The following is a 56,107-nucleotide window of genomic DNA, read 5'->3' on the forward strand; positions in this document are numbered from 1 at the left end:
CCTCCTCTATTTCCTGGCTGAGTGACACGCCACCTTCAAGGAATCGATCATCTAGGGTCTCCCGGGTGGCGCACCCCCTGGACTGGCTGGAGAGCAACGCCGAGCGCCGCAGGTCGGAGGGCCTGCGGCGCTCGTTGCGTCCGCGGACGTCGAACACGGACGGGATCGACCTGGCGGGCAACGACTACCTCGGCCTCGCCCGCGACAAGCGGGTGGTCGACGGTGCGGTCCAGGCGCTGCGCACGTGGGGCGTGGGCTCGACCGGATCCCGGCTGGTCACGGGCTCGACGGCGCTGCATGCCACGCTGGAGGAGGAGCTCGCCGCGTTCTGCGGCGCCGAGGCCGCGCTCGTCTTCTCCTCCGGCTACACCGCCAACCTCGGCGTGGTCACCGCGCTGTCCGGCCGCGGCGCGCTCGTGGTGTCCGACGCGCACAGCCACGCCTCCCTCGTCGACGCGTGCCGGCTCTCCCGTTCCCGCGTCGTCGTCACGCCGCGGGCCGACGTGGCCGCGGTCGACGCCGCGCTCGCGGCCCGCACGGAGGCGCGGGCGCTCGTCGTGACCGACGGGGTGGACAGCATCGACGGCGGCGTCGCCCCGCTGCGGGAGCTGCACGCGGTCTGCCGGGCCCGCTCGGCGGTGCTGGTGGTCGACGAGGCGCACGCCCTCGGCGTCTGCGGGCCCGGCGGGCGCGGCGTGCTGAGCGCGGCGGGCCTCGCCGGCGCCGGCGACGTCGTGGCGACCGTGACCCTGTCCAAGTCGCTGGGCGGGCAGGGCGGGGCCGTGCTCGGCCCGCGTGCCGTGATCGAGCACCTGGTCGACACCGCCCGCACCTTCATCTTCGACACCGGGCTCGCACCGGCGTGCGTGGGCGGGGCGCTCGCCGCGCTGCGCGTGCTGTGCGAGGAGCCGGACCGGCCCGCCGCGGTGCTGCGGGTCGCGCAGGAGCTGGCCGCGATCGCCCGCGCCGGGCTCGCGGCGCAGGTCCACAGCGCCCAGGAGCAGATGCCACTCGAGGGTCCGTCGTCGGTCACGGGGTCCGCGGTCGTGCCCGTCGTGCTCGGGTCGCCGGTGGTGGCCTTCGAGGCGGCCGGGAGCTGCCTCGCGCGCGGGGTCCGGGTCGGCTGTTTCCGACCGCCCTCGGTGCCGGAGGGGACGAGCCGGCTGCGGCTCACCGCTCGGGCCGATCTCACCACCGCCGAGCTGGACCGCGTGCGGGTCGTGCTCCACGAGGTGCTCGCGGAGATCACGGAGGTCCGCCCGTGACCGGCCGGGTGCTCGTGGTGAGCGGCACCGGGACGGACGTCGGGAAGACGGTCGTCACGGCCGCGGTCGCCGCGCTCGCGGTGGCGGCGGGGGAGCGGGTGGCGGTGCTCAAGCCCGCCCAGACCGGGCTCGGCCCGGGCGAGCCCGGCGACCTGGCGGCCGTCGCCGCACTGGTCCCCGGCGTGACCACCGCCGAGCTCGCGCGCTACCCCGAGCCACTCGCCCCGGAGACCGCGGCCCGCCGCGCCGCCCTCCTGCCCGTGACGCCGGAGGCGGCCGTCGACGCCGCCCGCGACCTCGCCGCCGACCACGACCTGGTCCTCGTCGAGGGAGCCGGCGGGCTGCTGGTGCGGTTCACGGCCGAGGGCACCCTCGCCGACGTGGCCGCGAAGCTCGGGGCGCCCGTGCTCGTCGTGGCCGCGGCCGGGCTGGGCACGCTGAACCACACCGCCCTGACGACCGAGGCGCTGGACCGGCGCGGGATCGCGTGCACGGGGGTCGTCGTCGGGGCGTGGCCGGCGGCGCCGGACCTGGCGGCGCGCTGCAACCTCGCCGACCTGCCCGCCGTCACCGGCGTCCCGCTGCTCGGGGCGCTGCCGGAGCGCAGCGGTGCCCTTCGTCCGGCTGAATTCGCCCGGGTCGCGCGTCACACCCTGGCCCCCGAGCTGGGTGGTGTTTGGCATAGTTCGCGCCCGTGACCGCAGCGACGTCGATCATCCTCAGCCGTGCCCGTGAGCAGGTCCTGGAGCGGGGGGAGGGCCTGTCCGAGGAGCAGGTCCTCGAGGTCCTGCAGCTGCCCGACTCCGAGCTCGACGCGCTGCTGGAGCTGGCCCACGAGGTGCGGATGCGCTGGTGCGGGCCGGAGGTCGAGGTCGAGGGCATCATCTCGCTGAAGACCGGCGGCTGCCCCGAGGACTGCCACTTCTGCTCGCAGTCGGGCCTGTTCGAGTCGCCGGTGCGGTCGGCTTGGCTCGACGTGCCGATGCTGGTCGAGGCGGCCAAGCAGACGGCGAAGACCGGCGCCACCGAGTTCTGCATCGTCGCGGCGGTGCGCGGGCCGGACGCGCGGCTCATGGCGCAGGTGGCAGCGGGGGTCGCGGCGATCAAGGACGCGGTGGACATCAACGTCGCGTGCTCGCTCGGCATGCTCACGCCGGAGCAGGTCACCGCGCTGGCCGGGATGGGCGTGCACCGTTACAACCACAACCTCGAGACGGCGCGCTCGCACTTCCCGAACGTCGTCACCACGCACACGTGGGAGGAGCGCTGGGAGACCCTGCGGCTGGTGCGCGAGGCCGGCATGGAGGTCTGCTGCGGTGGCATCGTCGGAATGGGGGAGACCCTGGAGCAGCGCGCGGAGTTCGCCGCGCAGCTCGCCTCGCTGACCCCCGACGAGGTGCCGCTCAACTTCCTCAACCCGCGCCCGGGCACGCCCTTCGGCGACCTCGAGCCGATGTCGGGGCCCGACGCGCTGCGCACGGTCGCCGCGTTCCGGCTCGCGCTGCCGCGCACGGTGCTGCGGTTCGCGGGCGGCCGCGAGCTGACCCTCGGGGACCTCGGGGCCCGGCAGGGCCTGCTCGGCGGGATCAACGCCGTGATCGTCGGCAACTACCTCACGACGCTCGGGCGGCCGGCCGAGGCGGACATCGACCTGCTCGGCGAGCTGGAGATGCCGATCAAGGCCCTCAACGAGACGCTGTGACGGCCGTGGAGCCCGGGCCCGGCACGACGACCTTCTGCGACCGCTGCGGCGCTCCCGCGGGCGAGGGGGACCACGCCCGCTGCGCCCGCGAGCGGGAGCTGGAGCCGCCCCGGTTCTGTCCGGAGTGCGCGCGGCGCATGGTCGTCCAGGTCGACCCCTTCGGCTGGACCGCGCGGTGCAGCCGGCACGGGACCTGCAGCTCCGCGGCCGTCGAGCGCTGAGCGGCAGCTCGGCGGCCGCCGGGCGATGATCCACAGCTCGGCGGGCGGCGAGCGGTGGGGCTGCCGGAGCACCGCTCACAAACCGTCGGGCAGGTCCAGGACCGGGAACCACGAGTAGCCGAAGGTCGTGATCTCGGCGATCCGGTCGCCCTCCACCCGCAGGACGTCGAGCTTGAACGGCCGGAACACCGTGTCCCCGGGCCGCCGCAGGTAACTCGCGGCGGCCGGCATGAGGTTGACGCCGGTGGGCAGCAGCCGCCAGTCGCCCTCGCGGTCCGGGCCGAACGCCCGCTCCAGCAGCGTCGCCAGCTGCGGGTGCCCCTCGAAGCAGAAGGGCGCGGGCGGCATGGTGACCCGGATGTCCTCGGCCGCCGCGGCGAGCGCGCCGGCGGCGTCGTTCCGCTCGTGCGCGGCGATGAAGCGGTCGAGCAGCTCCTTCTCCGCGGGGCTCGGCTCGTGCGCGGACCAGTCGTCGCGGTGGGACGGCAGGTGGGTCCGCAGCGTCTCCCGGGCCCGCTGCAGCGCGCTGTTGGCCGCCGCGACGCTCGTGCCGATCATCTCGGCGGTCTCCTTCGCCGGCAGCCCCAGCACCTCGCGGGCCAGCAGCGCCGCCCGCTGCCGGGGCGGCAGGACCTGCAGGGCCACGAGGAACGCGAGCTCGATCGTCTCCCGCGCGACGACGAGGGCGTCGGGCTCGTCCTCGCCGCTCGCGGGCTCGAGCAGGCTGTCGGGGTAGGGGGTCAGCCACGCCACCTCGGCCGCCGACGCCGGGCGGCGGGCCCGGGCGCGCGCGGCGTCGAGGCAGACCGTGGTCGCGATCCGGTACAGCCATGCCCGCAGGTGGGTGCCGTCGAAGCCCGCCCGCCCGCGCCAGGCCCGCAGATAGGTCTCCTGGACGGCGTCCTCGGCGTCGGACACCGACGCGAGCATGCGGTAGCAGTGCACGTGCAGCTCGCGCCGCTGCCGGGCGAAGCCCGCCTCGAGGTCGACCGTCCCGTCGCTGTCCATCAGCGCTTCGGCGTCCGGATCTCCTGGAGCGCCCAGGTGTTGCCGTCGGGGTCGGCGAAGTAGACGAAGGTGCCGTAGTCCTGGTGCTCGGGGTGCACCCCGGGCGTCTGCACGCCGTCGACGAAGTGCTGCGGCCCGCTGTTCTCGATCCCGGCGGCCTCCAGCTCGGCGTGCGCCTTCTCGATGTCGGAGACGACGAGGTGGCAGCCCTGCAGCGAGCCCGCCGCGGCCCCGCCGCCCAGGCCGGTGCCGAACACGATCGAGCAGGCGGAGCCGGGCGGGGTGACCTGGACGGCGCGGAAGTGCTCGTTCGGGTGGAAGTCGGAGTCGACGGTGAAGCCGAGCTTGCCGGCGTAGAACTCGTACGCGCGGTCCACGTCGGAGACGGGGACGACGACGACCTCGAGCCTGCAGTCCATGGGGTGTCCTTCCTCTGCGGTGTGCTGTCGCTGCATGGAACGACCGCCGCGCCGGGAACTCATCGGTGAACCGGTGAGATGCTGTCGACCATGGACTGGGGCAACCTGCTCAAGCAAGCGGTCGACGTCGGCTTCACGCTCCTCGCGCAGGCGGACGACGCACCCGCCCGGCCCGCACCCGAGGGTCACAGCGGCGTCCGTACCGCGCCGACCGCGGACCGGGCCCGGCGCATCGCCTACGCCCCGGAACTCGACGGCGCCGCGGACCCGGGCGAGATCGTGTGGACGTGGGTGCCGTTCGAGGAGGACGCGAGCCAGGGCAAGGACCGCCCGCTGCTCGTCGTCGGGCGGCAGGGCGGGGAGCTGCTCGGGCTGATGCTCTCCAGCCAGCACAAGCGCGAGGGCGACCCGGACTGGGTCGCGATCGGTTCCGGGGAGTGGGACCGCGAGGGCCGCGAGTCCTTCATCCGGCTGGACCGGGTGCTCGAGGTCGGGGAGCACGACATCCGCCGCGAGGGCGCCGTGCTCGACCGGGCGCGTTTCGACCGGGTCGCGGACGAGCTGCGGGGCCGCTTCGGCTGGCAGTGAGCCTCGACCCCGGCTCACCCGGCTCACCCGGCTCGCCCGGATCGGTCGGGGCGGTTCAGTTGGGCCCGGGGGGTTCCGCGTAGGTGCTCATCGGCGTGGGCACCGCGCGGAGCTGCTGCAGCAGCCCGCGCTCGCGGGCGATGAGCAGCCGCACCATCCGCAGCCGCTCGACCGGGCAGGTCTGCTCCAGCAGCGCCTGGCGGTCCTCGAGCGGCAGCAGGCAGTCCGCGACGAGGACGTGGGCGAGCTCCGCCGTCGGAACCTCGCGCGCGGGCTCGGACCAGTCGTCGTTCTTCCACGCGGTGGCGCAGTAGTCGCGGTGCGCGGCCCGGGCGGCGCGGGCGAGCATCCGGGTCAGGTCGTCGGACTCGGAGGTCTCCTTGTCGTCCGGCACGAACTCGACGGAGCCGCAGAGGTACGGCCTGGCCTCCGCGTCGATCTCCAGCAGCCGGAAGCGCCGCGCGCCGGAGGTGACGATGTCGTAGCGCCCGTCGGGGAGGCGGCGGACGTCGAGCAGCCGGGCCGTGCAGCCGATCGGGTGCAGCGCGGCGAGCCCGTGGGCGTCGGGATCGTGCCCCTCGCGCACGGCGACGACGCCGAACTCCTTGTCCGGCACCGCCCCCGTCACGAGGTCGACGGTGAGCTGGCGGTAGCGCGGCTCGAAGATGTGCAGCGGCAGCGACGCCCCGGGCATGAGCACCGTGCCCAGGGGGAAGAGGGGGATCGTCGCGACCACGTCGTCACGGTACGGGCCGGACCGCCCCGTCGCCCACCGAATCGCGGCTGCCCGGCGGGCGGAGCACGGCCGACGCGTCGGTGACCCGCAGCGCCCGCTCAGTGAACCGGAACACCGCGGCGGGACGACCGCCGGCCGGCCCGGGCGGCGCGGTCTCGCCGGTCGCCTCCAGCACGTGCCGCCGGGTGAGCACCCGCTGCAGGTTGGTCGCCGACACGGGGTGCCCCAGCGCCGCGACGTAGAGCTCGCGCAGCGCGGACACGGTGAACTCCCGCGGGGCGAGCGCGAAGCCCAGGTTGGTGTAGGAGAGCTTGGCGCGCAGCCGGTCCCGCGCGTCGTGGACGATCTCGGCGTGGTCGAACGCCGTCTCCGGCAGGTCGTCCACCGGGAACCACGCGGTGTCGTCGGGCACGGCCGGGTCGACGTCGGACGGGACGAGCCCGAGGAACGCCGTGGCGACCAGCCGGATCCCGGGCACCCGCTCCGGCGTGCTGAACACGCCGAGCTGCTCGACGTGGGTGACCTCGCGGACGTCGACCTTCTCGGCGAGCTGGCGGCGCACCGATTCCTCGACGTCCTCGGTGTCGCCGAGCATCCCGCCGGGCAGGGCCCAGCGGCCCCGCGCGGGGTCCTTGCCGCGCTGCCAGAGCAGCACCTGGAGGGCGTCCTCGCGGACCTGCAGGACGGCCGCGAGCACCTCGTGGCCCGTGGGACGGGCGGGCATGCGCCGATCGTAGGGGGCGCTCCGGAGATCCGGGCGAACCGTCGGTTCCGGGACGCGCAGGTTACGCGCAGGTGAGTTCCGGGTCACGCGGACGGTGTCCCGAGGGCGGCGGCGATGCTACGATCCCCCTGTTTTCGACCAACAGGCGAAAACATCCGAGGAGGGCGAGCGATGACCGTGACGGCTGACGTGCAGGCGGGGACCGGCGTCCCGTACCCCGGCTGGGCCGACGAGGTGCGGGAGCTGGCGCGGCGGCGCAACGCCGTGCTGCTGGCGCACAACTACCAGCTGCCGGCGATCCAGGACGTGGCCGACCACGTGGGCGACTCCCTCGCGCTGTCCCGGATCGCGGCCGACGTCGACGCGGAGACCATCGTGTTCTGCGGCGTCCACTTCATGGCCGAGACGGCGAAGATCCTCTCGCCGGGGAAGACCGTGCTGATCCCCGACGCGCGGGCCGGCTGCTCGCTCGCCGACTCGATCACCGTCGACGAGCTGCGGGCCTGGAAGGCCGAGCACCCCGGTGCCGTCGTGGTCAGCTACGTGAACACCACCGCCGCGGTGAAGGCGGAGACGGACATCTGCTGCACCTCGTCGAACGCGGTCGAGGTCGTCGCCTCGATCCCCGAGGACCGCGAGGTGCTGTTCCTGCCCGACCAGTTCCTCGGCGCGCACGTCCGGCGCACGCTGGACCGGCAGAACATGCAGGTGTGGGCGGGGGAGTGCCACGTCCACGCCGGCATCAACGGCGCCGAGCTGACCGCGCAGGCCGAGGCGCACCCCGACGCCGAGCTCTACGTGCACCCGGAGTGCGGCTGCGCCACCTCGGCGCTCTACCTCGCCGGCTCGGGGACCGTGGCCGCGGACCGGGTGAAGATCCTCTCGACGGGCGGGATGGTCGACGCCGCCCGGGCGTCGCACGCGAAGTCGGTGCTGGTCGCGACCGAGGTCGGCATGCTGCACCAGCTCCGCCGGGCCGCGCCGGAGATCGACTTCCGCGCGGTGAACGACCGCGCGAGCTGCACCTACATGAAGATGATCACGCCGGAGGCGCTGCTGCGCAGCGTCCGTGAGGGCACCGACGAGGTGCACGTCGACCCGGAGCTGGCCGCCCGCGGACGTGCCGCGGTCGAGCGGATGATCGCGATCGGCCAGCCGGGAGGTGGCGAATGACGGGCTGGGACGTGACCGCCGACCTGGTCGTCGTCGGCAGCGGCGTCGCGGGGCTGACCGCCGCGCTCAACGCTGCCGAGGCCGGCCTGCGCGTGGTCGTGGTGACCAAGGACGCGGCCGACGCGGGCAGCACCCGTTGGGCCCAGGGCGGCGTCGCCGTCGTCCTCGGCGACGTCCCGGGCGACACGGTCGACGCGCACGCCGCGGACACCCTCGCCGCGGGCGGCGGGCTCAACGACGCCGGGGCCGTCGCCGCGATCGTCGCCGGCGGACCCGCCGCGGTGCAGCGGCTGCGCGGGCGGGGAGCGCTGTTCGACGCACGGGGCGCCCGGCTCGACCGGACCCGCGAGGGCGGGCACTCGGCCTTCCGCGTGGTGCACGCGGGCGGCGACGCGACCGGCGCGGAGATCGAGCGCGCCCTGGTCGAGGCCGCTCGCTCGCTCACGATCCTCACCGGGCACGTGGCCGTCGACGCGCTGAAGGACCCCAGCGGGCGGGTCGCCGGGCTCGCCGTGCTCGACGACGCCGGCCGCCCGGGGGTCCTGCGCGCCCCGGCCGTCCTGCTGGCCACCGGCGGGTACGGGCAGCTCTACGCGAGCACCACCAACCCCGGGACCTCGACCGGCGACGGCGTGGCGCTGGCCCTGCGCGCGGGCGCGGCGGCGGCGGACCTGGAGTTCGTCCAGTTCCACCCGACCGTCCTCTACACCGGCCCCGCGGTCGGGCGCCGCCCGCTGGTCACCGAGGCGGTCCGCGGTGAGGGCGCCGTCCTGCGGGACCGGGCCGGGACCCGGTTCATGGTCGGCCGGCACCCGCTCGCCGACCTCGCCCCGCGCGACGTCGTGGCCGCCGCGATCACCCGCCGGATGGCCGAGACCGGCGCGGACTGCATGTACCTCGACGCCACCGAGCTGGAGGGCTTCGCCGCCCGGTTCCCGACGGTGTACGCGTCGTGCCGCGAGGCCGGCATCGACCCGACCCGCGAGCCGATCCCGGTCACCCCGGCCGCGCACTACGCGTGCGGGGGCGTGGTCGCCGACATCGACGGCCGCACCGCGGTCCCCGGCCTCTACGCCGCGGGCGAGGTCGCCCGGACCGGCCTGCACGGGGCGAACCGGTTGGCGTCGAACTCCCTGCTCGAGGGGCTCGTCGTGGGGGAGCGCGCCGTCCGCGCGGTGGTCGCGGACCTCGGCCTGCCGCGGACGGCGTCGCCCGAGCTGATCGCCCCGGCGCCCGCCGTGGGCGTGGCCGACCGGGGTGTCGTGCAGCGCGCGATGAGCGCCTTCGCCGCGATCGGGCGGGACGCGACGGGCCTGGCCACGGCGTCGGACGTCGTCGAGCAGGCCACCCTGCTGGCCACCCCGCTCGACCGCACCGGCGTGGAGGACGCCGCGCTGACCCTGCTCGCCCAGGCGGTGCTCGCGGCCGCCGGCACCCGGCGGGAGAGCCGCGGCTGCCACGTCCGCACGGACTTCCCCGACCGCGACGACGTGTGGCAGAAGGAGTCGCTGCTCGTGACCCTCGACGACGCCGGCCGCCCGGTCGTCGGCACGGACGCCCTGGCGGGTGCGGCATGAGCGCCGGAATCGCCGCGGGCGTGGGCGGCGCCACCGAGATCGGGATGCCGGACCCGGAGGACCTGGCCCGCGTGGTGCGCACCGCGCTCGACGAGGACCTGCGCTACGGGCCCGACGCCACCACGGCCGCGACCGTGCCGGCCGACGCCGTCGCGGTCGGCTCGTTCACCCCGCGCAAGGCCGGCGTGCTGTCCGGCGTCCCGGTGGCGAAGGCCGTGCTGGACCTGGTCGTGCCGGAGTGGGAGCTGCTCGCGGGGCTGCCGGACGGGTCCCGGCTGACGCCGGGGGAGCCCGCGCTCGTCGTCCGGGCGCCGGTCCGGGCGCTGCTCACGGCCGAGCGCACGGCCCTGAACCTGCTCTGCCACCTGTCCGGGGTGGCGACGGCGACCGCGGAGTGGGTCGACGCCGTCGCGGGCACCCGGGCGCGGATCCGGGACACCCGCAAGACGCTGCCCGGGCAGCGGCTGCTGGAGAAGTACGCGGTGCGCTGCGGCGGCGGGGTGAACCACCGGCTCGGGCTCGGCGACGCGATCCTGATCAAGGACAACCACGTGGCCGCGGCGGGCTCGGTGTCCGCGGCGCTGCGGGCCGCGCGGGAGCGGGCGCCGGAGCTGCCGTGCGAGGTCGAGGTCGACTCGCTCGTCCAGTTCGACGAGGTGCTCGCGCTCGGGGCCGAGCTGGTCCTGCTGGACAACTTCAGCCCGGAGCAGACCGCGGAGGCCGTGCGCCGCCGGGGTTCCGCACCGACGTTGCTGGAGTCCAGCGGCGGTCTGGTGCTCGCCAACGCGCGGGAGTACGCCGAGGCCGGGGTGGACTTCATCTCCGTCGGCGCCCTGACCCACTCGGTGACGGCGCTGGACCTCGGCCTGGACCTCTGAGTGTGGTGCAGGAGCCGCGCCCCTGCGGCTCCTGCACCACGCACCGGTCAGTAGGGCGCGAGCTCGAGGACCGGGCGGCCGGACTCGGCGGCGTCGCGGGCGAAGGCGGCGAGGTCGGAGAGGATCTCCCCGAGGGCGTCGGGCTCGTCGTGCGCGATGGCCTCCGACCAGGCGGCCATCACCGGCGGCGCGGTACGCGGGGTCATCTCCGCCAGGGCCTCGATCGCGGCGGCGGGCACCCGCGTCACGATCATGCCCGCGTCGACCTCGACGGCGAGGAGGCCGGCGGGGGCGCGCGGGTCGACGGGCCCGGAGTCGGTCAGAGCGGCGTAGAGCGCGGCCAGCTCGCTGCGGCGCAACGGGACCGACAGGTGCGGCCAGTCGTCGAAGGAGTGCTCGCCGGACGCCACCGACGCCACTGCGTCGGCCTCGTGCTCCCCGGCCAGGAACCAGTCGCTCACGGCGCGCGAATCTAGGCCAAGAGCTCCGCCGCCATCGGGGCGGGGAAGCGCACCGTGAAGCGGACCTCGCCGAGCAGGGCCTCCAGGGCGTGCGCGGCGCCCTCGACCTGCGCGCGGGCCTCGGCCCCGACGTCGGTCAGCAGCTTCAGCGCGATCGTGCCGTCCTTGCGCTGCACCCAGCCGCCCACGATCGCGCCGGCGACCCAGATCGTGGGGCCGCCGTTGCCGTTGCGGTCGAACAGGTGCGGGACCAGCGCGGGGTCCAGGTAGTGGTCGCGCTCCTTCCAGCCCATGGTCGTCGGGTCGAGGCCGGGGAGGAGGACGACGGACGGCTGGGGCTCGACCTCGGTGCCGTCGGGAACGTCGTCGGGCAGCACGAAGCCCGCGTCCGTCTCGACCGCGCCGACGTCGGCGAGCGCGGCCTTCGTGGTCGCGACCGTCCACCCGGCCCACCACTTGAGGTCGTCGCGGGTGGCGGGGCCGAAGGCCCGCAGGTAGGCGCGGGCGAGCCCGGCCGCGGCCTCGCGCCGGGGCAGCGGCTCGCCGAGCCCGCCCGGCACCCAGGCGTCGGCGGCGGCCCAGCGGTACTGGCCGTTGATCCAGGTGCCGGTGGGCCGGGCGCGCAGCACCTCGCCGTCGAAGCCCATGACCAGCAGGACGCGGGAGTGCAACGCCTGCACGGTCGCCTGGATCGGGACCGGCGTGGTGAGCTCCGGCAGCCGCAGGCCGACCTCGCGGGCGGGCATCGGGCCCTCGGCCACGAGCAGGTCCCGGATCCGGGCGCGGGCGTCGGCGACGGTGGCCTCGGGGTCGGTGTACCCGCCGGCCGTCAGCTGCTGGTGCAGGTTGCGGCGCTGCACCGCGGCGACGTCCACGGTCGCGGCGTGGTGCGCGAGCCGGGCGTGCTGCGGGCCGAAGACCCACAGCGTGCGGCGCATGGCGTGGTGCCGCAGCAGGCTGCGGTCCTGGTAGAGCGCGCGCTCCACGGCGGCGAGGTCCGGGTGCGCCATCCGTGCCGTGGCCGAGAGGTACACCGTGACGGGGTCGCTGGAGTGCAGTCCGACCAGGTCGTCGACGATCCGCGGGACGTCGTCGGTCCGGGTCGCGGGGGCCAGCCTGTGCCGCGCGACGAGCCGCGCACGCCGCTGCTCGGCGGAGATGGAGGGAAGCGCCACCCGCATCATGCTTCCATGACGCGCTCTGACCGCCGGTGAGATCGCAATGTGGTTCCATGACGCGGTCCTCGAGCCCGCCGGAGCGCGTTATGGCTCCATGACGCCGCACCGTACCCTGGACGCATGGTCCGCCCACTCCTGCGCCGCCTCGACCTGCGCTCCGAGCCGCTGCCGCGACCCGCCGTGCTGCGGGGGATGCTGCCGCGCGCGGAGATCGACGTCGACGCGGCGCTCGAGGCGGTCCGGCCGATCGTCGAGTCGGTGCGCGACCGGGGCGTCGAGGCCGTGCTGGAGGTCACCGAGCGGTTCGACAAGGTGCGGCCCGCGAGCGTGCGGGTGCCCGCGGCGGAGCTGGAGAAGGCGCTCGCCGACCTCGACCCGGCCGTGCGCGAGGCGCTGGAGACCTCGATCGAGCGCGCCCGCAGGGTGCACGAGGAGCAGCGCCGCGCGGACGTCGTCACCCGGGTCGTGCCGGGCGGCACCGTCACCGAGCGGTTCGTCCCGGTCCGCCGGGTCGGGCTGTACGCGCCGGGCGGGCTGGCGGTGTACCCGTCGTCGGTGATCATGAACGTGGTCCCGGCACAGGCCGCGGGCGTGGAGTCGCTGGTCGTGGCCTCGCCGCCGCAGGCGGAGAACGGCGGCCTCCCGCACCCCACGATCCTGGCCGCGGCCGCGCTGCTGGGCGTCGACGAGGTGTGGGCCGTCGGCGGTGCGCAGTGCGTCGCGCTGCTGGCCTACGGCGGCACCGACACGGACGGCGGCGACCTCGAGCCGGTCGACATGGTCACCGGCCCGGGCAACATCTACCTGACCGCCGCCAAGCGCATGCTCCGCGGCCTGGTCGGGATCGACGCCGAGGCCGGCACCACGGAGATCGCGATCCTGGCCGACGGCGGGGCGGACCCCGTGCACGTCGCCGCCGACCTGATCTCGCAGGCCGAGCACGACCCGAACGCCGCGTCGGTGCTGGTCACGGACTCGGACTCGCTCGCCGACGCGGTGGACGCCGAGCTCGAGAAGCAGGTCGCCGCCACCAAGCACACCGAGCGGATCCGCACGGCGCTCGCCGGCCCGCAGTCCGGCACGATCCTGGTGCGCGACCTCGCCGACGGCGTCGCGGTCGTCGACGCCTACGCCGCCGAGCACCTGGAGATCCAGACCGCCGACGCCCGCGAGGTCGGCGCACGGGTGCACAACGCCGGCGCGATCTTCATCGGCCCGTACGCGCCCGTCTCGCTCGGGGACTACTGCGCGGGTTCCAACCACGTGCTGCCCACCGGCGGCTGCGCGCGGCACTCCGGTGGGCTCTCCACCAGCACGTTCCTGCGGGGCGTGCACGTCGTGGAGTACACCGAGGAGGCGCTGCGTGAGGTGGCGGACAAGGTCGTCACGCTCGCGACCGCCGAGGATCTGCCCGCGCACGGCCAGGCCGTGACCGCCCGGTTCGGTTCGGCGGGGTCCGCGCGATGAGCCTGCCCGGGAACGCGGTCCGGCTCGAGGACCTGCCGCTGCGGGAGTCGTTGCGCGGCAAGTCGCCCTACGGCGCTCCGCAGCTCGACGTGGCGGTCCGGCTGAACACCAACGAGAACCCGTACCCGCCGCCGCCCGAGCTGGTCGCCGACGTCACAGCCGCCTGTGAGGAGGCCGCGCGGAACCTGCACCGCTACCCGGACCGGGACGCGGTCGTCCTGCGCGAGGACCTCGCGGCGTACCTCACCCGGCAGACCGGGGTGGAGCTCGGGCTCGCGAACGTGTGGACCGCCAACGGGTCCAACGAGATCCTCCAGCAGGTGCTGCAGGCCTTCGGCGGGCCCGGCCGGACCGCGCTCGGGTTCGTGCCCAGCTACTCGATGCACCCGATCATCTCGTCGGGCACCCAGACCGAGTGGCTGGAGATCCCGCGCACCGCGGACTTCTCCGTCGACGTCGACGCCGCGCAGCTGCTGCTCAAGGAGCGCGCGCCGGACGTCACGTTCCTGACCAGCCCGAACAACCCCACCGGGCAGTCCCTCGATCCCGACGACCTCGCGCTGCTGATCGACGCGGCGCCCGGGATCGTGGTGGTCGACGAGGCGTACGCCGAGTTCTCCGCGCACCCCAGCGCCACCACCCTGCTGGGCACCCACGGACACAAGCTGATCGTCTCGCGGACGATGAGCAAGGCCTTCGCCTTCGCCGGCGGCCGGCTGGGCTACCTGGCCGCCGCACCCGCCGTCGTCGACGCGCTGCAGCTCGTCCGGCTGCCCTACCACCTCTCGGTGCTCACCCAGGCCGCTGCACGGGCGGCGCTGCGGCACGCCGACGCCACCCTCGGCTCGGTCGCGCTGCTGGCCGCCGAGCGGGACCGGATCGTGCCGGAGCTGCAGGCCCTGGGCTACGACTGCGTCCCCAGCGACGCCAACTTCGTGCTGTTCGGCCGGTTCGCCGACGCCCCGCGGGCGTGGCGCACCTTCCTCGACCACGGCGTGCTCATCCGGGACGTGGGCATCCCGGAGCGGCTGCGGGTCACGATCGGCACGCCCGAGGAGAACGACGCGTTCGTCGCGGCCGCCGCGAACGTCGCCACGAAGGAGCTGTTGTGAGCGAGCCTGCGAGCGAGTCGTCGGTGCGGCGCCGGATCGGCCGCGTGGAGCGCGTCACCAAGGAGTCGAAGGTCCTGGTCGAGATCGACCTCGACGGCACCGGGCAGACGAACGTCTCGACCGGGGTCCCGTTCTTCGACCACATGCTCGACGCGCTGGGCAAGCACGGCGCGTTCGACCTCACCGTGCAGGCCGAGGGCGACGTGCACCTCGACGCCCACCACACCGTCGAGGACACCGCGATCGTGCTCGGCCAGGCGCTGCGCCAGGCGTTGGGGGACAAGAAGGGCATCCGCCGCTTCGGCGACGCCTGGATCCCGATGGACGAGGCGCTCGCGCACGCCGTCGTCGACGTCTCCGGGCGGCCGTACACGGTGCACTCCGGCGAGCCCGAGGTCATGCAGGGCTTCGTCGTGGGCGGGCACTACCCGACGGTGCTGAACCGGCACGTCTTCGAGTCGCTGGCCTTCCACGGGCACCTCGCGCTGCACGTCCGCGTGCTCGACGGGCGGGACCCGCACCACATCACCGAGGCCGAGTTCAAGGCGATCGCCCGGGCGCTGCGCGCCGCGACCGAGCCGGACGAGCGGATCACCGGCATCGCCTCGACCAAGGGCACCCTCTAGGAACTCGCGGCCCGACCGACCAGGATGGGGGCGATGGACGCCCGGCACCTCCGTTACTTCCTGGCCGTGGTCGACCACGGTGGGTTCCACCGGGCAGCCGAGGCCCTGGCCGTCGGCCAACCGACGCTGACCCAGGCCGTCTCGGCGCTCGAGCGGGAGTTGCACACCACGCTGTTCCACCACGTCGGGGCGGACGTCGTGCTCACCGAGGCCGGGCGCGCCCTCGTCGGACCCGCCCGGGAGGTCGGGCACGGGCTGGAGCTGGCCCGGGCGTCGGTCGAGGCCGTCGAGGGGATGCGGTCCGGGCGGGTGGAGATCGTCGCGACGCCGTCGCAGGCGGTGTCGCCGCTGGCCGGGACCATCGCCCGGTTCTGCGCCGCCCATCCCGAGGTGCGGGTGGTGGTACGGGCCGCGTTCACCGCGGACGAGGTGGTCGACGCCGTCTGCTCCGGTGCCACCGAGCTCGGCCTGCTCGCCGGTGCGCGGCCGCTCCACGCCACTGGGCTGGACCTGCACCCCGTCGCGCGGCAGCGGTTCGTGCTGGTCACACCCCCGGAGTCGACGCTGGCCGGACCGGTGGGCCCCGACCAGCTCGCGGGGTGCCGGCTGATCGCCGGGCCGCCCGGCACCGCCATGCGGACGGTCGCCGACGGCCTCGCGCGGCACGGCGCCTCCGTCGCGGCCGAGTGCGGGCACCGCGAGGCGATGCTGCCGCTGGTGCTGGGCGGGGTCGGGATGGCCGTGCTGCCCGACTCCTGGCGCGAGCTGGCCGAACGGGCCGGCGCCCGGGTCGTCGAGCTGGAGCCGCCGGCACACCTGGAGATCGCCTACGTCAGCCGCACCGGTGCCGTCACCGCGGCGGCCCGCGCGTTCCTCGAGCAGGCCACCCTCGAGACGCACCGCCCCGCGCCCGTCGACGCGTGCTGAGCCGGTCCCGACGATCCGTACACTCGAGGGCGTGTCGCGGATCGTCGTGCTGGACTACGGATCGGGGAACCTGCGGTCGGCCGAGCGCGCGCTGCGGCGGGTGGGAGCGGACGTCACCGTCACCTCCGACTTCGACGCGGCCTGCGAGGCCGACGGGCTGGTCGTCCCCGGCGTCGGTGCGTTCGCGCACTGCATGGAGGGGCTCACCGCGGTGCGGGGCCCGCAGCTGATCGGCCGCCGCCTGGCCGGCGGGCGTCCGGTCCTCGGGATCTGCGTCGGCATGCAGGTGATGTTCGACCGCGGCGTGGAGTTCGGCGTGGAGGCCGACGGGTGCGGGCAGTGGCCGGGCACCGTCGAGCGGCTGAAGGCGGACGTGCTGCCGCACATGGGCTGGAACACGGTCACCGCGCCGGCGGGCTCGACCCTGTTCAACGGCCTCGACGCCGACACCCGCTTCTACTTCGTGCACTCCTTCGCCGCCCGCCGCTGGGAGCTGGAGGAGTCGCACGCGATCCGGCCGCCGCTGGTCACCTGGGCGCACCACGGCGAGGACTTCGTGGCCGCCGTCGAGAACGGGCCGCTCGCCGCCACCCAGTTCCACCCGGAGAAGTCCGGCGACGCGGGCGCGCAGGTGCTGCAGAACTGGCTGCGGGACGTCGTCGGCTGAGTCGGCTGCCGCCGGGCGCGCCGGGCCCGATGGGTAGGCTCGTGCGGTGAGTTTCACCCTTCTTCCCGCTGTGGACGTCGCCGACGGGCAGGCCGTGCGCCTGGTCCAGGGCGAGGCAGGCACCGAGACCTCCTACGGCGCGCCGCGCGAGGCGGCGCTGAAGTGGCAGGAGGACGGCGCCGAGTGGATCCATCTCGTCGACCTCGACGCGGCGTTCGGCAAGGGGTCGAACGCGGAGCTGCTCGCCGCCGTCGTCGGTGAGCTGGACGTCAAGGTGGAGCTGTCCGGCGGGATCCGCGACGACGAGTCGCTCGCGCGCGCCCTGTCCACCGGCTGCGCCCGGGTCAACCTCGGCACCGCCGCGCTGGAGAACCCGGAGTGGTGCGCCAAGGTCTGCGCCGAGCACGGGGAGAAGATCGCCGTCGGGCTCGACGTGAAGATCAAGGACGGGCAGCACCGGCTCGCGGCCCGCGGCTGGACGCAGGACGGCGGCGACCTCTGGGAGACCCTGGCCCGCATGGACCGCGACGGCGTGTCGCGCTACATCGTCACGGACGTCTCCAAGGACGGCACGCTGCAGGGGCCGAACGTCGAGCTGCTCACGCAGGTCGCGGCGAAGACCCCGGCCCCGGTGATCGCGTCCGGCGGGATCTCCGAGATCAAGGACCTGGTCGCGCTGGCCGAGACCGGCGTGATCGAGGGCTCGATCGTCGGCAAGGCCCTGTACGCCGGGCGGTTCACGCTGCCCGAGGCGCTCGCGGCGGTTCGCTAGTGGGCGTCGCGGTCCGCGTCATCCCCTGTCTGGACGTCGACGCCGGGCGGGTGGTCAAGGGCGTCAACTTCAAGGAGCTGCGCGACGCCGGCGACCCGGTCGAGATGGCCGCGGTCTACGACGCCGAGGGCGCCGACGAGCTCACGTTCCTCGACGTCACGGCGTCGTCGGGGGAGCGGGAGACGATGGTCGACGTCGTCCGGCGCACCGCCGAGCAGGTCTTCATCCCGCTGACCGTCGGCGGCGGCATCCGCACGCCCGACGACGTCGACCGCATGCTGCGCGCCGGCGCCGACAAGGTCTCCGTGAACACCGCCGCGATCGCGCGGCCGGAGCTGCTGGGCGAGATGGCGCGGCGGTTCGGCTCGCAGTGCATCGTGCTGTCGGTCGACGCGCGCCGGGTCCCTCGCGACGGCACTGACGGGCCGCCCACGCCGTCGACCTTCGAGGTCACCACGCACGGTGGCCGCACGGGCACCGGGATCGACGCCGTCGAGTGGGCCGCCCGCGGCCAGGAGCTCGGCGTCGGCGAGATCCTGCTCAACTCGATGGACGCCGACGGCACCCGAGCGGGCTTCGACCTCGAGCTGATCGAGAAGGTGCGCCGCGTGGTCGACGTGCCGGTGATCGCCTCGGGCGGGGCGGGCGCACTGGAGCACTTCCCGCCGGCGATCCACGCGGGCGCCGACGCGGTGCTCGCCGCCAGCGTGTTCCACTTCGGGCAGCTGCGGATCGGCGAGGTCAAGGACGTGCTGCGCGCCGACCACGTGGAGATCCGGTGAGCGAGCTCGCGAGCGAACCATCAGCGGAGAACCGCGTCGAGACCTCGGAGCTGGACCCGGCGATCGCCGCCCGGCTCAAGCGCAACGCCGACGGCCTGGTGTGCGCGGTCGTGCAGCAGCGGGGCACCCACGAGGTGCTGATGGTCGCGTGGATGGACGACGAGGCGCTGCACCGCACGCTCACCACCCGCCGCGGCACGTACTGGTCCCGCAGCAGGCAGGACTACTGGGTGAAGGGCGAGACGTCGGGGCACGTCCAGCAGGTCCACGAGGTCCGGCTGGACTGCGACGGGGACACTCTGCTCGTCGTCGTCGACCAGGAGGGCCCGGCCTGCCACACCGGCGACCACACCTGCTTCGACGCCGACCGGCTGCTCTGACCGCTCGGAGTCTGCCGGGTCACGGCCCCGACATCACCCAGCGGATGCCCCGCGTGACACCCTCACCGGCGAGCCGGACGACCGTCGCCTCGGCGACGGGCAGGTAGGGCAGCCGCAGCGGGACCCGCGCCCAGCGGGGGAGAAGTCCGACGGCCGCGGCCGCGAGCAGCGCGTACGGCGCGCGGGCGGGCAGCGCCAGGGGCGGGCTGAGCAGCAGGAACCGGGCGGTGGAGCGGGCCTCCGGGGTGCCGCGCAGCTCGGGACGGAACGCCTGCAGGCGGGCCGCGAGTGCCGCCTCGGTCTCCGGCGGGTCGACGACGCCGAGCTCGCGCGCCACGCGGGCGGTGTCGGCGACGTAGCCGTCCCGGCCCGCCTGGTCGAGCGGCTGCGACCCGTAGCGCTGGTGGGCGCGCAGGAAGCTGTCGATCTCGGCGATGTGCACCCACTCCAGCAGGTGCGGGTCGGCGGCGGAGTAGGGCCGGCCGTCGGGTGCGACACCGCGGACCCGGCCGTGCACCGCCTTGATCCGCTCGATCGTGGCGCGGGCCTCCGCGTCGGGCCCGAAGGTCGTGGCGGCGAGGAAGTAGCTGGTGCGCGCGAGCCGCCCCCACGGGTCGCCGCGGTAGCCCGAGTGCCCCGCGACCCCGGCCATCGCCAAGGGGTGCAACGACTGCAGCAACAGCGCCCGCAGGCCGCCGACGAACATCGACGCGTCGCCGTGCACCCGGCGGATCGGGCGGTCCTCGGCGAACCACCGCGGGCCGGGAGCCGAGTGGATCCGTGCGCGCCGGTTCGCCCCCTCCGTGCCCGCGACCTTCTGGAAGACGTCCGCCCCGAGCCGCGCCCGCAGGCCCGCGACCCGGCCCGCGACGGCGCCGGACACGTCCCTGAACCCCGGAACCTGCAGATCGACCACGAGATCCATCATGCGGCCCCGCCGCGGCCGCGGCCACCCGATCGCGCCGGGGCGCCGTCAGCCCGAGGTCGGCTCCCCGAGCGCCGACCCGTCCACCGCTGACCTCTCGGGGAGCGGACCCGTGAGGTAACGCTGCACCGTCGGCCCGATCGCGGCGACCACCGTGGCGTGGTCGGCCGACGCCAACGGCTCGAGCTGCACGACGTACCGGATCATCCCGAGCCCGATGATCTGCGTGGCGACCAGCGCCGCCCGCTCCTCGACCCGGTCCGCCGCCACCCGGCCGACGATCGGGCCGATGACGACCCGGACGATGAACTCGCGCATCATCCGCGCCGCCGCGGGGTGCCCGGCCACGCTGCGGACCAGCGTCACGAGGGTGCCGCCGGCCGCCGAGTCCCACACCTGCAGGAACGTCGCCACGATCCGCTCGCCGACCCGTTCGGGGTCCCCGGGCACGACCGTCTCGACGAGCGCGGCCGGGTCCACCGGAACGTCGAGCGACGCCGTGAACAGCTGGGCCTTACCGCCGAACCAGTGGTTGACCATGGCCGCGTCGACGCCGGCCCGCTCGGCGATGCGCCGGACGGTGGCGCCGTCGTAGCCCCGTTCGGCGAACTCGACGCGCGCGGCCGTCAGCAGGGCGGCACGGGTGTCCTCGCCCGACGTGCGGCGGCCGCGGCGGCGCGGTTCGCGGGTGGTCACGGGCCCATCTTCACCCGCTCCACGCCGCGCGGGAGAATAGGCCCCGTGACCGCAGCCACCACGCGCCCCACCGCACCTCCCGCCGCGCTGGGAGCGGTCACCCCGACACGCGAGGAGTTCCGCGCGCTGGCCGTGAACCACCGGGTGATCCCGGTGACCCGCCGGCTGCTGGCCGACGACGAGTCGCCGGTCGGGGTGTACCGCAAGCTCGCCGCGCCGGACGGCCGGGCCCGCCCCGGCACCTTCCTGTTCGAGTCCGCGGAGAACGGGCGGTCGTGGTCGCGCTGGTCCTTCGTCGGCGCCCGCTCCGCCGCCTCGCTGAGCACGGTCGACGGGCGGATCCGCTGGACCGGCGAGGTCCCCGACCACCTGCCGACCGAGGGCGACGTGCTGGCCGCGGTCCGCGGCGTCGTCGAGGAGCTGCACAGCGAGCCGCTGCCGGGCATGCCGCCGCTCACCGGCGGGCTCGTCGGGTACCTGGGCTACGACGTCGTCCGCCGGATCGAGCGGATCGGCAGCGAGGAGAACCCGCCGGTCGACGACCTGCGGCTGCCCGAGCTGGTCCTGCTGCTGGCCACCGACCTCGCGGCCGTGGACCATCACGAGGGCACCATCACGCTGATCGCCAATGCGATCAACTGGGACGACTCGGACGAGCGCGTCGACGAGGCGTACGACGACGCGGTGGCCCGGCTCGACCGGATGACGGGCGAGCTCGCCGCGTCCGCGCCGTCGACCGTCGCGGTGTTCGAGGCGGTGGCCCCGGAGTTCGAGCGCAAGCGCACCCAGGCCGAGCACTTCGCCGCCGTCGAGGTGGCGAAGGAGCAGATCCGGGCGGGGGAGTGCTTCCAGATCGTCGTCTCGCAGCGCTTCGAGATGGACTGCGCGGCCGACCCGCTCGACGTCTACCGGGTGCTGCGCACCACCAACCCCAGCCCGTACATGTACTTGCTGAACCTCGAGGACGTGTCGGGCGGCAGCCCGTTCACGATCGTCGGGTCCAGCCCGGAGGCGCTGGTCACGGTGACCGACCGGCAGGCGACCACGCACCCGATCGCCGGGACGCGCTGGCGCGGCGCCACCGAGGAGGAGGACGAGCTGCTGGAGAAGGACCTCCGGCACGACGAGAAGGAGCGCTCCGAGCACGTGATGCTCGTCGACCTGGGCCGCAACGACCTCGGCCGGGTCTGCGAGCCGGGCACGGTGAAGGTGCGCAACTTCTTCTCCGTGGAGCGCTACAGCCACGTCATGCACCTGGTCTCGACGGTCACCGGCACGCTGCGGGAGGACCGCAACGCGGTCGACGCGGTGCTGTCCTGCTTCCCCGCCGGGACGCTGTCCGGCGCGCCGAAGGTCCGGGCCATGCAGGTGATCGACGAGCTGGAGCCCACCCGGCGCGGACTGTACGGCGGGATCGTCGGCTACCTCGACTTCGCCGGCAACGCCGACACCGCCATCGCGATCCGGACGGCGCTGATCCGCGAGGGCCGGGCGTACGTGCAGGCGGGTGGAGGGATCGTCGCCGACTCGGACCCGCAGGCCGAGGACACCGAGAGCCTCAACAAGGCCCGGGCCGTCCTCTCCGCGGTGGCGACGGCGGCCACCCTCGGACGTCCGGCAGGGCATGCCTGACGCGGCCCCTCCCGCCCGCAGCGGCCGGTTGTTCCTCCTGACGGCCGCGCTGCTGCTGCTCGGCGCGCTCGGCCTGTGGGGGACGACCCGGCTCGACTGGGCGTCCACGCAGGTCGAGGTGGCCGGGCACGGCGCGACGGGGGCCGTGCCGATCGCCGCGACCGGTGCGCAGATCGCGCCGTCGCTGATCGGGCTGGCGGTGCTCGCGGTCGCGGCGGTGGCCGCGGCGATCGCCGTGTCGGGCGTCGTGCGGCGGATCCTGGGCGTCATCCTGGTGCTGGCCGGCGCGTACGGCGTCTACGCCGCCGCCTCCGGCTGGCTGCGCCCGCCGACCGCGGCGGAGCTGCCCGCGCTGGTGGGCAGCGCGGCGGCGGGGGCCACGACGGCGCCCGGTGCCGCCGTGGCGACCACGGCCGCGCCGGTGCTCGGGGTGGTGGGCGGACTGCTGGTCGTCGCCGGGGGAGTGGTGCTGGTGGTGGCGGACAAGCGGCTGCCGCGGATGGGGGCGCGGTACGACGCCCCGGGCGCGCCGCGCCCGGCGGACCCCGAGCGGGCGGCCTGGGACGAGCTCGACTCGGGTGTCGACCCGACCACCGAGGGGGCGTTCGCGCGGGAGCGTGGGCCGGACGGCGGCCCCCGGCCCGGCCGGCCGGACGGTACGGAATAGCATGGCCGGAACGCCTGGTAGGCCCGAACCCGGAAGGGGAGTGCGCCCCGTGGGCGAGCACGGTGAGGTGAGTGCGGGAGTCCGGCCCAGCGTCCTGGACTCCATCGTGGAGGGTGTCCGGGAGGACCTCGCGGCCCGGGAGGCCGCGGTGGACTTCGCGGAGATCAAACGGCGGGCCGCCGCCGCGGCGCCGCCGAAGGACGTCATGGCCGCGCTGAACGAGCCCGGTGTCGGCGTCATCGCCGAGGTCAAGCGGCGCAGCCCGTCGAAGGGTGCGCTCGCGACGATCCCGGACCCGGCCGTCCTGGCCAAGTCCTACGCCGAGAACGGCGCGCGGGTGATCAGCGTGCTCACCGAGCAGCGCCGGTTCGGCGGCAGCCTCGACGACCTGGCCGCGGTGCGCGCCGCGGTCGACGTGTGCGTGCTGCGCAAGGACTTCGTCGTCACGCCGTACCAGGTGCACGAGGCCCGGGCCTACGGCGCGGACCTGGTGCTGCTGATCGTGGCGGCGCTGGAGCAGCCGGTCCTCGAGTCGCTGCTCGACCGCGTGGAGTCCCTCGGGATGACCGCGCTGGTCGAGGTGCACACCGAGGAGGAGGCGGACCGCGCGCTCGAGGCCGGGGCGAAGGTCATCGGCGTGAACGCGCGGGACCTCAAGACCCTCGAGGTCGACCTGAGCATCTTCGGCCGGCTGGCTCCCGGGCTCCCCAACGACGTGCTGCGCGTGGCCGAGTCCGGCGTGCGCGGTCCCGGCGACCTGCTCACCTACGCCGGCTGGGGTGCCGACGCCGTGCTCGTCGGCGAGGGCCTCGTGACCAGCGGCGATCCGGGTGCGGCCGTGCGGGCGCTGGTGGCTGCGGGCTTCCATCCGTCGTGCTCCAGAATGGTGCGGTGAGTTCCTCCACGAGCGTCCCGCCGAGCAGCCAGGTCACGGCCAGTCAGGGCATCGAGACGCCGTCGGGCCACGAGCCCGACGCACGCGGCCACTTCGGCCGCTACGGCGGCCGATGGGTGCCGGAAGCACTGGTCGCCGCGCTCGAGGAGCTGGAGACAGCCTACGAGAAGGCCCGGCACGACCCCGAGTTCCTCGCCGAGCTGGACCGGCTGCACCGTGACTACACCGGGCGGCCGTCCCCGCTGACGGACGTGCCGAAGCTGTCGCAGCACGCCGGTGGCGCGCGGATCCTGCTCAAGCGCGAGGACCTGAACCACACCGGGTCCCACAAGATCAACAATGTGCTGGGCCAGGCGCTGCTCACCAAGCGGATGGGCAAGAAGCGGGTCATCGCGGAGACCGGGGCCGGCCAGCACGGCGTCGCGACGGCCACCGCCTGTGCCCTGCTCGACCTCGAGTGCGTGGTCTACATGGGCGAGGTCGACACCCGCCGGCAGGCGCTCAACGTCGCCCGCATGCGCCTGCTCGGCGCCACCGTGATCCCGGTGAAGACGGGCTCGCGCACGCTGAAGGACGCGATCAACGAGGCGCTGCGGGACTGGGTCACCAACGTCGACAGCACCCACTACCTGCTCGGCACGGTCGCGGGCCCGCACCCGTTCCCGCAGATGGTGCGGGACTTCCACCGCGTGATCGGGCTCGAGGCGCGGGCCCAGGTGCGCGAGCGCACCGGGCGGCTGCCCACCGCCGTCGCCGCCTGCGTGGGCGGCGGGTCCAACGCGATCGGCATCTTCCACGCCTTCATCGACGACCCGGGCGTCCGGCTCGTCGGGTTCGAGCCCGGTGGCGACGGCGTCGCGACCGGCCGGCACGGGGCCACCCTGTCCGAGGGGTCGCCGGGCGCGCTGCACGGCGCCTTCTCGTACCTGCTGCAGGACGAGGACGGGCAGACCGCCGAGTCGTACTCGATCTCCGCGGGGCTGGACTACCCGGGCGTCGGGCCGGAGCACGCGCTGCTCAAGGACCTCGGCCGCGCCGAGTACCAGCCGGTGACCGACGCCGAGGCGATGGACGCGTTCTCGCTGCTCTGCCGCACCGAGGGCATCATCCCGGCCATCGAGTCGGCGCACGCCGTGGCCGGCGCGCTGCGGCTGGGCAAGGAGCTGGGGCCGGACGCGGTGATCCTGGTGAACCTCTCCGGGCGCGGCGACAAGGACGTCGACACCGCCGCCAAGTGGTTCGGGATGATCGGGCAGGACGAGAGCGCCGAGGCGGCCGACGGCACCGCCATCGCCGAGGGGGAGCTTGCGACCCCGACCGTCGGTGCCGAGGGGGAGCGTGCGACCCCGACCGTCGGTGCCGAGGGGGAGCTTGCGACCCCGACCGTCGGTGCCGAGGGCGCCACGCAGCAGCGGGCCGGGTCGTTCGCCCACCCGGGCAGCCAGACCGAGGGGATCCAGGCGTGAGCGAGCGTGCGAGCGACCCGTCGGCGCGGAGCGTCGCCGACGTCTTTGCGAGCTGCCGTGCCGAGGGGCGCGGTGCCCTGGTCGGCTACCTGCCTGCCGGCTACCCGACCGTCGACGAGGCCGTCGAGCTGCTGACCGCGATGGCCGAGGGCGGCTGCGACCTGCTCGAGGTCGGCGTGCCGTACTCGGACCCGGTCATGGACGGGCCCACCATCCAGGCCGCCGCCGACACGGCGCTGCGCAACGGGTTCCGGCTGCGGGACGTGTTCAGCACCGTCGAGCGGGTCACGGCCGCGGGCGGCAACTGCGTCGTGATGACGTACTTCAACCCGGTGCTGCGCTACGGGGTGGACCGCTTCGCCGCCGACCTCGCGGCCGCGGGCGGGCTCGGCGTGATCACGCCGGACCTGATCCCGGACGAGGCCGACGAGTGGTTCGCCGCCTCGGACAAGTACGGGCTGTCGCGGACCTTCCTGGTGTCGCCGTCGTCGACGGACGAGCGGATCGCCTCGACGACCGCCGCCGCCAGCGGGTTCGTGTACGCGACCTCGATCATGGGCGTGACGGGCGCGCGGGACTCGGTGAACTCCGCCGCCGCCGAGATCGTCCGCCGGACCCGGCCGCACACCTCGCTGCCGATCGGCGTCGGGCTCGGGGTCCGCAACGGCGACCAGGCCGCCGAGATCGCCGGGTTCGCCGACGGCGTCATCGTCGGGTCGGCGTTCGTCAGCGCCGCGGAGCGGGGCGGTCCGTCGGCGGTCCGTGCCCTGGCCCAGGAGCTCGCCGCCGGCGTGGCGCGGGCGGGCCTGCCACAGCCGGCCTGACGTCGGTTCACGCGGCTGCCGAGGCCGGTGAGCGGAGGGCGCAGGGGTTCCGTGGCGGGTCGCGATGATCGCCGGATCGGACCGCTCGCGGCCGCATACGGCCGGGAACGGTCCGGTTCGATGATCATGAATCGGTCGCAACCGGGCCGGCGGGGGACGGATGACGCGGGGCGAGGGCGCGAACGGGGAGGTCGGGGGCCCGGTCGTCCCGGCGCCCGCGCTACGGTGGCGGCGTGAGCGCCCTCGCGAGCAGCACCGTGCTGGCCTATCTCCCCAGCCCGGACCGCGGCGTCTGGCACATCGGGCCGATCCCCATCCGCGCGTACGCGCTCTGCATCATCGCCGGGATCGTCGTCGCGATCTGGTGGGGCGAGAAGCGGCTCGTCGCGCGCGGCGGACCGGCCGGCACCGTCGTCGACGTCGCCGTGTGGGCGGTGCCGTTCGGGCTGGTCGGCGGCCGGCTCTACCACGTCGCGACCGACTGGCGGACCTACTTCGGCCCCGGTGGCGTGCCGATCAACGCGCTCAAGATCTGGGAGGGCGGCCTCGGGATCTGGGGTGCGATCGCGCTCGGAGCGGTCGGCGCGTGGATCGGCTGCCGGCGGCGCGGCATCCCGCTGCCCTTCTTCGCCGACGCCGTGGCACCGGGCATCGTCGTCGCGCAGGCGATCGGCCGGCTGGGCAACTACTTCAACCAGGAGCTCTACGGCGCGCCGACGACGCTGCCGTGGGGCCTGGAGATCTACGAGCGCATCGACCCGACCACCGGCGCGTCGGACCCGCTGGGCGGCGTGGCCGTCGACACCGCGAACCCGATCGCGATCGTCCAGCCCACGTTCCTGTACGAGCTGATCTGGAACCTCCTCGTCGCCGCGATGATCGTCTGGGCGGACCGGCGGTTCCGGCTCGGCCACGGCCGCGTCTTCGCGCTCTACGTCGCCGGCTACACGCTCGGCCGGTTCTTCATCGAGCTCATGCGCACCGACCCGGCGACCCGCGTCTTCGGCGACATCCGGATCAACGTCGTGGTCTCGGCGCTGGTGTTCGTGCTGGCGGTGCTCTACGTCGTGCTGGTCCGCAAGCCGCGCGAGGTGCTGCCGCCCGAGGTGGTGTACCCCGACGGCGTGCCGGACGACCGCGCCCAGGACCGAGCCCAGGACCGAGCCCAGGACCGCGCCGAGGACCGAGACGGTGCACGCGACCCGGAGGTGGGCTCCGGACGGGCCGGCGACCGGACGCCATGACCACGTCGGCGACCCGGTTCGAGGGGTTCGGCGACGGCGCCGTCGAGTTCTACGACGGCCTGCTGGCCGACAACAGCAAGGCGTACTGGACCGACCAGCGCGACGTGTACGAGGCGCACGTCCGCGCACCCATGGCGGCCCTGCTCGGCGAGCTCGAGGAGGAGTTCGGGCCGGGCAAGATCTTCCGCCCGTACCGCGACGTCCGGTTCTCCAAGGACAAGACGCCGTACAAGACCCATTGCGGCGGCTTCACCCCGCCCTTCTACGTCCAGGTCGGGCCCGAGGGGCTGCTCGCCGCGGCGGGCTACTACGGCATGGCTTCCGACCAGGTCGCCCGCTACCGCACCGCCGTCGACGACGAGCGCCGCGGCGAGGAGCTGCGCCGCATCCTGGCGGCCGCGGAGAAGGCCGGCCTGACGGTCGGCGGGGAGCAGCTGCGCACCCGGCCGAAAGGCACCGACCCGGACCACCCCCGGCTCGACCTGTTGCGGCACAAGGGCCTGATGGTCGCACGCCGCTGGTCGCCGGACGACGCGCTGCACGAGCGGACCTGCCTCGACCGCGTCCGCCGAACCTGGCGGGCCGGCCGGCCGCTCGCGGAGTGGCTCGCCGACCACGTCGGCCCGAGCGAGCAACCCCGTCGCTGAGTCCTACCGCCTCGCCCGCCGCGCCAACAGCTCGTGCAGGGCGATGCCCAGCGACACGCCGAGGCAGTCGACGACCGCGTCGAGGAGCTCGGCGTCCCGTCCGATCGGCAGGACGCCCTGCAGGACCTCCGACAGCCCGGCGTACCCCGCGAGCCCCAGGACCAGCGGAAGCGGCGGGACGCCCGCCCACCGGCCGGTGACACCCAGCAGGGCGAACACACCCAGATGGACGAGTTTGTCCACCCCCTGCGGGGCACTCGGAACACCGGACGCCGGCATGAACAGCACCACCAGGCTGACCAGGACCGCGAGGGCGAAACTCAGCCGTCGCACTGTTCGACTTCCTCCTACCTGATCGTTACAGAGAGCGCGCTAGGCTTGACATCGTGACCCGTCGCACCAAGATCGTCTGCACCATCGGGCCGGCCACCGCCACGCCCGACCGTATCCGGGAGCTGGTCGCGGCCGGCATGGACGTCGCGCGGCTCAACTTCAGCCACGGCACCCGTGACGACCACGAGCGCGTGTACCAGATGGTGCGCGACGCCGCCGACGCCGAGGGCCGCGCCGTCGGCATCCTCGCGGACCTGCAGGGGCCGAAGATCCGGCTCGGCACGTTCGCCGACGGTCCGACCGAGTGGCAGACCGGCGAGGAGGTGCGGATCACGGTCCAGGACTGTGCCGGCACCCACGAGCGGGTCTCCACGACCTACAAGGGCCTGGCGCAGGACGCCCGCGCCGGGGACCGGCTGCTGGTCGACGACGGCAAGGTCGGTCTGCGCGTGGTCGAGGTCGAGGGCGACGACGTGGTCTGCCGGGTCACCGAGGGCGGCCCGGTGTCCAACAACAAGGGCCTCTCGCTGCCGGGCATGAACGTCTCGGTGCCGGCCCTGAGCGAGAAGGACATCGCCGACCTGGAGTTCGCGCTCCAGCTGTCCGTCGACGTGATCGCGTTGAGCTTCGTGCGCAGCCCCGCGGACATCGACGGCGTGCACCGGATCATGGAGAAGGTCGGGGTGAAGCTCCCGGTCGTCGCCAAGCTGGAGAAGCCCGAGGCCGTCGACAACCTCGAGGCCATCGTGCTGGCGTTCGACGGCGTGATGGTCGCCCGCGGCGACCTGGGCGTGGAGCTGCCGCTGGAGAACGTGCCGCTGGTGCAGAAGCGCGCGATCCAGATCGCCCGGGAGAACGCCAAGCCGGTCATCGTGGCCACCCAGATGCTGGACTCGATGATCACGAACTCGCGCCCGACCCGCGCGGAGGCCTCCGACGTGGCCAACGCGGTGCTCGACGGCGCCGACGCGCTGATGCTCTCCGGCGAGACCGGCGTCGGCCGCTTCCCGATCAAGACGGTCAGCACGATGAGCACGATCATCGAGGCCGTCGAGGCGGGGCCGGCCAACGTGCCGCCGCTGAACCACGTGCCGCGCACCAAGCGGGGCGTGCTCTCCTACGCCGCGCGCGACATCGGCGAGCGCCTCTCGGCCCGCGCGCTGGTGGCGTTCTCGCAGTCCGGCGACACGGTCCGCCGCCTCGCCCGGCTGCACACCCGGCTGCCGCTGCTGGCCTTCACCCCGGCCCCCGAGGTGCGCAGCCAGCTGGCCATGACCTGGGGCGTCGAGACGTTCCTGGTCGAGGCCGTCGACTCCACGGACGCCATGGTCCGCCAGGTCGACCATGCGATGCTCTCGATCGGCCGGTTCCAGCCGGGTGACCTCGTGGTGATCGTCGCGGGTTCCCCGCCCTCGACCGTCGGCTCCACCAACCTCATCCGGGTCCACCGGCTGGGCGAGGAGGACCACGCCTGATTCCGGGGTCTGGAAGGATCCCGGCGTGACCGAACGGCCCGACCCCGGGATCCTGCTCGACGTCGACGGCGTCCCGCGCGGGCAGACCGTGCTCGACGAGCTGATGCGGCTGCTCGAGCTGGAGCAGCTCGAGGTGGACCTGTTCCGCGGCACCAGCCCGGCGACCTCGCCCGTGCGCGTGTTCGGCGGGCAGGTCGCGGCGCAGGCGCTGGTCGCCGCGGGCCGCACGGTCGAGCCGGACCGCGGCGTGCACTCGTTGCACGCGTACTTCATCCGGGGCGGCGACCCGAGCCGGCCGATCGTGTTCCGCACCGAGCGGGTGCGCGACGGCCGCTCGTTCAGCACCCGTCGCGTGCTCGCCATCCAGGGCGGGGAGGCGATCTTCGCGCTCTCGGCGTCGTTCCAGCTCGAGCAGGAGGGGCTGGAGCACTCGGTACCGTTGGCCGCCGGGGTCCCGACGCCCCAGGACCTGCCGAGCATCGGCGACCGGGTGGTGTCCGGGGCGGGGGCGGCCTGGATCGAGCGGGTGCCCCGCTCGCTGGACATCCGGTTCGTCGACGAGCCGGTGTGGACCGAGGACCGGGTCGCGACCGACGAGCCCCTCCGGGCCTGGATGAAGGCCGACGGGCGGCTGCCCGACGACCCGCTGCGGCACGTCTGCCTGCTCACCTACATCTCCGACCTCACCCTGCTCGGTTCCGTGGTGGGCCGCCACGACCTGAGCAGCACCGCCCTGCAGATGGCGAGCCTCGACCACGCCATGTGGTTCCACCAGGCCTTCCGTGCCGACGAGTGGCTGCTCTACGAGTGCTGGAGCCCCGCGGCGTCGGGCGGGCGCGGCCTGGCGCAGGGCCGCTTCTTCACCCGGGACGGGCTGCTGGTGGCCAGCACCATGCAGGAGGGCCTGGTCCGGCTCCCGCGCCGCTGACCGGACCGGACGGCGGTCCCGGACGACCGGTGGCGGCGGCCGCCGATCCGGCGAGGCAGGATGGGCGCATGACCGACGACACCGGGGACGGCAGGGAGCGCCGGGACCGCGCCTGGGGCTTCAACACCCGGGCGGTGCACGCCGGGGCGGTGCCGGACTCGGCGGTGGGCGCGCGGGCCGTCCCGATCTACCAGTCGACGAGCTTCGTCTTCGAGGACACCCAGGACGCGGCGAGCCTGTTCGCGCTGCAGAAGTACGGCCTGATCTACAGCCGGATCGGCAACCCCACGGTCGCGGTGCTGGAGGAGCGGCTCGCGAGCCTCGACGGCGGCATCGGCGCGGTGGCCACGGCCAGCGGCCAGGCCGCCGAGTTCCTCACCTTCGCCTGCCTGGCCGGCGCGGGGGACCACGCGGTGGCGGCGTCGGGCCTGTACGGGGGCACGATCACCCAGCTCGACGTGACGCTGCGCCGCTTCGGCGTCGACACGACCTTCGTCCCCGGTGGCGACCCCGCCGGCTACGCCGCGGCGATCACCGACACGACCAAGTTCGTGTTCACCGAGGTCGTCTCCAACCCCGGCGGCGAGGTCGCGGACATCGCGGGGCTGGCCGACGTCGCGCACGCGGCGAGCGTGCCGTTGATCGTCGACGCCACCGTCGCCACGCCGTACCTGTGCCGGCCGATCGAGCACGGTGCCGACATCGTGATCCACTCCGCGACCAAGTTCCTGGGCGGCCACGGCACCACTCTCGGTGGCATCGTCGTCGAGTCGGGGCGGTTCGACTGGGGCAACGGCCGGTTCCCGTCGATGACCGAGCCCGTCCCCAGCTACGGCGGGCTCACCTGGTGGGGCAACTTCCAGGAGCTCGGCTTCCTCACCAAGCTGCGCGCCGAGCAGCTGCGCGACGTCGGGCCGACTCTGTCCCCGCACTCGGCGTTCCTGCTGCTCCAGGGGGTGGAGACGCTGCCCTTCCGGATGCAGGCGCACGTCGCGAACGCCAAGCGGGTCGCGGAGTGGCTGCACGCCGATCCCCGCGTGGAGTACGTGCGCTACGCGGGCCTGCCCGACCACCCGCACCACGAGCGGGCGCGCCGGTACCTGCCGGAGGGCCCGGGCGCGGTGTTCAGCTTCGGCGTGAAGGGCGGCCGGGCGGCCGGAGCGCGGTTCATCGAGTCCGTGCGGCTGTGCAGCCACCTGGCCAACATCGGCGACGCCCGCACCCTCGTCCTGCACCCGGGTTCCACCACCCACCAGCAGCTCACGACCGCGCAGCTCGAGGCCGCCGGGGTGCCCGAGGACCTGATCCGGATCAGCGTGGGGCTCGAGGACGTCGACGACATCATCTGGGACCTCGACCAGGCGCTGGCCGAGGCCGCGAAGGAGAACGCATGAGCTGGCAGAACCCGTCGGCGCTGGAGCGGCAGCGGATCCTGCGCGAGACCCGCACGGTCGCGATGGTCGGCGCCTCGCCCAACCCCGCGCGGGCCTCGAACTTCGTGGCGACCTACCTGCTGTCGAGCACGGACTACGAGGTGTGGTTCGTGAACCCCAACGCGACCGAGATCCTGGGCCGCCCCGTGTACCCGTCGCTGGCGGACTGCCCCGGCGTGCCCGATCTCGTCGACACCTTCCGCCGCCCGCAGGACCTGCCCGGGGTGCTCGACGAGGTGCTCGCGCTGGACGGGGTGCGCACCTGGTGGCTGCAGTTCGGGCTGTGGGACGAGGACCTCGCGGCGAAGGCCGAGGCCGCGGGCCTGACGGTCGTGATGGACCGGTGCCTGAAGGTGGAGCACGCCCGCTTCGCCGGCGGCCTGCACCTGGCCGGCTTCGACACCGGCGTGATCAGCTCCCGCCGGCGGGACTGACCCCGCGACCGACCCTGCGACCGGCCCCGACCGGGCGCCCCGGAACGGTCCGGGGCGCCCGTGCGGTCAGGCCGTGACCTTGTTCTGGGTCAGGAAGGCCTTGGCGACCTCGGCGGGGTCGCCGCCGTTGATCTGGACCTGCTGGTTGAGGGCCTGCATGACCTTCGTGGTGAGCAGGCTCGACACGCAGTCGAGGGTCTGCTGGAACTCCGGCCCCTGCGCGTCGGCCACGGACTGCTTCACCACCGGCGCCACGTACTGGAAGCCGAAGATGTGCTTCGGGTCCTGGAGCGGGGTGTAGTTGCCGGTCGACAGCTGGCCGTCGGTGGAGAACGCGTCGGCCGCGTTCGCCTGCCCCTGGTCGAGGACCTGGTAGACGAGGCCGGGGTCGACCCCGGTGAACTTGATGCCGGTCAGCCCGTACTCGTTCTTCATGCCGACCAGGCCGTTCTGCCGGGTCTCGAAGGGCGGCTGGGCGGCGAGGGTGATCCCGTCGCCCGCGTTCCCCACCTTGGCGAGGTCCGGCACCGCGGCGAGCCCGTTCTGCTTGGCGAAGTCCGACTTCACGATGATGACGTCGGTGTCCTCGAACGGCGTCTGCTTGAAGATCGTGGCCTGGCGGTTCTGCGCCTCGAACTCCTTGACCGTGTTGTAGGTGTCCTCGGGCGTGGCGCCGACCGGCTTGTTCGCGATGCTGCTCTCGATCTCCCCGAGGTACTCGGCGTAGGCGTCGATCTGGCCGGCCTGGAAGGCACGGTCGATGACCTCGGAACCGCCGATGTTCGACTGGTAGGCCACGTCGTAGCCGCGGGACTTCAGCGCCTGGGTGTAGAGCTCGCCGAGGACGAACTGCTCCGAGAAGTTCTTGCTGCCGAACTTGACCGGCGGTTTGCCCTGGCCGGGGGTCCCCGTCGGGCAGCTGACGTTCTGCGCGGTCACCGGCGTGATGACGTCCTGGCCGGCGGCCTGCGCGCCGGCGTTCGGCGCGGCCGACCCCGAGGACCCGGAGGACCCGGAGGAGCTCCCGCCGCCACCGCAGGCCGCGACGACGAGGGCCAGCGCCGCGACGCCCGCGGCGAGCGCGGCGACCCTGCCGCGCCTGCCGTTGATGCTTCCGGACATGAGGATCCTTCCTGTGGTGGGAACTCAGGCCGCCGTGACGGGGACGATCTTCATCCCGGCCGGGGTGACGGCGCGTTGCACGATGAGCAGGAGCCCGTCGACGGCGAAGGCGAGCAGGACCGCGATCACGGTGTAGGCGAGCAGCTGGGAGACGGGCAGGGTCGGGTTGGTGATGACCGAGCCCAGGGTGTGCGGGTAGCCCGCCGTGCCGGCCAGATAGGCCGTCGCGATCACGAAGACCGTGCCGGTCCGGATCCCGGCCATGATCAACGGGACGGCGTGCGGCAGCTCGACCTGGGTGAGGATCTGCCAGCCGGTCATGCCCATCCCGCGCGCGGCCTCGACCGTGCCGGGCTCGACCTCGGCGACGCCGACGTAGGTGTTCGTGAGGATCAGGGGCAGCGCGAGGATGACCAGCGCGACCATGATGTTGATGAAACCCACGCCGTAGAGGCCGATCCCGATGGCGATGATCGCCAGGGTCGGCAGGGCGCGGAGCACGTTGGCCCCGTTCACGGCGAGCAGCGCGAAGCGGCGGGTGTGGCCGATCGCCGCACCCAGTGGCACGGCGATGGCGATGGCGATGACCACCGAGACCAGCGACAGCACCAGCTGCCCGGCGATGTCGCCCAGGACCCGGGCGGGGTTGTCGGCGACGAACCGCCAGGCATCGACGAGGACCATCTACGCACCTCCCCGGCGGGCCCGCGCCCACGGCGTGACGAGCCTGGTGAGGCCGACGATGAGCGCGTCGGCCACCAGGGCGAGCAGGATCGCCAGCACGCCCGCCGAGATCAGCCCGGAGATGAACGTGTTGCCGATGTAGAAGAGGATCGACTGGCCCAGCCCGTAGGGCGCGATGTACGCCGCGAGCGTCGCCAGCGAGATCGTGGTGACCGTGACGACGCGTAGGCCGGCCATCACCGCGGGCAGGGCCAGCGGGAAGGTGATCCGCACGAGGATCTGCCCGGGGGTGAGGCCCATCCCCAGCGCTGCGGCCCGGACCTCCGGCGGCACCGAGCGCAGGCCCGTGAGCGTGTTCCGGAACAGCAGCAACAGCGTGTAGCCGACCAGCGCGATCTCGATGGTGAACAGGCCGATGCCGGTCACCGGGATCATCAGCAGGAAGAAGCCCAGCACCGGGATCGTGTAGAGGATCGTCGAGAACACGACGGCCGGCGTCTCGAAGCGCGGCAGCCGGTACGCGACCAGCGCCGCGGGCAGCGCGATGACCAGCCCGATCACGATCGCGATGGCGCTCACGTAGACGTGCTGGACGAGCTCGGCCGCGAACCGGTCCCAGTGGTCGGCGAACCAGTCCCAGCAGAACGTCTCGTTGGCCTTGCACCCGGAGGTGTTGCCGAAGTCCGGGATGACGGGGCCCTGCAACCGGAGGCTCACGATCCGGCCGCCTCACGGATCTCCGCCAGGGTGACGGCGCCGGCGGGTCGACCCTCCTTCGTCACCTCCAGGACCTCCGCGTTGGCGGCCAGCAGCACCGAGAGCCCGACGCGCAGGGACGTCCCCGCCGACACCGACGGCGCGCCCGGCGGCGCCTCGCGCCCGGGATCGGCGAGCTCGCCCACGCTGCGCAGGGAGAGCCGCTTGAGCCCGCGGTCGGCGCCCACGAAGTCCGCGACGAAGTCGTCGACCGGGTCGCCGAGCAGCTCGTCCGCGCTGCCGTACTGCGCGAGTCGTCCGCCGGGCCGCAGCACCGCGATCTTGTCGCCCATCTTGATGGCCTCGTCGATGTCGTGGGTGACGAAGATGACCGTCTTGCGGATCTCGTTCTCCAGGGACAGGAACTCGTCCTGGATCTCGGCGCGGGTGATCGGGTCCAGGGCACCGAAGGGCTCGTCCATCAGCATCACCGGCGGGTCCGCGGCCAGGGCGCGGGCCAGGCCGATGCGCTGCTGCTGGCCGCCGGAGAGCTGGGCGGGGTAGCGCTTCGCGTAGCTGCGGTCGAGGCGGACCAGGTCGAGCAGCCGGCCGGTCCGCTCCGCGATCCGCTCCTTGTCCCAGCCGAGCAGCCGGGGGATCGTGCCGATGTTCGCGCCGATGGTCATGTGCGGGAACAACCCGACCTGCTGGATGACGTAGCCGATGTCGCGGCGCAGGGTGGTCACGTCGTAGGTCAGGACGCTGCGGCCACCGATCAGGATGTCCCCGGAGGTCGGCTCGATCAGGCGGTTGACCAGTTTCATCGCCGTGGTCTTGCCGCCGCCGGACGGCCCGACCAGGCAGCAGGTCTCGCCGGGCGGCACGGTGAGGGACAGGTCGTCGATCGCGGGGGCGTCCTGTCCCGGGTACCGCTTGGTCACGTGGCGGAACTCGATCGCGAGCGCCTCGCCCCGGTGCGAGGCGCCGACGGGCCCCTCCTGCGTGGCCGGATCGGTCATCCGTCGCACCTCCGTGCCTCGTCGCGTCGGCGACGCGCGCCCGGGTGGGCGGGAGGTAGCCGCGGTGACGGAGCCACCGGTACACGCGTCGTGATGCGCAACGCACCCTAGCCACGACGGGGTGACCCGGCAGGGTTGCGAAATGTGATCGTGATCCAGGCGCCGGGAGTATCCGAAAAGCCGGGAATGCGAACTACTTTCGCTGATGAGCTATTCGTGCCGGTTCAGCGGGGGCGACGTAGGAGCCGGGTCCGCGGTGGGCCGCCGTAGGTCAGCCTGCGCAGCAGGACCTCGGCGGGCCCGCGGCCCCCGGCCCGCTCCAGCAGCGTCGCGGCGAGCACCGACGCGATCCAGGTCGCGACGGCGAGCAGCGCCGCGCCGGGCACCCCGATCCGCGCCCCCAGGCCCAGGGTCCAGGCCGGGAGCAGCGCACAGAACACCATGGACTGGGCGAGGTAGAAGGTCAGGGACCGGCGGCCCGTCGCGACCAGGGCGCCCCTCACGGGGCCGGCCGCGCGGGTGGCGAGCAGGCCGAACAGCGCGGCATACCCGATCCCGCCGGCGAGCCCGCCGACCGAGTGCAGCACGCCGAGCAGGGCGGACGGGCCGACGGACGGCCGCCACCAGCCCGCGGCGGCGACCGCGAGCGGGAGCCCGGCGACCACCGCGACGACCAGCCCGCCCGTGGCCACCCGGACGAGCAGCCGGCGATGCCGCTCCGGCTCGTCGAGCAGCCCGCGCCGCGCGGCCAGGGCGCCGACGGCCAGCATCCCGGCGGTGAACAGGGCCGACGAGATCGTGCCGGCGAGCCATTCGCCGACGTGCAGGCGCACCGCCGTGCCGACGCCGGACGTCGCGACCGATGGCACGGTGAGCGCGCCCGTCCGCAGGCCCGTGCCGGCGCCGAGCAGGATCGTGATCGCCGCCCCGACGGCCGCGAGCGTCCGCAGCGTGACCTCGGCGCCGCGGACCAGGAACCTGGCCAGCAGGACCAACAGCAGCCCGTACGCGCCGACGATGTCGCCCGGGAACAGCAGGATCCCGTGCGCGGCCCCGAACGCGACCATCCACGCGCCCCGGCGGCGCAGCAGGCGGATCGCCGCCGCCTCGTCCCACCGCCGGGCCAGCTGCACCGCCCCGTACCCGACGAGCAGCGCGAACAGCGGGTAGGCGCGCCCGTCGACCAGCAGCATCTGCAGGAACGTGATCACCCCGCCCACCGCGCCCGGATCGTCCGGGTACCCGCGCACGCCGGGTGCGGCCGACAGGAAGAGGTGCACGTTGGCCAGCGCGATCAGCAGCAGCATCGCGCCCCGCGCCAGGTCGGGGGCGACCGCCCGGGCGGAGAGGGGCAGGGGAGCGGTCGTCACGCCCGAATCATCCCGTGGCGTCCGGTCCGGCGGTCATCGGGGCGCCCGGCGGGCCGATCCGTCCGGACGGGTCGGACGTCACACCGGGACCGCCGCCACCAGGGTGATCCCCGTCGCGGCGCACCCGCGGAGGGAGGGCTAGCCTCACGGCGTGTCCACTCCTGTCACCGTCACTGTCACCGGAGCCGCTGGCCAGATCGGTTACGCGCTGCTCTTCCGGATCGCCTCCGGGCAGCTCCTGGGGTCCGACACCCCGGTCAAGCTGAACCTGCTGGAGATCCCGCAGGCCGTCAAGGCTGCCGAGGGCACCGCCATGGAGCTGAGCGACGGCGCGTTCCCGCTGCTGGCCGGCGTCGACATCTTCGACGACGCCACCAAGGCCTTCGACGGGACGAACGTCGCCCTGCTCGTCGGCGCCCGCCCCCGCACGAAGGGCATGGAGCGCGGCGACCTGCTCGAAGCCAACGGCGGGATCTTCGCCCCGCAGGGCAAGGCGATCAACGCCGGCGCGGCCGACGACATCAAGGTCCTGGTCGTCGGCAACCCGGCGAACACCAACGCCCTCATCGCGCAGAGCGCGGCGCCGGACGTCCCGGCCGAGCGCTTCACCGCGATGACCCGCCTGGACCACAACCGCGCCCTCGCGCAGCTCTCGCAGAAGCTGGGCGTGCCGGTGTCCGAGATCACGAAGATGACGATCTGGGGCAACCACTCCGCCACCCAGTACCCGGACCTGTACCACGCCGAGGTCGGCGGCAAGATCGCCGCCGAGCAGGTCGAGGAGTCCTGGCTGAAGGACGAGTTCATCCCGACCGTCGCCAAGCGCGGCGCGGCGATCATCGAGGCCCGCGGCGCGTCCTCCGCCGCCTCGGCCGCCTCCGCGGCGATCGACCACGTCCACACCTGGGTCAACGGCACCGCCGAGGGCGACTGGACCTCCATGGCCGTCCCGTCCGACGGGTCGTACGGCGTGGCCGAGGGCATCATCTCCTCCTTCCCGGTCACCACGAAGAACGGGAAGTACGAGATCGTGCAGGGCCTGGAGATCAACGAGTTCTCCCGCGAGAAGATCGACGCCTCCGTGGCCGAGCTGGTCGAGGAGCGCGAGGCCGTGAAGGGCCTCGGCCTGATCTGACCCGCTGCACTATGGAACCATAATGCGCTCTGAGCAGGGCTTTCAGCGCTTTATGGTCCCATAGTGCGTTCAGGGGCGGTCAGTCCTCGAGGACCGCGATCGCGAAGGACTCCCCGGGCAGCGTGATGTCCGACTGCTCGCTCGCCGTCGGTTCGCTGGCCAGCAGGATGCGGGTGATGGTGGCGCCGAGGTCGAGCGCGACCTCCTCCGCCCCGAGGTTGACCAGCACCCTCAGCCGGCCGCGGTGGATGACCAGCGTGCGGGCCTCGGGGTGGACGTCGACGGCCACCTCGTCGAGCCACGGGTCGGAGAGCTCCGGCCACGCCTTGCGCAGGGCGATGAGCTCCTTGTGCATCGCGAGCAGGGTCGCGTGCGGCTCCTGCTCCTGCTCGGTCCAGTCCAGCTTCGAGTCGAGGAAGGTGCTCTCGGCGTTGGGGTCGGGGACCTCGACGTCGCCCCAGCCGTGCTCGGCGAACTCCGCGGTGCGGCCCTTGCGGACGGCCTCGCGCAGCCCCTCGTCCGGGAAGTAGGAGAAGAACTGCCACGGGGTGCGGGCGCCCCACTCCTCGCCCATGAACAGCATCGGCGTGAACGGCGAGGTGAACAGGATCGCCGCGCCGCAGGCCAGGATGCCGGGGGAGAGCAGCTGGGTGAGCCGGTCGCCGGTGGCCCGGTTGCCGATCTGGTCGTGGTTCTGCAGGTAGGTCACGAAGCGGTGGCCCGGGATCCGGGCGGTGTCGACGGGGGCCCCGTGCGTCCGCCTGCGGAAGCTCGACCAGGTGCCCTCGTGCAGGAACCCACGGGTCAGCACGTGGGCCAGTCCCGCGAGGTCGGCCTCGGCGAAGTCGGCGTAGTAGCCCTGGACCTCGCCGGTGAGCACGCTGTGCAGGCAGTGGTGGATGTCGTCCGTCCACTGCGCCGTCATCCCGAGCCCGCCGCCCTCGCGCGCCGTGATCATCCTCGGGTCGTTGAGGTCCGACTCCGCGATCAGCGACAGCGGCCGCCCGACGTGCGCCTCGAGGGCGGCGACCTCCACCGCCAGCTGCTCGAGGACGTGCTGCGCGCGGGTGTCGCGCAGGGCGTGCACGGCGTCGATGCGCAGCCCGTCGACGTGGAAGTCCCGCAGCCACATCAGCGCGTTGTCGATGGCGTACCGGCGCACCTCGTCCGACCACGGGCCGTCGAGGTTGAGCGAGGGGCCCCAGATGTTGGAGCCGGCGAAGTACGGGCCGAACCGGTCGAGGTAGGCGCCCGAGGGGCCGAGGTGGTTGTAGACGACGTCGAGGACCACCCCGAGCCCACGGGCGTGCGCGGCGTCGACCAACCGTTTGAACCCGTCCGGGCCGCCGTAGTTCTCGGTGACGGCGTACCAGCCGACGCCGTCGTAGCCCCAGTTCCGGGGCCCGTCCACGGCGTTGACGGGTAGCACCTCGACAATGTCGACGCCCAGCGCGACCAGGTGGTCGAGCTTCTCGATCGCCGAGTCGAAGGTGCCCTCGTCGGTGAAGGTGCCGATGTGGCACTCGTAGAGCACGCTGCCGGCCAGCGTGCGTCCGGTCCACGCCTGGTCGGTCCACCAGAAGGACGCCTGGTCGTAGCGGCGCGACGCCGAGTGGACCCCGTTGGGCTGCCACGTCGACCGCGGATCGGGCAGGGGGGTGGGGTCGTCGCCGACCAGGAAGGCGTAGGCCGAGCCCGGGCCGTTGTCCTCGATGTCGGCGCGCCACCAGCCGCCCGGTTCCCGCCGCATCGCGTACGTCTCGCCGTCCACCAGGACCCGGACCCTGTCCTTCTCCGGCGCCCACACCGCGTACTCAGCCACGGGGGAATCCTGCCCAACGGACGCCCGATGCGCCCGCCCGGGCCACGTGACACGCGGCGCAGGGGCGTGCGGGAGGCACCTGCTCGGGTGCGGCCGGTTCCCGCCGCCACCGCACGGCGGGACCCGGGGGTCGGGATCGCCGGCCGGCCGGGGGGCACGGAGTCGGCCGGCGATCCCGGCAACGGAGGTTCCGGTGGGATGGGGGATCGGACCCGGACCTTGTGTTGCCCGGTCGAGGGTAGGAACGGCACGGCAGGCCGGAATCGGCCGTTCAGCCGCACTTTTGCGCAGAATATCCCCGTGTCGAGAAGTACGTCTGCCGAACCATTTCCGCCGGTTCGTCCCGCGATCACCGGCGGCCGGATTCCTCCAGGTCGGCGGCGATGGCGTGGGTGTCGCGGGCGCGCTCGTCGAGTCGCCGCGACAGGTGTTCGAGAATACGGCCCAGCTCCGCGGTGGTGGCCGGATCGGCGTCGCCGATCCCGGTCACCACGTCGCGGTCGAAAAGGGCGAACAATCGCCCGGCCAGGTCGCGGCCCTGGTCGGTCAGGTCCACGAGCACGCTGCGCCGGTCACGCGGGTTCGAGCGGCGGACGACGTGCCCGGCCAGCTCGAGGCGGTCCAGCTGGGCGGTCACGCTCGCCGGCGTGACGCCCACGCGGCGGGCCAGCGCCGACGGCGTCCTCGGACCCGCGTGCAGCAGGTGCACCAGGATCGTGGTCTCCGGGACGCCCAGGCCCACGAGCCGGGCCACGGTGTGGCGGTAGGCGTCCGAGGCGGCCAGGACGTTCTTCAGTCGTACTGCGATCTCACTCACCGAACTCCTTGTCACCCGTTGTCGCTCGTCCTCGAGTCGATCTTTACTTCGATCGCCGAGATATCAGGTGGTCAACGTAAAGACCGGGGGCGGAGTTCCGGGGCGTGAGCTGCGTCATGTGCATCGGGGTGCGGTGCACGAGACGCCTGGCCTCGGCCGGTCCGGGATCGGGCCGGCCGAGCGCCCATCAGGCCGGGCGGACGAGCAGGGCGACGGGGTAGCGGGCCAGCAGCGTCGCCAGCCGCGGCGCGCTCCCGTCGACCGGGGTGTCGGTGATCATGTCGTGCCAGTCCGCGGCGCCGTCGGGCAGCGGGAGCACCGTGTCGCCCCAGCCGCCCTTCGCCCCGAGCCCGACGGGCAGCCGGGTCGCGACGGCGACGAGCCTGGGGCTGCGGGTGAACGCCACCGCGTGCTCGGCCGCCCGACCCTGCGCCGGCACGGCCCGGTAGCCGCGGAAGAGCTCGGGACGGTACCTCCGCAGCCGCGCGGCCGAGGCGGTGACCAGCAGCTTCGCCGCGCCCTCGGTCGTGGTGTCGTCGATCCCGGGCAGCCAGCCCTCGTCGAGCCTCGCGAGCAGCCGCCGGCGGGCCGCGAAGTCGACCGGGCGCCGGTTGTCCGGGTCGACCAGGGAGTACTCGAACAGCTCGGTGCCCTGGTAGACGTCAGGCACGCCCGGCGCGGCGAGCTGGAGGATCTTCTGGCCCAGCGAGTTCGACCAGCCGGGCGCCGAGATCCGCTCGACGAACGCGGTGATCTCGGCGACCAGCTCGGCGTCGCCCAGGACCCGCTCCGGCCAGGCGGCGATCGCCTCGTCGACCTCCGGGACGGCCTCGACGTGGCTGGTGGCGAGCTTGGCCTCCTTCGACGCCTTGCCGAGGTAGGCGGCCAGCCGGTCCGCCGGGATCGGCCAGGCGCCGACCACGCTCTGCCAGGCCAGCAGCTCCAGCGACCGCTCCGGCAGCGGGTGCCGGGCCGACCAGCGGCGCACTCGCTCCACCCACTCGCCGGGGATCTCGGCGAGGACGGCCAGCCGCGCGCGGACGTCCTCGGAGCGCTTGGTGTCGTGCGTCGACAGGGTGGTCATCGTGCGCGGCCACCCCGCTTCGCGGACGGACAGCGCGGCGTGGAAGGCGGCGGGGGACAGGCCGAAGCGGCCCGGGTCGCCGCCGACCTCGTTGAGCGCGACGAGCCGGTTGTACCGGTAGAAGGCGGTGTCCTCGACGCCCTTGGCCATGACCATGCCGGAGGTCTGCTGCACCCGGGTGGCGAGCAGGCCCTGCGGGTCGGCGAGCATCGCCGCGTGGATCGCCTCGAGGACCGGCGCGAGGTCCGGCCGGTTCGCCCGGGCCACGGCGACCGCGGTGTCGAGCGCCTCCCGGCCCTCCGGCAGGTAGCTGCGGTAGACCGGGAACCCGCAGAGGAACTCGGCCACCGCGTCCCGGACCCGGTCCGCGGCCGGGCCCGGCTCCTCCTCGGTCGACGGCGCGGCCTCCGGCACCGGGACCAGCGCAGCGATGCGCCGGACCTCGGCCGCCAGGATCGTGTCGGCCACCTCGCGGCGCCCCTGGTGCTCGGCCGCGTGCGACGAGACCTTGGCGCCGGTGTGCTCGGCCGTGAACTGGGTGAGCAGCCCGGCCCCGGCGGGGTCGACGAACACGCCCTGGACGTCGGCGAGCGCCTCGTACCCCGAGGTGCCGTCGACCGGCCAGGAGACCGGCAGCTCCTCGCCGAGGTGCAGGATCTTCTCCACGAGTAGCCAGCGGTCCGGCCCGAGCGCCGCGCGCAGCCGGCGCGCGTAGCCGCCCGGGTCGGAGAGCCCGTCCGGGTGGTCGACGCGCAGCCCGATGATCGTGGGGCCCTCGTCGAGCCACCGCAGGATCTCGCGGTGCGTGTCGGCGAAGACCTCGGGCAGCTCGACGCGCACCGCGGCGAGCGTGGAGACGTCGAAGAACCGTCGGTAGGTCAGCTCCGCCGCGCCCCTCTTCCAGGAGACCAGCCGGTAGTGCTGCCGCTCGTGGATCTCGGCGACCGACCCGTGCTCGGTGCCCGGCGCCAGCGGGAAGGCGTGCTCGTAGTAGCGCAGCTCGCCGTCCTGCACCGACAGCTCCGACAGGGCCTTCGGCTCGTCGGCGTCGAGGATCGGCAGCAGCAGTGGGCCCGCGGCCCAGTCGATGTCGAAGTGCCCGGCCCAGCGCGAGCCCTCCCCGTGCCGCAGGACGTCCCACCACCACGGGTTGGCCTTCGGCACCTCGACGCCGACGTGGTTGGGCACCACGTCGAGCAGCATCGTCAGGTTCGCCTCGCGCAGCCGGGCCAGCAGGGCGCGCAGCCCCTCCGGCCCGCCGCGCTCGGCGGAGATCCGGGTGGGGTCGACGACGTCGTACCCGTGGTTGGAGCCGGCCCCGGACTCGAGCAGCGGCGACGCGTAGAGCGCCCCGATCCCGAGCCGCTCCAGGTAGTCGACCAGGCCCTCCGCGTCGGCGAAGGTCTGGTCGCGGGAGAACTGCAGCCGGTAGGTCGAGGAGGGGATCGGTCGGGGCATCACACGGTCCGCTGGAGGACGAGGAGGGAACGCGCGGGCACGGTGTGCGTGGCGCCGGCCCGGGTCATCGGCGGCTCGGCCGCGATCACGCCCGGCGCGGTGGACAGGGTGACCACCTCGCCCGCCGCCGTGTCGACGACGATCGCCCACTCCTTGCCGTACTGCACGGTGGGCAGCGTGACCTCGATGTCCTCCCAGTGCGCGTTGAACGCCACGAGGAACGAATCGTCCGTGACCCGCTCGCCGCGCGGGTCGAGGTCGGAGATGCCCTCGCCGTTCAGGAACGCGATCACGCACTTGCCGAAGCCCGAGTCCCAGTCCCCTTCGGTCATCTCGGTGCCGTCCGGGGTGAACCAGGCGATGTCGGCCAGCGAGTCCCGGCGGCGCGGCGCGATCGGTCTGCCCTGGAAGAAGCGCCGGCGCCGGAACACCGGGTGTGCGTGGCGAAGGGCCGCCACGCCGGCGGTGAACCCGACCAGCCCCGCGTTCTTCCCCGCCAGCGACCAGTCCACCCAGGAGATGTCGTTGTCCTGGCAGTAGACGTTGTTGTTGCCGCCCTGGGTGCGGCCCAGCTCGTCGCCGTGCAGCAGCATCGGCACGCCCTGGCTCAGCATCAGCGTCGTGATGAAGTTGCGCTGCTGGCGGGCGCGCAGCTCCAGCACCCCCTGGTCGTCCGTGGGGCCCTCGACGCCGCAGTTCCAGGAGCGGTTGTGGCTCTCGCCGTCGTTGCCGCCCTCGCCGTTGGCGTCGTTGTGCTTGTCGTTGTAGGACACCAGGTCGGCGAGGGTGAACCCGTCGTGCGCGGTGACGAAGTTGATCGACGCGTACGGCCGCCGCCCGTCCTCCTGGTAGAGGTCCGAGCTGCCGGTGAGCCGGGAGGCGAACTCGCCGAGGGTCCCCGGCTCGCCGCGCCAGAAGTCCCGCACGGTGTCCCGGTACTTGCCGTTCCACTCCGTCCACAGCGGCGGGAAGTTGCCGACCTGGTACCCGCCCGGCCCGACGTCCCACGGCTCGGCGATCAGCTTCACCTGCGAGATCACCGGGTCCTGCTGCACGAGGTCGAAGAACACCGACAGCCGGTCGACGTCGTAGAACTCGCGGGCGAGGGTGGAGGCGAGGTCGAAGCGGAAGCCGTCGACGTGCATCTCGGTGACCCAGTACCGCAGGGAGTCCATGATCAGCTGCAGCGTGTGCGGGTTGCGGACGTTGAGCGAGTTCCCCGTGCCCGTGTAGTCCATGTAGTAGCGCGGGTCGTCCTCGACCAGCCGGTAGTAGGCGTGGTTGTCGATGCCGCGGAAGGACAGCGTCGGGCCCATGTCGGAGCCCTCGGCGGTGTGGTTGTAGACGACGTCGAGGATCACCTCGATGCCCGCCTCGTGCAGGTCGCGCACCATGGCCTTGAACTCGTGCACCTGGCTGCCGGGCCGGCTGTTGCGCATGGTGTACGCGTGGTGCGGGGCGAGGAAGGCCAGCGTGTTGTAGCCCCAGTAGTTGGAGAGGCCCTTCTCCTGCAGGTGGTGGTCGTTGAGGAACTCGTGCACCGGCATGAGCTCCACGGCCGTGACCCCGAGCCGCTGCAGGTGCTCGATCATCACCGGGTGCGCCAGGCCGGCGTAGGTGCCGCGCAGCTCCTCCGGGATGTCCGGGTGCGCGATCGTGAGCCCGCGGACGTGCGCCTCGTAGATGACCGACTCGTGGTACGGGATCTTCGGCGGACGGTCCGAGCCCCAGTCGAAGTACGGGTTGACCACCACGGACTTGGGCACGAAGGGCGCCGAGTCCCGGTCGTTGCGCGAGAGCGCGTCCCCGAAGTTGTAGCCGAAGACCGCCTCGTCCCACCTCACCGGGCCGTCGAGTGCCTTGGCGTACGGGTCGACCAGCAGCTTCTTCGGGTTGCACCGCAGGCCCTGCGCCGGGTCGTACGGCCCGTGCACGCGGTAGCCGTACCGCTGCCCGGGCTCGACGGAGGGGAGGTATGCGTGCCACACGAAGCCGTCGACCTCGGTGAGCGCGACCCGGGTCTCCTTGCCACGCGGGCTGAACAGGCAGAGCTCGACCTTCTCGGCGGCCTCGGAGAACACGGCGAAGTTCGTCCCGGCCCCGTCGTAGCTCGCACCCAGCGGGTACGGGTTGCCCGGCCACGGACGCATGCGATCCCCTACTTCCCGGCGGGAGTCCGCCGACCGTCTCGTACTGCTCGTCTCGTTCTGGAAGAACCCGGCAACGCTACCGGGGGCGATGGTCAGGAGTCGGCGAGCCGCGCGGGGAAGCCGCCCGTGGCGACCGGGCTCCACCGGGTGGGTGTGATGCGGATCAACGCCTTGCCCTGGTCGCGCATCGCCTGCCGGTACTCGTCCCAGTCCGGGTGCTCGCCGGAGATCGCGCGGAAGTAGTCGACCAGGGGCTCGACGGCCTCCGGCAGGGTGATCAGCTCGGCCTCGCCGTCGACCTGCACCCAGGGGCCGTTGAACTCGTCCGAGAGCACGACGACGGAGGCGGTGCCGGTGCGCGCGACGTTGCGGGCCTTGGTCCGCTCCGGGTAGGTCGACACCACGATCCGGCCCTCCGCGTCGACCCCCGCGGTGACCGGGGATCCCTGGACCCCGCCGTCGGACCGGGTGGTGAGCAGGACGACCTTGTGCCGGGGCCGGAGGAACTCGAGGAGCTCCTCCCGCTCGACGGGCGTGTTCGTGGCGATCGTGCGGGGCATGGCGGGAACTCTAGGAGAGGCCACCGACAACCGCCCCTCGCGACGCCCGCGGCCGGGTAGGGTCCGCCGTGATGAGCACCGTGTTCACGAAGATCATCGACGGCGAGCTGCCCGGCCGGTTCGTCTGGTCGGACGAGCGCTGCGTCGGGTTCCTGTCCATCAACCCGCTCGGCCCGGGGCACACCCTGGTCGTGCCGCGCGAGGAGGTCGACCACTGGGTCGACGCCGACCCGGACCTGGTCGCGCACCTCACCGCCGTGTCGCACACGATCGCCAAGGCGGTCGAGGCGCTCTGGCAGCCGCCGCGCGTCGGGTTCCTGGTGGCCGGGTTCGAGGTCCCGCACCTGCACCTGCACGTGTTCCCCGCGTGGGACATGGCCGCGTTCGACTTCGCCAACGCGGCGAAGTCGGTCGACGACGCCGAGCAGGACGGGATCGCCGACCGGCTGCGAACCGCCCTGCGCGAGGCCGGCCACGGCGACCGTGTGGCCACCACCGGAAAGCGCTAGGCGTGCGGCTGGTCCTGGTCCGGCACGGCCTGCCGGACCGGGTCGTCGGCGCGCCCGAGGCTCCTGTCCGGGCCGATCCCGGCCTCACCGAGCTCGGCCTGCGGCAGGCGGAGCGGGTGGTCGGGGCGTTGGCCGGCGAGCCGGTCGACGCGGTCTACGCGAGCACGATGACCCGCGCCCGGCAGACCGCCGAGCCGCTCGCCCGGGCCCGCGGCCTCGAGGTCCGCACCGTGCACGACCTGCGTGAGTACGACGCCGACCAGCAGCAGTACCTGCCGGTGCACCTGCTGGCCCGGGAGAACCCCGACGAGTGGCGGCGGATGGTCGAGGGCCACCTGCCCGAGCACGTCGACGTCCCGGCCTTCCGCGCGCGGGTCGTCGCGGCGCTGGAGGAGATCGTCGCGGCGCACCCGGGACGGGGGACCGCGGTGGTCTTCGCGCACGCCGGCGTGATCAACGTCTACCTCGGGCACCTGCTCGGGATCGAGCGGGCGCTGCCCTTCCCGCTCGACTACACGGGCCTGACCAGGGTCGTCGCCCGCCGCGACGGCGTCCGCAAGCCGCGGACGGTCAACGAGCTCGCCCACGTCGCCGACCTGCTGGAGCCCGCCGGCCGCACGTGACCATCGGGTGCCGACCGGTGTCCGACGGGCCCGGTACTGGCCACCGCTCGTAGAGTGGCGGGCGTGAGCGTGCAGCCATCCTCCGTTCTGTCGTCGATCAGGGGCCCGGCGGACCTCAAGCGGCTCGGCCCCGACGCGCTGGCCGGGCTGGCGTCGGAGATCAGGGACTTCCTGGTCAGCGCGGTGTCCCGGACCGGCGGGCACCTCGGCCCGAACCTCGGCGTGATCGAGCTGACGATCGCGCTGCACCGGGTCTTCGACTCCCCGCGGGACACCCTGATCTGGGACACCGGGCACCAGGCGTACGTCCACAAGCTGCTCACCGGCCGCCAGGAGGGCTGGGACCGGCTGAAGAAGACGGGCGGGCTCTCCGGTTACCCGAGCCGGACCGAGAGCGTGCACGACCACGTGGAGTCCAGCCACGCGTCGTCGTCGCTGTCCTGGGCGGACGGGCTGGCCCGCGCCTACTCGCTCACCGGCCAGCAGCGGCACGTCGTGGCCGTGATCGGCGACGGCGCGCTGACCGGCGGCATGGCCTGGGAGGCACTGAACAACATCGCCGCGGCCCAGGACCGCAACGTCGTCGTCGTGGTCAACGACAACGGCCGCTCCTACGCGCCCACCATCGGCGGCCTGGCCGACCGGCTCGCCACGCTCCGCCTGCAGCCGGGCTACGAGAAGCTGCTCGAGGCGGGCAAGCACACGCTGCGCGGCACACCGGTCGTCGGGCCCGCCGTCTACGCCGGACTGCACGCGCTCAAGGCCGGCCTCAAGGACGCGATCAGCCCCCAGGAGCTCTTCGCCGACCTCGGGCTCAAGTACTTCGGCCCGGTCGACGGGCACGACGTGGCCGCCATGGAGTCCGCGCTGCGCCGGGCCCGGCACTTCGGCGGCCCGGTCGTGGTGCACGCCGTGACCCGCAAGGGCAACGGCTACGCCCCGGCCGAGAACGACGAGGCCGAGCAGATGCACAGCCCGGCGGCCTTCGACCCGCGGACCGGCCTGCCGACCGGCCCGAAGACCACCGGCTGGACCAGCGTGTTCGCCGAGGAGCTCGTCCGGCTCGGCGGCGAGCGGCCCGATCTCGTCGCGATCACCGCGGCGATGCTGGGCCCGACCGGGCTGGCGAAGTTCCAGAAGGAGTTCCCGGAGCGCTGCGTCGACGTCGGGATCGCCGAGCAGCACGCGCTCACCTCGGCGGCCGGCCTCGCGCGCGGCGGGATGCACCCGGTGGTCGCGGTTTACTCGACGTTCCTCAACCGCGCCTTCGACCAGCTGATGATGGACGTGGCGCTGCACCGCGAGCCCGTCACGCTCGTGCTGGACCGGGCGGGCGTCACCGGCAACGACGGGCCCTCGCACAACGGCATGTGGGACCTGTCGATCCTCGGCGTCGTCCCGGGCATCCGGGTCGCCGCCCCGCGCGACGCGGCCACCCTGCGCGAGGAGCTGGGCGAGGCCGTCGCCGTCGCCGACGGGCCCACCGCCCTGCGGTTCCCGAAGGGCCCGGTCATCGAGTCGGTCCCGGCCGTGCGCCGTGCCGGCACGGTCGACGTGCTGCGCGAGGAGCGGGCCAACGGCACCGCCCCGGCGGTGCTGATGGTGTGCGTCGGCGCGTTCGGCGAGCTGGGTGTGGAGGCCGCCGAGCGGCTGGCCCGGCAGGGCGTGTCCGTCACCGTCGTCGACCCGCGGTGGGTGCTGCCGGTGCCGTCGGAGCTGGTCGAGATGGCGCGGGCGCACCAGCTCGTGGTCACCGTGGCCGACGCCGGCCGGCACGGCGGCTTCGGCTCCGCCCTGGCCGACGCGCTGCGCACCGCCGAGGTCGACGTCCCGCAGCGGGACGTGGCCCTGCCGCAGGAGTTCCTCGAGCACGGCGCGCGCTCCGACGTCCTGGCCGCCGTCGGGCTCACCGCGCAGGACGTCGCCCGCCGGGTGACCGAGTGGGCGGTGAAGGTGCCGGGCTGCCTGCCCGCCGGGCCCGGGCCGGTCGTGGGGGCGGCGGACGGCGCCGTCCTCGAGCCCGGTGTCGAGTCCGCCGTCGACACCGCCGTCGACACCGCCGTCGAGTCCGGAGTCGACACCGGCCCGTCGACGGGCGAGCAGGCGGGCTGATGCGCGTCCTGGTCGTCGAGGACGAGGCCCCGCTGGCGGAGGCCGTCGCGCGCGGCCTGCGGCGCGAGGGCATGGCGGTCGACGTCGCGCTCGACGGGGACACCGGGCACGAGAAGTCCTCGATCACCCGCTACGACGTCGTCGTGCTGGACCGGGACCTGCCCGGGATGCCCGGCGACGACCTGTGCGCGGCCATCGTGGGCGGGGGCGGCACCACCCGCGTCCTCATGCTCACCGCCAGCGGCACGCTCGAGGACAAGGTCGACGGCCTGTCCCGCGGCGCGGACGACTACCTCGCCAAGCCCTTCGACTTCCCCGAGCTGGTGGCGCGGGTGCGGGCGCTGGGCCGCCGGTCCGCCCCCGCGGTCCCGCCCGTGCTGGTGGCGGGGGACGTGGCCCTGGACCCGGCACGGCGGACGGTGACCCGCGCGACCTCGCCGGTCGAGCTGACCCGCAAGGAGTTCGGCGTCCTCGAGGTGCTGATGGGCGCGGGTGGCGCGGTCGTGTCCAGCGAGGAGCTGCTCGAACGGGTCTGGGACGAGAACGCCGACCCCTTCACCACCACGGTGCGGGTCACGGTGATGACCCTGCGCAAGAAGCTCGGTGAGCCCGGCGTGATCGAGACCGTGGTCGGCGCCGGGTACCGGGTGCCCTCCGCCGGCTGACGGGCGGCCGGAGGGGAGGGCGGGGTGCGCACGCGGCTCACGCTGCGCTGGCAGCTCACGCTTCTCGGCACCGGGCTGGTCGCGCTGGTCAGCGCGCTGCTGCTGTGGCTGGGCTGGCTGCTCGTGGGCGGCGTGGCGGCGTCGGTGCCGTCGTTGCCGCCCGGCACCCCGGTCCGGGTCGGCCTCGTCGAGGTCCCGGCCGAGCAGGTCACGAGCGCCGTGCGCGACGCGGCGCGCGGCGAGGTGCTGCACGCGGGCCTGATCGCCTTCCCGCTGGTCGTGCTGGCCGCGGGGCTCACGTCCTGGGTGCTGGTCGGGCGGGTGCTCGCCCCGCTGCACGAGGTCACCGCCACCGCCCGGCGGCTCTCGGCGGAGAATCTCGACGCCCGCCTGGACCTGCGCGAGGCCCGCGGCGAGCTGGCGGAGCTCGCCACGACCTTCGACGCGATGATGGACCGGCTGCAGGGCGCCTTCGAGGTGCAGCGCCGGTTCGTGGCCAACGCCAGCCACGAGCTGCGCACCCCGCTCTCCGTGCTGCGCACCGAGGTCGACGTCACGCTGGCCGACCCGGCGGCCGACGTCGCCGAGCTGCGGCGGATGGGCGAGGTGGTCCGCGACGCCACCCGCCGGGCGGACGACCTCGTGTCCGGGCTGCTGGTGCTCGCCCGCACCGAGGCGCTGGGGGAGATCGCCGAACCGGCACGACGCCCGGTCGACCTGCGCGACGCCGGGGCGCACGCCGTGCGGGTCACCGCGACCGAGGCGGCGCGCCGCGGGCTGCACGTGTGGACCATCGGCGGCCCGGCGCCGGTCACGGGCGATCCCGCGCTCCTGGAGCGCGTGGCGGGCAACCTCGTGGAGAACGCCGTGCGGCACAACGTCGACGGCGGCTGGGTCGAGGTGTGCACCGCGCCGCTCGAGGACGGGGCGGAGCTGCGGGTCTCCTCCAGCGGGCCGGAGATCGACCCCGGCCGGGTGGGGGAGCTGTTCGAGCCGTTCCGGCGCGGCCCGGTGCCGCGCACGGGCGGGACCGCGGGGTCCGGTCTGGGGTTGTCGATCGTGCGCGCCGTGGTGGCGGCGCACGGGGGCGTGGTGCGGGCAGAGGCGGTCCCGGGCGGCGGTCTGACGGTGGTGGTCCGACTGCCCACCCACCCGGGCTGAGGGTCCGGCGGGTCAGCCGACGGACTGCACGACCTTGGAGATCCCGCCGTAGATGCCCGCGCGGGCGCTGTCGCGGGCGGCGCGCATCCTCACGCGACCGGCCGGACCGGCGCCGTGCCAGCCGAGCAGCGACTGGCCCCAGCGGCTGCGGGCGAGCCGGGTCGGACCGGCGGCGAGGGCCTGCCTGGCCCAGCGCTCGGCGATCTCGTCGTGCCCGTCCCGGTAGGCGAACACCGCGGGCTGCACGTAGGCCAGGCCCGGGTGCAGCCGCGTCATCATCGGCGCGTACTCGGTGAGCATCTTGTCCAGCGCCTCGTACCGCGCGGTGCGGTTGGAGCTGATGCTGCCCGTGCGCATGAGCCGCATGTCGACCAGGTAGCGGCGGATGCCGTAGAAGAGCGGGGTCGACGACCAGGCGCCGATCCGCAGCCACATCTCCAGGTCGACGGCGCTGGCGATGCTGGTGTCGAAGACGCCGACCTCGTCGAAGCAGCTGCGGCGCACCAGGAGCGAGCTGCCGTTGTGCGTCGGGTTGTTCTCGGCGAGGAACCGGTCCATGTCGCAGGGGCCGGCGGGCTGCCAGCGGGGCCCGACGACGCGTCCGCTCTCCAGCATCACGCGGGTGTGGCAGAAGGTCGCGCCGACCGGGCCGGGGGCGGTGTTCAGGGTGTGCAGCTGGCGGCGGAGGAACTCCGGGTGCCAGCGGTCGTCGCCGTCGAGGAAGGCCACGAACGGCGCCGTGGTCTCGGCGATGCCGAGGTTGCGGGCGGCGCCGGAGCCCGCGTTGGTGGTCGAGATGAGCCGGATCCGGGCGTCGAGGGCCGCCCGCGCGCGGACGACGTCCGCCGTGTCGTCCGTGGAGCCGTCGTCGACGACGACGTAGTCGAAGCGGCCCTCGCTCTGCCGCCTCACCGAGTCGATGGCCTCCCCGATCCACCGTCCGACGTTGTACGCCGGCGTGATCACCGAGACCACCGCTGCATTCTTCGGCACGAATCGGACCCTAGCAATGGGACCGGGTGGTCGCTCCCGCGACCCCATTCACTCTTTGGGTTCGTGTGCAGCGGAGTGATTAGGGGCAGTCCGTCACGCTTTGTGTTTCCCGGACGTGACGGCGGGAGGCCCGTCGCCCTCCGCTATCGTCTCGCAGATGACGTTCGATGCGCGGGTTCTCCTCGCCCGCCGGCTGCGTTTCCTCCCCGACCGGCCCTTCGCCATCGCCAAGCACGCCCTCTTCCAGGGCGAGCTGACCACGCTCCGCAACCCCGTGACCTGGTCACAGCTGCTCGCCGCGAAGAACCTGCAGGAGCAGGACCCCGTGGTCCGGCAGACGTCCGACAAATACGCGGTGCGCGAGTACGTCACGGAGAAGGTAGGCGAGGATTACCTGATTCCGCTCCACCAGGTCGTCGACAATGCTGCGGACCTCGACTTCGACACGATCCCCGGTCCGTGCGTGATCAAGGGGACGCACGGTTGTGACATGACCGTGCTGGTCCCGGACCTGGCCGCGGCCGACCGGGCCGCCATCCGCGAGACGGTCCGGCGCTGGCTGGCCACCGACTTCTACAAGGCGGGCTGGAAGGAGACGCCGTACCGCGGGCTGAAGCCGCGCGCCGTCGTCGAACGCTTCATCGGCACCCCGAACGGGGACGCGCCCACGGACTACAAGTTCTTCATGTTCGGCGGCGTCCCCGGCATGGTCGTGGTCGACCAGGACCGCTTCACCGGGCACACCTCGACGATGCTGACACCCGAGTGGCAGCAATACGACATCAGCGGCCGGTTCGCTTTCGCCGAGAACCTTCCCGAGCAGCCGGCGAACTACACGGAGATGCTCGAGGTCGCCACGGCACTCAGTGCCGAATTCGCATTCGCCCGGATCGATCTCTACAACGTCGACGGCAAGATCTATTTCGGCGAGATCACCCACAACCCGGGCGGCGGTCTGGTGCGGTTGCAGCCGCGGGAATTCGACCGCGCGCTCGGGGACATGTGGCGCCACGGCACCCCGGTCCCCGAGCGGTTCGTCGCGAAGGCCTGAGCGGCCGCGGGCGCTCGGGAGCGCACGGGTCCCCGAGCGCTCAGGAGCGCACGGCGTCCGGCAGGCCGCGCGGGTTCCGCTGCCCGCGCAGCCACCGGAGCACCACCGGCGCCACCACGAGGGCGAGCCCGATCTCGATGGCGAGCGTCGCCCAGCCCACCGCGTCGAGCCCGAGCGGACCGTGGAGCACCGCGACGCCGGCGATGAGCAGGGCCGACTGCACGAGCTGGATCCAGGCGAGTGGCGCCGTGCGGTTCTCCAGGCGCGTCATCGTCATGTACAGCGACACCACCACACGCGGGAACACCGAGATCATCAGCAGCTGCAGCAGGAACGTGGCGTTCTCGCGGTACTGGGTGCCGTAGAGCTGCAGCAGCCACGGGGCGGCCAGCGCGATCACCACCGAGGCCGGGAGCACCGTGAGCGCGATGCGGCGCAGCACCGCGCGGGCGTAGCGGTGCGCGTGCGCGGGATCCCGGGCCGCCTCGGCGACCAGCGACGACGTGATGCCCATCGTGAGTAGGTTCATCGCCGTGAACACCGTCTGCGCCGGCAGGAAGTACGCGCCCTCCTCGGGCCCCATCAGCCCGACGATCAGGACCGGCAGGAAGGTCGACGACATCTGGTTGCAGACCTGGCCCGCGTAGTCGCCCGCCATGTACCGGGCGAGCGTCCGCCGGCTCACCGGCTCCTGGTCCTGGCAGGTGGCCGCGACGTGCCGGGGCAGCAGCCGCCGGAAGAGCAGCAGCGTGACCGGGACGATCAACGCGACGACCGGCAGCGTCCACGAGGTGAACACGCCGTCGCTCACCGCGGACTGCGCCACGACGACCAGCAGGACCAGCTTGACGATCCCGTAGATCCCGTTCTCCAGCGGGATCCACATGGACTCGCGCAGCCCGGTCAGTGCCGCGTCCTGCAGGTTGAACAGCGACCAGATCACGACGGAGGCGACGAACCACAGCGCGAACGGCCAGCTCATGTGGAGCGGGTCGCCCTCCGCGCGGAACAGGTGGCAGTACACCGCCACCCCGCCCGCACCCACGATCCCGAGTCCGGACGACACGACGTAGGACAGCAGGATCAGCCGCGACGACGCCGTGCCCGCCCTCGGTAGGAACCGGATGAGCGCCTGCCCGAAGTTCAGCTGCGTCAGCACCGAGACCAGCAGCATCAGCGAGGTCAGCGCGTTGCCGCGGCCGACCTCCGAGTCCGGGTAGGTGCGCGCCGCGACTACCCAGTAGAGCAGCCCGAAGGCGGAGTTCACCGCCGTGTTGAGCATCAGGGCGTAGGTGTTGCGGTACAGCGGGACGGCGAGCTCCCTGCGGATCCCGTGGATCCGGCCGCGGAGCCCGCTCGGCGTTCTCGGGGCGCGCTCGGTGGTCGGCCGGGTCACCGGCGGCCCGCGCGGGCGTTCGGGCTCTCCCGCGCCTGCCGGCCGATGCCCGACCAGGCGAAGCCCGCGCGGCGCACCACGGCCGGGTCGAGCAGGTTGCGGGTGTCGACAACGGTGCGCGCGGCGACCGTCCCGGCCAGCCGGGTCCAGTCCAGGGACCGGAACTCGGGCCACTCGGTCAGCACCACGATCGCCTCCGCGCCCGCGGCGGCCTCGTACGGGTCGTCGACGAGCGACAGCGTGCGGGGGTCGAGGCCGGCGGCCGCGGCGGAGCCCACCGGGACACCCGGGTCGTACGCGACGAGCTCGGCGCCGGCCTGGCGCAGCAGCGCGGCGACGCCGAGGGCGGGGGAGTCCCGCAGGTCGTCCGTGCCCGCCTTGAACGTGAGGCCGAACAGGCCCAGCCGGGTCTTGGTGAGCGGCCCGCCGCGGCGGCCCGTGACCGCGACCCGGACCTTGTCGACCATCCGCTGGAACTGCCGGGTGTTGGTGTCGATGCTCGCCCGCAGCAGGCGGAACTCGAAGTCCGCCGAATCGGCGACCTGGAGCAGGGCGTGGGTGTCCTTGGGCAGGCAGGAACCGCCCCAGCCCGGGCCCGGCGACAGGAAGGCCTGACCGATCCGGCGGTCGTAGCCCATGCCCTCGGTCACGTCGGCGACGTCGGCGTCGACCCGCTCGCACAGCTCCGCCAGCGCGTTGACGTAGGAGAGCTTCATGGCGAGGAAGCAGTTCGCCGCGTACTTGATCATCTCGGCGCTGGCCGCGTCCGTGAGCACGGTGGGCGCGCCGAGGCGGGCGTAGAGCGCCGCGACGCGCTCGGCGGCGTCCTGCGACGAGTTCGAGCCGACCACGATGCGGTCCGGGTGCAGGAAGTCGTGGACCGCGGACCCCTCGCGGAGGAACTCGGGGTTGCTTGCGACCTCGACGTCGTCCCGCGCGAGCAGCTCGCTGGTCCGGTCCGCGGTACCCACCGGCACGGTCGACTTGTTGACGACCACGCAGCCCGCCGGCATGGCCTCGCGGACCTCCTCGACGACGGCCTCGACCGCGGCCAGGTCGGCCACCCCACCGACGCCCATCGGCGTCGGGACGCAGAGGAACATCACCTCGACGGGGCGACCCTCGGACTCCAGCTCCTTGAGGGCCTCGCCCGCGCCGACGACGAACGAGAGCCGGCCCGCGGCCAGACCCTCGGACACCAGCTCGGCCAGCCCGGGCTCGCGGATCGCGATCTCCCCGCGCGAGAGCGCCTCGACCTTCCGTTCGTCGATGTCGGCGCACACCACGCGGTGGCCGAGCGAGGCGAGGCAGGCTCCGGTGGTCAGGCCGACGTAGCCGGTGCCGACCACGGCGACCGTTCGTGCGAACAAGCTGGCTCCCCCTGAAGGTGTGTCCGACGGCGACACTGCGTCCAACGA

At 73.6% G+C, this 56,107-nt stretch carries 55 protein-coding genes and 1 pseudogene; 34 read left to right on the plus strand and 22 right to left on the minus strand.

Annotated elements, in window-relative coordinates:
• Nucleotides 1–65 precede the first annotated feature (65 nt).
• Genes LWC33_RS24205 through bsaP form a run of 4 tightly spaced genes read left to right on the plus strand, consistent with a single transcriptional unit; the run spans nucleotide 66 to nucleotide 3,188 of the window.
• Nucleotides 66–1,265 (plus strand): 8-amino-7-oxononanoate synthase, encoded by a 1,200-nt coding sequence (locus tag LWC33_RS24205; RefSeq protein ID WP_233306781.1) that lies wholly within the window; start codon nucleotides 66–68, stop codon nucleotides 1,263–1,265.
• On the plus strand, nucleotides 1,262–1,963 hold the full coding sequence (gene bioD / locus LWC33_RS24210) for a dethiobiotin synthase (RefSeq protein WP_233306782.1): 702 nt from the start codon (nucleotides 1,262–1,264) through the stop codon (nucleotides 1,961–1,963). Before LWC33_RS24205 ends, bioD begins: the two co-directional genes overlap by 4 nt.
• On the plus strand, nucleotides 1,960–2,967 hold the full coding sequence (gene bioB, locus LWC33_RS24215) for a biotin synthase BioB (RefSeq protein ID WP_233306783.1): 1,008 nt from the start codon (nucleotides 1,960–1,962) through the stop codon (nucleotides 2,965–2,967). The genes bioD and bioB overlap by 4 nt, the downstream gene beginning before the upstream one ends.
• Nucleotides 2,964–3,188, plus strand: coding sequence for a biotin synthase auxiliary protein BsaP (gene bsaP / locus LWC33_RS24220; RefSeq protein WP_255692706.1), 225 nt, complete (start codon nucleotides 2,964–2,966; stop codon nucleotides 3,186–3,188). The genes bioB and bsaP overlap by 4 nt, the downstream gene beginning before the upstream one ends.
• 75 nt (nucleotides 3,189–3,263) lie before the next feature.
• Here the strand turns inward: bsaP and LWC33_RS24225 are convergent, their stop codons facing one another.
• Together LWC33_RS24225 and LWC33_RS24230 are read right to left on the minus strand one after the other, a co-directional pair.
• The gene (locus LWC33_RS24225; RefSeq protein WP_233306784.1) at nucleotides 3,264–4,196 is read right to left on the minus strand and encodes an RNA polymerase subunit sigma-70; all 933 of its coding nucleotides are present in this window, start codon (nucleotides 4,194–4,196) and stop codon (nucleotides 3,264–3,266) included.
• Nucleotides 4,196–4,615, minus strand: coding sequence for a VOC family protein (locus tag LWC33_RS24230; RefSeq protein ID WP_233306786.1), 420 nt, complete (start codon nucleotides 4,613–4,615; stop codon nucleotides 4,196–4,198). The genes LWC33_RS24225 and LWC33_RS24230 overlap by 1 nt, the downstream gene beginning before the upstream one ends.
• Nucleotides 4,616–4,705: 90 nt before the next feature.
• On the opposite strand from LWC33_RS24230, the gene LWC33_RS24235 reads away from it, so the two are divergent.
• Entirely contained in the window at nucleotides 4,706–5,203 is a 498-nt protein-coding gene (locus tag LWC33_RS24235; protein WP_233306788.1) for a type II toxin-antitoxin system PemK/MazF family toxin, read from the plus strand.
• Between the two features lie 55 nt (nucleotides 5,204–5,258).
• Here the strand turns inward: LWC33_RS24235 and LWC33_RS24240 are convergent, their stop codons facing one another.
• Both LWC33_RS24240 and LWC33_RS24245 read right to left on the minus strand, forming a co-directional pair.
• Nucleotides 5,259–5,939: an LON peptidase substrate-binding domain-containing protein gene (locus tag LWC33_RS24240; RefSeq protein ID WP_308190999.1), complete on the minus strand. Its 681-nt coding sequence runs from the start codon at nucleotides 5,937–5,939 to the stop codon at nucleotides 5,259–5,261.
• A gap of 4 nt (nucleotides 5,940–5,943) precedes the next feature.
• Nucleotides 5,944–6,663, minus strand: coding sequence for an NUDIX hydrolase (locus LWC33_RS24245; protein WP_233306790.1), 720 nt, complete (start codon nucleotides 6,661–6,663; stop codon nucleotides 5,944–5,946).
• A gap of 171 nt (nucleotides 6,664–6,834) precedes the next feature.
• Between LWC33_RS24245 and nadA the strand changes: the two genes are divergently transcribed.
• From nadA to nadC, 3 genes are read left to right on the plus strand one after another with little or no spacing between them, the layout of a single operon-like run.
• Complete coding sequence (nadA, locus tag LWC33_RS24250) at nucleotides 6,835–7,836, plus strand: quinolinate synthase NadA (protein ID WP_233306791.1); 1,002 nt, start codon at nucleotides 6,835–6,837, stop codon at nucleotides 7,834–7,836.
• Nucleotides 7,833–9,413 (plus strand): L-aspartate oxidase, encoded by a 1,581-nt coding sequence (locus LWC33_RS24255; RefSeq protein WP_233306792.1) that lies wholly within the window; start codon nucleotides 7,833–7,835, stop codon nucleotides 9,411–9,413. The genes nadA and LWC33_RS24255 overlap by 4 nt, the downstream gene beginning before the upstream one ends.
• Nucleotides 9,410–10,291 carry a carboxylating nicotinate-nucleotide diphosphorylase gene (gene nadC / locus LWC33_RS24260; RefSeq protein ID WP_233306794.1) on the plus strand — a complete coding sequence of 294 codons (882 nt, stop codon included), beginning with the start codon at nucleotides 9,410–9,412 and terminating at the stop codon, nucleotides 10,289–10,291. The genes LWC33_RS24255 and nadC overlap by 4 nt, the downstream gene beginning before the upstream one ends.
• A 47-nt stretch (nucleotides 10,292–10,338) precedes the next feature.
• Here the strand turns inward: nadC and LWC33_RS24265 are convergent, their stop codons facing one another.
• Nucleotides 10,339–10,752, minus strand: coding sequence for a hypothetical protein (locus LWC33_RS24265; protein ID WP_233306796.1), 414 nt, complete (start codon nucleotides 10,750–10,752; stop codon nucleotides 10,339–10,341).
• 11 nt (nucleotides 10,753–10,763) lie between these two features.
• Nucleotides 10,764–11,927 carry a winged helix DNA-binding domain-containing protein gene (locus LWC33_RS24270; protein ID WP_233306797.1) on the minus strand — a complete coding sequence of 388 codons (1,164 nt, stop codon included), beginning with the start codon at nucleotides 11,925–11,927 and terminating at the stop codon, nucleotides 10,764–10,766.
• A 123-nt stretch (nucleotides 11,928–12,050) separates the two neighbouring features.
• On the opposite strand from LWC33_RS24270, the gene hisD reads away from it, so the two are divergent.
• The 8 genes from hisD to hisI are packed head-to-tail and all read left to right on the plus strand — an operon-like array spanning nucleotide 12,051 to nucleotide 18,663.
• A complete protein-coding gene (gene hisD / locus LWC33_RS24275) occupies nucleotides 12,051–13,397 on the plus strand; it encodes a histidinol dehydrogenase (RefSeq protein ID WP_233306799.1) in 1,347 nt (448 codons plus the stop codon).
• On the plus strand, nucleotides 13,394–14,509 hold the full coding sequence (locus LWC33_RS24280; RefSeq protein ID WP_233306801.1) for a histidinol-phosphate transaminase: 1,116 nt from the start codon (nucleotides 13,394–13,396) through the stop codon (nucleotides 14,507–14,509). The genes hisD and LWC33_RS24280 overlap by 4 nt, the downstream gene beginning before the upstream one ends.
• Nucleotides 14,510–14,532: 23 nt before the next feature.
• Entirely contained in the window at nucleotides 14,533–15,135 is a 603-nt protein-coding gene (gene hisB / locus LWC33_RS24285) for an imidazoleglycerol-phosphate dehydratase HisB (RefSeq protein ID WP_233306879.1), read from the plus strand.
• A 33-nt stretch (nucleotides 15,136–15,168) separates the two neighbouring features.
• Entirely contained in the window at nucleotides 15,169–16,062 is an 894-nt protein-coding gene (locus LWC33_RS24290; protein ID WP_233306802.1) for a LysR family transcriptional regulator, read from the plus strand.
• Nucleotides 16,063–16,093: 31 nt separating this feature from the next.
• A complete protein-coding gene (gene hisH / locus LWC33_RS24295; protein WP_233306804.1) occupies nucleotides 16,094–16,729 on the plus strand; it encodes an imidazole glycerol phosphate synthase subunit HisH in 636 nt (211 codons plus the stop codon).
• A gap of 46 nt (nucleotides 16,730–16,775) precedes the next feature.
• Nucleotides 16,776–17,501: a bifunctional 1-(5-phosphoribosyl)-5-((5-phosphoribosylamino)methylideneamino)imidazole-4-carboxamide isomerase/phosphoribosylanthranilate isomerase PriA gene (gene priA / locus LWC33_RS24300; protein WP_233306807.1), complete on the plus strand. Its 726-nt coding sequence runs from the start codon at nucleotides 16,776–16,778 to the stop codon at nucleotides 17,499–17,501.
• Complete coding sequence (gene hisF, locus LWC33_RS24305) at nucleotides 17,501–18,283, plus strand: imidazole glycerol phosphate synthase subunit HisF (RefSeq protein ID WP_233306810.1); 783 nt, start codon at nucleotides 17,501–17,503, stop codon at nucleotides 18,281–18,283. Before priA ends, hisF begins: the two co-directional genes overlap by 1 nt.
• Nucleotides 18,280–18,663, plus strand: coding sequence for a phosphoribosyl-AMP cyclohydrolase (hisI, locus tag LWC33_RS24310; RefSeq protein ID WP_233306811.1), 384 nt, complete (start codon nucleotides 18,280–18,282; stop codon nucleotides 18,661–18,663). Before hisF ends, hisI begins: the two co-directional genes overlap by 4 nt.
• A gap of 19 nt (nucleotides 18,664–18,682) precedes the next feature.
• Here the strand turns inward: hisI and LWC33_RS24315 are convergent, their stop codons facing one another.
• Nucleotides 18,683–19,579: an oxygenase MpaB family protein gene (locus tag LWC33_RS24315; RefSeq protein WP_233306812.1), complete on the minus strand. Its 897-nt coding sequence runs from the start codon at nucleotides 19,577–19,579 to the stop codon at nucleotides 18,683–18,685.
• Nucleotides 19,580–19,636: 57 nt separating this feature from the next.
• On the minus strand, nucleotides 19,637–20,284 hold the full coding sequence (locus LWC33_RS24320) for a TetR/AcrR family transcriptional regulator (RefSeq protein WP_233306813.1): 648 nt from the start codon (nucleotides 20,282–20,284) through the stop codon (nucleotides 19,637–19,639).
• A gap of 45 nt (nucleotides 20,285–20,329) precedes the next feature.
• Here LWC33_RS24320 and LWC33_RS24325 point away from each other — a divergent pair, with 45 nt between their 5' ends.
• The 7 genes and pseudogenes from LWC33_RS24325 to LWC33_RS24355 all read left to right on the plus strand — a co-directional run bounded on the left by LWC33_RS24325 (nucleotide 20,330) and on the right by LWC33_RS24355 (nucleotide 27,659).
• Nucleotides 20,330–21,916 carry an anthranilate synthase component I gene (locus tag LWC33_RS24325; protein ID WP_233306815.1) on the plus strand — a complete coding sequence of 529 codons (1,587 nt, stop codon included), beginning with the start codon at nucleotides 20,330–20,332 and terminating at the stop codon, nucleotides 21,914–21,916.
• Complete coding sequence (locus LWC33_RS24330) at nucleotides 21,909–22,583, plus strand: Trp biosynthesis-associated membrane protein (protein ID WP_233306817.1); 675 nt, start codon at nucleotides 21,909–21,911, stop codon at nucleotides 22,581–22,583. Before LWC33_RS24325 ends, LWC33_RS24330 begins: the two co-directional genes overlap by 8 nt.
• A gap of 67 nt (nucleotides 22,584–22,650) precedes the next feature.
• Nucleotides 22,651–23,478 carry an indole-3-glycerol phosphate synthase TrpC gene (trpC, locus tag LWC33_RS24335; RefSeq protein ID WP_233306819.1) on the plus strand — a complete coding sequence of 276 codons (828 nt, stop codon included), beginning with the start codon at nucleotides 22,651–22,653 and terminating at the stop codon, nucleotides 23,476–23,478.
• A 50-nt stretch (nucleotides 23,479–23,528) separates the two neighbouring features.
• Nucleotides 23,529–24,728 (plus strand): annotated as a pseudogene (gene trpB / locus LWC33_RS24340) (tryptophan synthase subunit beta); the annotation flags it as partial.
• 212 nt (nucleotides 24,729–24,940) lie between these two features.
• Nucleotides 24,941–25,768: a tryptophan synthase subunit alpha gene (trpA, locus tag LWC33_RS24345; protein WP_233306821.1), complete on the plus strand. Its 828-nt coding sequence runs from the start codon at nucleotides 24,941–24,943 to the stop codon at nucleotides 25,766–25,768.
• A gap of 233 nt (nucleotides 25,769–26,001) precedes the next feature.
• A complete protein-coding gene (gene lgt / locus LWC33_RS24350; protein WP_233306823.1) occupies nucleotides 26,002–27,012 on the plus strand; it encodes a prolipoprotein diacylglyceryl transferase in 1,011 nt (336 codons plus the stop codon).
• Nucleotides 27,009–27,659, plus strand: a complete 651-nt coding sequence (locus LWC33_RS24355; protein ID WP_233306825.1) for a DUF2461 domain-containing protein — start codon at nucleotides 27,009–27,011, stop codon at nucleotides 27,657–27,659. Before lgt ends, LWC33_RS24355 begins: the two co-directional genes overlap by 4 nt.
• Before the next feature lie 3 nt (nucleotides 27,660–27,662).
• Here the strand turns inward: LWC33_RS24355 and LWC33_RS24360 are convergent, their stop codons facing one another.
• Nucleotides 27,663–27,992 carry a VanZ family protein gene (locus LWC33_RS24360; RefSeq protein ID WP_233306826.1) on the minus strand — a complete coding sequence of 110 codons (330 nt, stop codon included), beginning with the start codon at nucleotides 27,990–27,992 and terminating at the stop codon, nucleotides 27,663–27,665.
• Between the two features lie 53 nt (nucleotides 27,993–28,045).
• Here LWC33_RS24360 and pyk point away from each other — a divergent pair, with 53 nt between their 5' ends.
• The 4 genes from pyk (at nucleotide 28,046) to LWC33_RS24380 (ending at nucleotide 32,262) form a co-directional block, all read left to right on the plus strand.
• Nucleotides 28,046–29,467, plus strand: a complete 1,422-nt coding sequence (pyk, locus tag LWC33_RS24365; RefSeq protein WP_233306827.1) for a pyruvate kinase — start codon at nucleotides 28,046–28,048, stop codon at nucleotides 29,465–29,467.
• Nucleotides 29,468–29,492: 25 nt separating this feature from the next.
• On the plus strand, nucleotides 29,493–30,395 hold the full coding sequence (locus LWC33_RS24370; protein ID WP_233306829.1) for an acyl-CoA thioesterase: 903 nt from the start codon (nucleotides 29,493–29,495) through the stop codon (nucleotides 30,393–30,395).
• A gap of 68 nt (nucleotides 30,396–30,463) precedes the next feature.
• On the plus strand, nucleotides 30,464–31,789 hold the full coding sequence (locus tag LWC33_RS24375; protein ID WP_233306830.1) for an O-acetylhomoserine aminocarboxypropyltransferase/cysteine synthase family protein: 1,326 nt from the start codon (nucleotides 30,464–30,466) through the stop codon (nucleotides 31,787–31,789).
• On the plus strand, nucleotides 31,786–32,262 hold the full coding sequence (locus tag LWC33_RS24380) for a CoA-binding protein (RefSeq protein ID WP_233306832.1): 477 nt from the start codon (nucleotides 31,786–31,788) through the stop codon (nucleotides 32,260–32,262). The genes LWC33_RS24375 and LWC33_RS24380 overlap by 4 nt, the downstream gene beginning before the upstream one ends.
• A 66-nt stretch (nucleotides 32,263–32,328) precedes the next feature.
• Here LWC33_RS24380 and LWC33_RS24385 read toward each other — a convergent pair whose 3' ends face one another.
• The 5 genes from LWC33_RS24385 to LWC33_RS36230 all read right to left on the minus strand — a co-directional run bounded on the left by LWC33_RS24385 (nucleotide 32,329) and on the right by LWC33_RS36230 (nucleotide 37,153).
• Nucleotides 32,329–33,384, minus strand: a complete 1,056-nt coding sequence (locus tag LWC33_RS24385; RefSeq protein WP_233306834.1) for an ABC transporter substrate-binding protein — start codon at nucleotides 33,382–33,384, stop codon at nucleotides 32,329–32,331.
• Nucleotides 33,385–33,408: 24 nt separating this feature from the next.
• Nucleotides 33,409–34,068 (minus strand): ABC transporter permease, encoded by a 660-nt coding sequence (locus tag LWC33_RS24390; protein ID WP_233306835.1) that lies wholly within the window; start codon nucleotides 34,066–34,068, stop codon nucleotides 33,409–33,411.
• On the minus strand, nucleotides 34,069–34,785 hold the full coding sequence (locus tag LWC33_RS24395) for an ABC transporter permease (RefSeq protein ID WP_233306836.1): 717 nt from the start codon (nucleotides 34,783–34,785) through the stop codon (nucleotides 34,069–34,071).
• Nucleotides 34,782–35,783 carry an ABC transporter ATP-binding protein gene (locus tag LWC33_RS24400; protein ID WP_233306838.1) on the minus strand — a complete coding sequence of 334 codons (1,002 nt, stop codon included), beginning with the start codon at nucleotides 35,781–35,783 and terminating at the stop codon, nucleotides 34,782–34,784. The genes LWC33_RS24395 and LWC33_RS24400 overlap by 4 nt, the downstream gene beginning before the upstream one ends.
• Before the next feature lie 224 nt (nucleotides 35,784–36,007).
• Nucleotides 36,008–37,153, minus strand: coding sequence for a DUF418 domain-containing protein (locus LWC33_RS36230; RefSeq protein WP_233306840.1), 1,146 nt, complete (start codon nucleotides 37,151–37,153; stop codon nucleotides 36,008–36,010).
• Nucleotides 37,154–37,304: 151 nt separating this feature from the next.
• Between LWC33_RS36230 and LWC33_RS24410 the strand changes: the two genes are divergently transcribed.
• Nucleotides 37,305–38,288 carry a malate dehydrogenase gene (locus tag LWC33_RS24410; RefSeq protein ID WP_233306841.1) on the plus strand — a complete coding sequence of 328 codons (984 nt, stop codon included), beginning with the start codon at nucleotides 37,305–37,307 and terminating at the stop codon, nucleotides 38,286–38,288.
• Between the two features lie 79 nt (nucleotides 38,289–38,367).
• Here LWC33_RS24410 and treZ read toward each other — a convergent pair whose 3' ends face one another.
• From treZ to LWC33_RS24435, 5 genes are all read right to left on the minus strand, one after another.
• On the minus strand, nucleotides 38,368–40,110 hold the full coding sequence (gene treZ, locus LWC33_RS24415; RefSeq protein WP_233306842.1) for a malto-oligosyltrehalose trehalohydrolase: 1,743 nt from the start codon (nucleotides 40,108–40,110) through the stop codon (nucleotides 38,368–38,370).
• Between the two features lie 349 nt (nucleotides 40,111–40,459).
• Nucleotides 40,460–40,927 carry a MarR family winged helix-turn-helix transcriptional regulator gene (locus tag LWC33_RS24420; RefSeq protein ID WP_233306844.1) on the minus strand — a complete coding sequence of 156 codons (468 nt, stop codon included), beginning with the start codon at nucleotides 40,925–40,927 and terminating at the stop codon, nucleotides 40,460–40,462.
• Nucleotides 40,928–41,114: 187 nt separating this feature from the next.
• A complete protein-coding gene (gene treY / locus LWC33_RS24425; RefSeq protein WP_233306845.1) occupies nucleotides 41,115–43,469 on the minus strand; it encodes a malto-oligosyltrehalose synthase in 2,355 nt (784 codons plus the stop codon).
• Complete coding sequence (glgX, locus tag LWC33_RS24430) at nucleotides 43,469–45,619, minus strand: glycogen debranching protein GlgX (protein WP_233306847.1); 2,151 nt, start codon at nucleotides 45,617–45,619, stop codon at nucleotides 43,469–43,471. The genes treY and glgX overlap by 1 nt, the downstream gene beginning before the upstream one ends.
• 92 nt (nucleotides 45,620–45,711) lie before the next feature.
• Nucleotides 45,712–46,179 carry a PPOX class F420-dependent oxidoreductase gene (locus tag LWC33_RS24435; protein WP_233306848.1) on the minus strand — a complete coding sequence of 156 codons (468 nt, stop codon included), beginning with the start codon at nucleotides 46,177–46,179 and terminating at the stop codon, nucleotides 45,712–45,714.
• A 71-nt stretch (nucleotides 46,180–46,250) separates the two neighbouring features.
• Here LWC33_RS24435 and LWC33_RS24440 point away from each other — a divergent pair, with 71 nt between their 5' ends.
• The 5 genes from LWC33_RS24440 (at nucleotide 46,251) to LWC33_RS24460 (ending at nucleotide 51,249) form a co-directional block, all read left to right on the plus strand.
• The gene (locus LWC33_RS24440; RefSeq protein ID WP_233306850.1) at nucleotides 46,251–46,688 is read left to right on the plus strand and encodes an HIT family protein; all 438 of its coding nucleotides are present in this window, start codon (nucleotides 46,251–46,253) and stop codon (nucleotides 46,686–46,688) included.
• 2 nt (nucleotides 46,689–46,690) lie between these two features.
• A complete protein-coding gene (locus LWC33_RS24445) occupies nucleotides 46,691–47,311 on the plus strand; it encodes a histidine phosphatase family protein (protein WP_233306852.1) in 621 nt (206 codons plus the stop codon).
• Nucleotides 47,312–47,380: 69 nt separating this feature from the next.
• Nucleotides 47,381–49,423 (plus strand): 1-deoxy-D-xylulose-5-phosphate synthase, encoded by a 2,043-nt coding sequence (dxs, locus tag LWC33_RS24450; protein WP_233306880.1) that lies wholly within the window; start codon nucleotides 47,381–47,383, stop codon nucleotides 49,421–49,423.
• A complete protein-coding gene (locus LWC33_RS24455) occupies nucleotides 49,423–50,088 on the plus strand; it encodes a response regulator transcription factor (protein WP_233306854.1) in 666 nt (221 codons plus the stop codon). The genes dxs and LWC33_RS24455 overlap by 1 nt, the downstream gene beginning before the upstream one ends.
• Nucleotides 50,089–50,112: 24 nt before the next feature.
• The gene (locus tag LWC33_RS24460; protein ID WP_233306855.1) at nucleotides 50,113–51,249 is read left to right on the plus strand and encodes a sensor histidine kinase; all 1,137 of its coding nucleotides are present in this window, start codon (nucleotides 50,113–50,115) and stop codon (nucleotides 51,247–51,249) included.
• 12 nt (nucleotides 51,250–51,261) lie between these two features.
• Here LWC33_RS24460 and LWC33_RS24465 read toward each other — a convergent pair whose 3' ends face one another.
• On the minus strand, nucleotides 51,262–52,242 hold the full coding sequence (locus LWC33_RS24465; protein WP_233306857.1) for a glycosyltransferase family 2 protein: 981 nt from the start codon (nucleotides 52,240–52,242) through the stop codon (nucleotides 51,262–51,264).
• 157 nt (nucleotides 52,243–52,399) lie between these two features.
• On the opposite strand from LWC33_RS24465, the gene LWC33_RS24470 reads away from it, so the two are divergent.
• The gene (locus LWC33_RS24470; RefSeq protein WP_233306858.1) at nucleotides 52,400–53,293 is read left to right on the plus strand and encodes an ATP-grasp fold amidoligase family protein; all 894 of its coding nucleotides are present in this window, start codon (nucleotides 52,400–52,402) and stop codon (nucleotides 53,291–53,293) included.
• A gap of 40 nt (nucleotides 53,294–53,333) precedes the next feature.
• On the opposite strand, the gene LWC33_RS24475 is transcribed toward LWC33_RS24470, so the two are convergent.
• Nucleotides 53,334–54,689 (minus strand): lipopolysaccharide biosynthesis protein, encoded by a 1,356-nt coding sequence (locus LWC33_RS24475; RefSeq protein ID WP_233306859.1) that lies wholly within the window; start codon nucleotides 54,687–54,689, stop codon nucleotides 53,334–53,336.
• On the minus strand, nucleotides 54,686–56,059 hold the full coding sequence (locus LWC33_RS24480) for a UDP-glucose dehydrogenase family protein (RefSeq protein ID WP_233306861.1): 1,374 nt from the start codon (nucleotides 56,057–56,059) through the stop codon (nucleotides 54,686–54,688). The genes LWC33_RS24475 and LWC33_RS24480 overlap by 4 nt, the downstream gene beginning before the upstream one ends.
• Nucleotides 56,060–56,107 lie beyond the last annotated feature (48 nt).

Origin of the sequence: Pseudonocardia terrae (assembly GCF_021343995.1) — a bacterium.
GTDB lineage: Bacteria > Actinomycetota > Actinomycetes > Mycobacteriales > Pseudonocardiaceae > Pseudonocardia > Pseudonocardia terrae.

What these genes read in the sequence shown, in the direction of transcription:
- LWC33_RS24225 (WP_233306784.1), bottom strand. Translation starts at nt 4,196, where the DNA reads ATGGACAGCGACGGGACGGTCGACCTCGAGGCGGGCTTCGCCCGGCAG.
- LWC33_RS24230 (WP_233306786.1), bottom strand. Translation starts at nt 4,615, where the DNA reads ATGGACTGCAGGCTCGAGGTCGTCGTCGTCCCCGTCTCCGACGTGGAC.
- LWC33_RS24235 (WP_233306788.1), top strand. Translation starts at nt 4,706, where the DNA reads ATGGACTGGGGCAACCTGCTCAAGCAAGCGGTCGACGTCGGCTTCACG.
- LWC33_RS24245 (WP_233306790.1), bottom strand. Translation starts at nt 6,663, where the DNA reads ATGCCCGCCCGTCCCACGGGCCACGAGGTGCTCGCGGCCGTCCTGCAG.
- nadA (WP_233306791.1), top strand. Translation starts at nt 6,835, where the DNA reads ATGACCGTGACGGCTGACGTGCAGGCGGGGACCGGCGTCCCGTACCCC.
- LWC33_RS24255 (WP_233306792.1), top strand. Translation starts at nt 7,833, where the DNA reads ATGACGGGCTGGGACGTGACCGCCGACCTGGTCGTCGTCGGCAGCGGC.
- nadC (WP_233306794.1), top strand. Translation starts at nt 9,410, where the DNA reads ATGAGCGCCGGAATCGCCGCGGGCGTGGGCGGCGCCACCGAGATCGGG.
- hisD (WP_233306799.1), top strand. Translation starts at nt 12,051, where the DNA reads ATGGTCCGCCCACTCCTGCGCCGCCTCGACCTGCGCTCCGAGCCGCTG.
- LWC33_RS24280 (WP_233306801.1), top strand. Translation starts at nt 13,394, where the DNA reads ATGAGCCTGCCCGGGAACGCGGTCCGGCTCGAGGACCTGCCGCTGCGG.
- LWC33_RS24290 (WP_233306802.1), top strand. Translation starts at nt 15,169, where the DNA reads ATGGACGCCCGGCACCTCCGTTACTTCCTGGCCGTGGTCGACCACGGT.
- LWC33_RS24330 (WP_233306817.1), top strand. Translation starts at nt 21,909, where the DNA reads ATGCCTGACGCGGCCCCTCCCGCCCGCAGCGGCCGGTTGTTCCTCCTG.
- LWC33_RS24355 (WP_233306825.1), top strand. Translation starts at nt 27,009, where the DNA reads ATGACCACGTCGGCGACCCGGTTCGAGGGGTTCGGCGACGGCGCCGTC.
- LWC33_RS24375 (WP_233306830.1), top strand. Translation starts at nt 30,464, where the DNA reads ATGACCGACGACACCGGGGACGGCAGGGAGCGCCGGGACCGCGCCTGG.
- LWC33_RS24380 (WP_233306832.1), top strand. Translation starts at nt 31,786, where the DNA reads ATGAGCTGGCAGAACCCGTCGGCGCTGGAGCGGCAGCGGATCCTGCGC.
- LWC33_RS24385 (WP_233306834.1), bottom strand. Translation starts at nt 33,384, where the DNA reads ATGTCCGGAAGCATCAACGGCAGGCGCGGCAGGGTCGCCGCGCTCGCC.
- LWC33_RS24390 (WP_233306835.1), bottom strand. Translation starts at nt 34,068, where the DNA reads ATGGTCCTCGTCGATGCCTGGCGGTTCGTCGCCGACAACCCCGCCCGG.
- LWC33_RS24400 (WP_233306838.1), bottom strand. Translation starts at nt 35,783, where the DNA reads ATGACCGATCCGGCCACGCAGGAGGGGCCCGTCGGCGCCTCGCACCGG.
- treY (WP_233306845.1), bottom strand. Translation starts at nt 43,469, where the DNA reads ATGCCCCGACCGATCCCCTCCTCGACCTACCGGCTGCAGTTCTCCCGC.
- glgX (WP_233306847.1), bottom strand. Translation starts at nt 45,619, where the DNA reads ATGCGTCCGTGGCCGGGCAACCCGTACCCGCTGGGTGCGAGCTACGAC.
- LWC33_RS24435 (WP_233306848.1), bottom strand. Translation starts at nt 46,179, where the DNA reads ATGCCCCGCACGATCGCCACGAACACGCCCGTCGAGCGGGAGGAGCTC.
- LWC33_RS24440 (WP_233306850.1), top strand. Translation starts at nt 46,251, where the DNA reads ATGAGCACCGTGTTCACGAAGATCATCGACGGCGAGCTGCCCGGCCGG.
- LWC33_RS24455 (WP_233306854.1), top strand. Translation starts at nt 49,423, where the DNA reads ATGCGCGTCCTGGTCGTCGAGGACGAGGCCCCGCTGGCGGAGGCCGTC.
- LWC33_RS24470 (WP_233306858.1), top strand. Translation starts at nt 52,400, where the DNA reads ATGACGTTCGATGCGCGGGTTCTCCTCGCCCGCCGGCTGCGTTTCCTC.